Raw genomic sequence first — 55,952 nt, 5'->3', positions numbered from 1 at the left:
CGAAGTCGATAAACAGCATGCCGATCTTGGGATTGAGCGAGAGATTGCCCATTGAAAGGTACATGCTATTGCCATCCAGGCTGGGAAAAGCAAGCGTGGTATCGTCGAGTATCTTCACGAAACCAGGTGCCCCGCCTTTATGCGAGCAGGTGGGAAATCCGCGATGGTCAACGGTGGAAAGAAAGAAAAAATCCCGGCTGGCGATAAATCCAGCGTGTTCCTCTGGAATGGTGGGCGATACGATCAGGTCACGCACCCGGTCTGCCATGGCTACGCCATCGAACTGCTCCTGCCATTGCCGATGCTGCTCTCCATAGAATTCGCTCATTGCTTTTCTCCATGCCATCGTAGTGTTTACAGGTGAGTATAGTCACATGGTATGGAGAAGTGACGGCTGGCGTCAACTAAGCGAGTTGAAATCTAAATTTAGGTGTTGGTGGAACTCTCAGGCTCGGAGTCTTGAAATGCCTGGGAGGGTTTTGGAAAGTGGTAATCCCAATGCGTAACGGATCACTTCCCGCTTGAGCGGCCCCTGATGATTGGCAAGTTTGAGTCCTGCATTGCGTAATAGCCGCAAAGGGGCAATATCGTTGCTGAAGCCGTAGCTGAACGCATCCATGGCGCGTTGCATGAGATGGTTGGCGAGTTTGCGCTCGCGTTCGTATTGCTTGAGCAACGGCAATGCGCCGATAGTTTTGCCTTGCTGCCAAGCTTTGAGTAGTACCTCGCTGAGTACAGCTGCATCCTGGAAACCCAGGTTGACGCCCTGTCCTGCCAGCGGATGGATGGTATGGGCGGCGTCACCGATCAGGACGATGCCTGTGCGCGCATATTCATTCGCATGGCTACGAGTGAGGGCGAAGCTGCCTTTTTGCACCAGGCCGGTGATTTGTGGCAGCGCGGCAGGGAAATGCGTGCGGAATGCATCCAGCAACCCTTCGTTATCCAGCGCAAGTAGGCGTCTCACTTCACTGGGACGGTGATACCAGACGAGGGAAGCGTAATCTCCGGGCAGGGGCAGCAAGGATTGTGGGCCATCCGGGGTGAAACGCTGCCAGGTGATGTCGCGTTCGCCACCGATGATGCCGACGGTGGCGACCAGCGCATGCATGGGATATTGCATGCTGTCCAAGGCAATACCAGCGGCTCGGCGCACGATGGATTGCGCGCCGTCAGCGCCAGCCAGTAAATTTGCCGTAAACTGTTGGCCGCTTTTCAGGCGGATGGTACTGTGACCGTTGTGATAGTCGATTGCGCTGACTTCGTCGGGACACAGGATGGTCACATTGTCGTGGCCTTCCAGCGCAGAGAGGCAAGCCAGTTGTACCAGCCGATTTTCGACAATATGCCCAAGGCAAGTTGCATCGACTTCTGCTGCATCGAATAACGTGCCTTGATCCTGGCGCTTTTCCCAGACCTGCATACGTTTGAAGGGCGCCGTGCGCATGGTCTGGATGGACGGCCAGGCATTGGCCTGTTCCAGAAACGCGATGGAGGCGGGGCTTAGTGCGGAAACCCGCAAGTCCGGCAGGCTGGCAGGGTCGAAGGCGGCAGGAGGATCGCGCTCCAACAGGGCAATTTGCATGCCGCAGGGGGCTAGTCGGGCAGCCAATGCGCTGCCGATCATGCCGCCGCCAACGATAAAGAGATCAATGGCTTTCGTCATGGGCTTGTTTTGGGTGTATGCGCACGAGGATGATGCGCGGGCCGTTCATTTTCTTGATCACAATATCGAATTGCCCGAACGGGATGCTATCACCCTCCTTCGGGATGTCGCCCAGCTTGGATAACACCAACCCGCCTACAGAGTCGACTTCATCGTCGTTCTCGATCTCGATGCCTAGAGCACGCTCAAGCGTGAAGATCGGCAAGCTGCCCTTACCGATCAGCGTGCCATCGTCGAGCTTGGTCCAATCGTTTTGACTCTGGCGGAATTCGTCGCGAATTTCGCCGACCAGCGCGCCGAGCATGTTATCCAGAGTGATGAAGCCTTGCGGTTCCTGTCCCTTGCGCCCGACGATGGCAAAATGGCTGGCTTTGCCTTCGCGGAAGCGGCGGAATAACTCTATTGCAGGCAGGTCGGGTGCAACGAATGGAGCAGAGTGCACAAAACGGCCCAGGTCTTGCAATTCGTCCTCTTCAAATTTTGCAAGGAACAGGCTTTTGAGATGGATAACACCCTTGACCTTGCCATCCTGCTCCACAAAGGGATAACGGCTGTAGCGGTGCTGAGAGATGATCTCCAGATTTTCCTCGAAACTGTTCTTGGCGGAGAGGGAAATGGCCTCATTAAAAGGTCGCATAAGGTCGGCGACTTCCAGATCGCTGAAATCCAGTGTATGCGCGAGGATGTTCCATTCATCCTTGGTGAGTTCTTCCGAAGCGCGGCTGCTACGCAGAATGAGTTTGAGTTCATCAGAGGAATAGTGCGCATCGCTGGCATGGTCGGTGCTCAGTCCCGCTTTGTGCAGGATCCAGTTTGAGCTGGCATTGAGCAGCCAGATTGCCGGGTACATGATCCAGTAAAACGCATATAGCGGCGCGGCGGTCCACAGGCCTACGGTTTCGGCTTGGCGGATGGCCACGGATTTAGGCGCCAGCTCGCCTAGTACAATATGCAGATAGGAAATGGTGAAGAAGGCGACGACAAAGGAAATGCCGTGGACAATTTCGTCCGAAGTCACCCCGACCTGATACAGCAGCGGTTCCAGCAGGCGTGCGAAGGCAGGCTCACCGACCCAGCCAAGGCCGAGCGAGGCCAGGGTGATGCCGAGCTGGCAGGCTGAGAGATAGGCATCAAGCTGGTGGTGGACTTTGGCCAGGATTTGTCCGCGCCAACCGTGAGTTTTGGCAATCGCCTTGACCCGGGTTTGCCTGAGCTTGACCAGGCCGAACTCGGCAGCGACAAAGAAGCCATTGAGCAGGACCAGGAAGAAGGCAAGCAGGATGAGTAAAAAATTACTTTCCATAGTGGTGGTTAGATACTGACGCCCGCCTGTTGCGCCTGGTGGTCGGCATGGTAGGAGGAACGCACCATGGGGCCGCATGCGGCGTGGGTGAAGCCCATTGCAAGCGCCTGTTGTTCGAATTCCGCAAAGCGCTGCGGCGTGACGAAGCGCTTGACCGGCAGATGGTGCGGACTAGGCTGAAGATATTGGCCCAGAGTGAGCATGGTGACGTTATGCGCGCGCAGGTCACGCATAACTTCGATAATTTCCTCATCAGTCTCGCCCAGACCCAGCATCAGGCCGGATTTGGTGGGTACTTCTGGATGCAATTCGCCGAATTCCTTCAGCAGGTTGAGCGAGTTCTGGTAGTCAGAGCCTGGGCGTGCTTCCTTGTACAGGCGCGATACGGTTTCCAGGTTATGGTTCATTACGTCAGGTGGTGCAGCCTTGAGGATATTGATGGCGCGATCCAGGCGACCGCGGAAGTCGGGCACCAGGATTTCCACCTTGATATTGGGTGAGTGGGTGCGCACTGCGGCGATGCAATCGACGAAATGCTGGGCGCCGCCGTCGCGCAAGTCGTCGCGGTCCACGCTGGTAATGACGACATAGCGCAGGCGCATCTGGGCAATGGTGCGGCCCAGATTCTCGGGTTCGTTGATATCCGGCGGCAGCGGTTTGCCATGGGAGACATCGCAGAACGGGCAGCGGCGGGTGCAGATATCGCCCAGGATCATAAAGGTGGCGGTGCCGCCGCTGAAGCATTCGCCGATATTGGGGCAGGAGGCTTCCTCGCAGACGGTATGCAGGTTGTTGTCGCGCAGTACCTGCTTGATTTCGCGGAAACGCGCGCTGTCTGGCACCTTCATGCGTATCCATTCCGGCTTGCGCATGGCCGGCACGGGAATGATCTTGATGGGGATGCGCGCCATTTTCTCGGCGCTGGTTTCCTTGACGCCAGCGATCTTGCGGGCTGGCGTGGCGATGGATTCTGTGGATTCTGTCATAGGGGTTTGTGAGTCAGAGAGTGTGTCTGACGATGGTCTTAGTATAGCCTAACTGATGTGACAATTTAGCCAGCAGTTGCTGGGCGGCAATTTCGGGAGTCAGGGTGAGGCCGAGATCACGAGTCTGGATGACATGCAGGCCCTGGAAACCGCACGGATCGATAGCGAGAAATGGAGCCAGGTCCATGTCGATATTGAGGGCAAGGCCGTGATAGCTGCATTGGTTCTTGAGTCGCAGGCCCAGGGAAGCAATCTTGGCACCGTTGACATATACGCCGGGCGCATCGGCACGTGCTACCGCTGCGATATCCTGCTCTGCCAGCAAGTCAATGATGCTGCTTTCCATGGCGCTGACCAGTGAGCGTACCGTGAGCCCAAGGCGCTTTAGGTCAACCAGCACGTAAATCACCACTTGCCCCGGACCATGGTAGGTAATCTTGCCGCCCCGGTCCACCTCAATCAGCGGGATATCCTGCCGACTGGGTGGACGTACCTCGCGCCGGTTCAGCCCCAGCGTATAGGTGGGAGGGTGCTCGGTGAGCCACAGCTCATCCGGCGTATCGGCATCGCGTTGCTGCGTGAATGCCTGCATGGCCTGCCAGGTGCTGGTGTAATCGGTAAGGCCAAGCACGCGTATGATCAGGGAACGCCCGTTCATCTGGGATGGTAGCGAAAAAGGACAAGCATGTGCTGGCTACAGGACGTATTTCACCTTGGGGTGCGAGGTCAGCGAGCGATAGATATCGTCCAGTTGTGGTTTGGACGCCACCAGCACCGTGCAGGTGAGGCTGACATACTTGCCGCCAGTGCTCGCGCGCATCTCGATGCGGCTGGCATTGAAGTCGGGCAGGTGCTGCTGGATGGCTTGCAGAATCAGGTTGGCGAATTCATCGTGTGATTCGCCCATTACCTTGATCGGGAATTCGCAGGGGAATTCGAGCAGGGTTTCTTGTTCGAGAGGTTTGTTTTCGTTGGGTTCGTTTGCCATGGTTATCCACCTGTTCGCATGATGTGTTGCTTGAATTCCTGATACAGGGCGTACATACGACTGAATACAGGGCCGGGCTCACCAGTGCCTATTATTTTCCCATCCAGCGAGACGACGGCCAGCACTTCCTTGGTGGAGGATGTGAGCCAGATTTCGTCTGCGCTTCGCAGTCTTTCTTCACTGATCATCTCAACCGCGTGTGGGATGCCATGGCGCTCTGCCAGTTCCAGAATCACGTCATAGGTAATGCCAGGCAGCATGTACTGATTTTTCGGGGGCGCCAGCAATTTTCCTTGCTTCACAATGAACACATTGCTGCTGCTACCTTCAGTGAGATAGCCGTCGCGCAGCATCAGGGTTTCCGCTACATCGTGATCTGCGGCTTCCTGCCGCAGCAGCACATTGGCGAGCAGGGAGACGGCTTTTATATTGCAGCGCTGCCAACGGATATCAAGTGCCGTGATTGCGCTGACACCTGATTCGACCAATTCCACAGGCGGCGTCACCAGCGGCATGCTCATGACGAGCACGGTAGGGGTAACCGTGGCTGGCGGAAACGCCTGGTCGCGCGGCGCTACGCCCCTGGTCACCTGGATATAAAGGGATTGATCCTGCAAATGATGATTGGCGCTGATCAGTTCTCTGGCGACATGGCGCCATGCGGCACGATCCAGTGGCTGCCGGATACGAATCTCGTCCAGGCTGTTTGTCAGCCGGTCCAGGTGCTCATCCAGCCGGAAGGGGTGGCCGGAATATACCGGGATAACCTCATATACGCCATCGCCAAAGATAAAGCCCCGGTCCAGCACCGGGACCGTGGCTTGCTCCAGTGGAAGGAATGACCCGTTGAGATAGACGGTATCACTCATACGTGAGCTTACTCAAACCAGAGCTTGATACTATCCAACATGCGGCCAAAGATACCAGCTACTTCGACATTCTTGGCAGCCACGAGCGTGTGTTCTGCAATCAGCTTGTCGTCCAGAGTGAATTCGATCTTGCCGATCTGCTGGCCAGCGGTGACTGGTGCGATCAATGGCTGTTGGCTGACGATCTTGGCTTTCACACGGGCATATTCTCCCTTGGGCAGGGTGATGGAAACATTCTTGGCAACGGTTGCTGTCACAGTCTTGTCAGTGCCTTTCCATACCTTGAGGCTGCTCACTTCGGCACCGCGCTTGTAAACCAGCTTGGATTCATAGAATTGAAAGCCGTAATTCAGCAGCTTTTGGCTTTCTGTTGCGCGGGCAGAGTCAGAAGGTGCCCCGAGCACGACAGAGACCAGGCGGGTATCGCCACGCTGGGCGGAAGTCACCAGGCAATAGCCAGCACTCTTGGTGTGGCCGGTCTTCATGCCGTCAACGTAAGGGTCCAGCCACAGCAAGCGGTTGCGGTTGGGCTGACTGATCTTGTTATAGGTGTATTCCTTGACGGAATACAGGCGCTTGTACTGGTCGGGGAAATCGCGGATCAGCGCAGCAGCCAGCAAGGCCAGGTCATGCGCAGTGGTGTAATGTTGCGGATCCGGCAGGCCGGTGGAGTTGACGAAATGCGAGCCCGTCATGCCCAGCCTGGCGGCTTCCTTGTTCATGAGTTCGGCAAAGCCTTCTTCCGAGCCGGCAATGCCTTCCGCCAGCGCAATGGAAGAGTCGTTACCAGACTGGATGATGGTGCCGTGCAGCAGCTCATCCACGGTGACAGGCTTGTTGGGCTCGATAAACATCTTGGATCCTTCGACCTTCCATGCCTTGACGCTGACCGGTAGAGTCTGGGTCAAGGTGAGGTGGCCATTCTTGAGCGCTTTGAATGTCAAGTAAGCAGTCATGATCTTGGTCAGGGAGGCAGGTTCCACCCTGGAATTGCCATCCTGCTCGGCAATGACGCGTTCGCTGTTGAAATCATAGAGTTGGTAGGATTTCACTGCCAGGGCCGGAGGCTGTGGAATGTCGGCTGCCTGCACGTTCAGGGCGGCAACACCCAGCAGGGTAGCCGCCACAGTGACGGCAAGCTGGTTGAATAGGGAAATGAATGGCTTGGACATAGGCTCTCTTAAATAACGGTGTAATGTTCAGGCTTGGGGATATTATTGCCGGGTCACGACTTATTGTTGCGTGACCACCAGCACGTTTATGTTCAGCGATTGCTTGATCTTCGCAGCAGCCGTTTCTGCCTGCTGACGGCTGGCATAAGGCCCCAGCCGCACACGATAAGTTCCGGCATTATACCAATTCTCTACCTGAACATTGTCCGCAAGGCTGTTTTGCTGCAGGGTTTCCACCAGACGGTCACCATTTGCCTTGACCGAGAATGCGCCCACCTGCACGTAATTGCCCGCTACAGGTTGGTTGGTCACGGTTTCGTTCATGGCATTCAATGAGCTGGCGGCAACTGTATTGTCGCCCTGGCTTGCGCCTGCCGCTAGCGGAGTTGTTGACGCTGCAGCAGCGCTGGCCGTTAGGGGAATCGGCCTGCCGTTCTCGTCCAGTGCCTCTACATCGACAACTCCGCTGCCTTTCTCGATCAGGCGCAGTTTGTACGCCGCAGCATAGGAAAGGTCGATCAGGCGGTCATCGTGGAACGGGCCACGATCATTGATACGCACGATGACGGAGCGGCCGTTTTCAGGATTGGTGACGCGCGCGTAGCTGGGCAACGGCAGAATGGTATGGGCCGCCGTCATGCCGTACATATCATAAACCTCCCCGCTGGAGGTTTTCTGGCCATGATAGCGCTTGCCATACCAGGAAGCCACGCCACGCTGCTTATAGGTGGTGTGTTCGGTCATGGGCGTGTAGCGGCGACCCAGTGCGCTGTAGGGACGATTCGCGCGTGGCAAGGGTGTTTCAGCGCGGGGAGTGGCATCGGGTATGCTGTCGATATTGGCGGGTGGATTGTCGCCAGGGCCATCGTCGAGATAATAACCGCCTTTTTTCGGGGCAGGTTTTTGTGTGGGAGCAGGCTTGGCTGCCTCGGGCTTGACGCTGCTACCGCCGCCACAGGCGGCCAAGGTCAGGGCCAGTATGGCCGGGATCAAATATTGTAAATGTTTCATTGCGCTATGCAGAATCCATGCGGATGCTCTGCCTTACTCCTTTCCTGTCATGAAGTGACAAGCTTCTTGTGGGTATGGATGCTCATCAGTATGCCAAAACCCAGCAGCAGGGTCACCAGTGAAGTGCCGCCATAGCTGATGAGAGGCAGCGGCACGCCAACAACGGGCAGGATGCCGCTGACCATGCCGATATTGACGAATATATAGGTGAAGAATGTCAGGGTGATGCTGCCGGCCAGCAGTCGGCTGAAGGTATTTTGCGCTTGTGCTGCAATGATGAGCCCGCGGCCGATGATCAAGCTGAACAGCAGTAGTAGCAGCAAGTTCCCGAGCAGGCCAAATTCTTCGCCGAAAACGGCAAAAATAAAGTCTGTGGTGCGCTCCGGCAGGAAATCAAGCTGCGATTGTGTGCCATTAAGCCAGCCTTTGCCAGCAATGCCTCCCGAGCCGAGGGCGATGCTGGCCTGGATGGTGTGGTATCCGGCACCTAGTGGATCCTGGTAAGGGTCGAACAGAATCTCGATACGCCTGCGCTGGTAATCATGCAGCATGGACCAAAGGATGGGGGCCATGACGCCTATGCTGACGGCCGCGCCCATCAGCAGACGCCAGCTCAACCCGGCCAGGAACAGGACGTAGAACCCGGAAGCCGCAATCATGAGCGAGGTGCCGAGGTCGGGCTGCTTCATGATGAGGCCAACCGGCACGGCAAGCATGATGGCGCCGACCAGGTGATCCTTGATATTGGTGGCGGTATCGCGCCGGGAAAAATACCAGGCCAGCATCATGGGGACGGCGATCTTCAGCAACTCGGAAGGCTGTATCTTGGCTACGCCAATATGCAGCCAGCGTCGTGCACCATGGCTGATTTCTCCGAACAGGGCCACTCCCACCAGCAATACCACACCGATGACATAGGCCGGCAAGGCGATACGCTCCAATAGCTGAGGTGATACATTGGCGGCAATCCACATCAGGGTGACGGCTACGCAAATATTCACCATTTGCGCAGAAATCTTGTCCATGCTCTGCCCCGATGCGCTGTATAGCACACACAGCGCCACGATGATGGTGACAAGCAGGCATCCCATGAGAAAGCCGTCGATATGCTTGACCAGCCCCGACACCAACTTATTCAACATGGGTGTGCTCCTCTTCTTCCTGAGCGGCAGGAGCCGTCAGCGTGCTGGGTGTTTCCACAGGTGGCTGGCTGCCAGCAGGCTCTTTGCCCAACAGGTAATAATCCATGACGCGACGAGCAATCGGGCCTGCTGTCGAGCCACCGTGCTTGCCGTTTTCCACAATCACCGCGATGGCAATTTTGGGATCTTCCGCCGGTGCATACGTAATAAACAAGGCGTGATCGAGATGCCGTTCATGCAGCTTGCTCTCATTGTATTTCTCGTTTTGCTTGATGCCGACCACCTGGGCCGTGCCGGTCTTGGATGCCATCAGATAGGGGCTGTTGGCTCCCAGCTTGGCAGCAGTGCCGCCTGGCAAGGTGACATCCATCATGCCTTGCTTCACGATCTCGATGTTTTTCGGATGGAGTTTCACCTGGTCGACGATTTCGGGAGTAAGGGCATGAACCTTGCCGCTCTTGCTATCCTGGATCGCAGAAACCAGGCGCGGTTTCATTGCTGTGCCATTATTCGCAAGAATGGCAGTTGCGTGTGCCAGCTGCATGGGTGTGGCAAGCATATAACCTTGGCCGATGCCGACAATCACGGTTTCGCCTGGAAACCATGATTGCTTGAAGCGGCGGGCTTTCCATTCCGGGGTTGGTAACAGGCCGCCTATTTCGCCCTTGATGTCGATGCCGGATGGTTTGCCGAAACCAAAGTGGCTGACGAACGATGTCAGTTTTTCTATGCCCAGCTCCACTGCCAGACCGTAAAAGAATGTGTCGCAGGAGACGGCAATGGCTTTGCGCATATCAACCATGCCGTGGCCGCTTGGTTTCCAGTCGCGATAGCGGTGTGTGTTGCCGGGCAGCGTGAAGAATCCTGGATCACTGATGCTGAAAGGCGGCGCGCGTTTCCCCGCTTCAAGTCCTGCCATTGCCACGAATGGCTTGAAGGTGGAGCCGGGAGGGTAGACGCCACGCAGAGGACGGTTGATCAGCGGTTTGTCCAGGGATTCGTTGAGTTCTTTCCAGCTCTCGCTGTCTATGCCGTCGACAAACAGGTTGGGGTCATAGCCGGGTTGGCTGACATAAGCGAGCACTTCCCCTGAACTAGGCTCAATTGCGATCAGGGCGCCGCGATAGTCGCCGAAAGCTTCTTCCGCGATGCGTTGCAATTTGCTGTCTACCGAGAGAATGAGGTTGTTCCCTGGCACCGGTGCGGTGCTGGAAAGCACACGCACCGCATGGCCCGCAGCATCGGTTTCCACCTGCTGGAAGCCGGTAACGCCATGCAGTTGGGATTCGTAATACTGTTCCAGCCCGCTCTTGCCGATATGGTCAGAGCCCTTGTAATTCGAGAGGTTGCCACTTTCTGTAAGATTTTCCAGGTCTTTGTCGTTGATGCGGCCTATGTAGCCGACGATATGCGAGCCGGATTTACCTTGCGGATACTGGCGGAACAGGCGGGAGCGGATTTCCACGCCAGGCAGGCGGAAGCGGTTGACCGCGATCTTGGCGGCTTCCTCCTCGTTGAGGTGGGTGCGGATGGGTACACCCTCAAAACTGTGGGTTTGAGCCCGCAGTTTCTTGAAGCGCTTGCGGTCTTTGGCGCTCACTTCAATGAGTTTAGCCAGTTCCTCAATGGTTTCTTCCACATTGGTGGCGACTTTGGCAGGCGTGATTTCCAATGTGTAGACAAACGCGTTCTGGGCCAGCACCACCCCGTTGCGATCCAGGATCAGGCCACGGTTGGGCGCGATGGGGACCAGCGAAATGCGGTTGTTCTCCGCCATGGTCTGGTAATGGTCGTATTTCATGTGTTGCAGGAAATAAAAGCGTGCGATCAGAATGCCAAAACAGATAAGGACCAGTAATGCGCCGACCGCCAGGCGCGCACGAAAATCGTGCAGCTCTTTCTGGTAATTCTTGAGTTCTGAACGCCGGGACATCATGAATGTATCAGGCGCGTCCTGAGCGATGGTGAATACCCAGCCGGGTGAATGACACCAGTTGCCAGAGCAGGATGCCGCTGATGCTGGGCAGGAAATACTCCCAGCCTGGTAGCTCGCCGCCTGCGAACAGCTTGAGAATCAGGGTGGTGACCTGCGTGAACAGCAACAGCAGAAACACATAACCTGCTTGCTGCCAGACGTTGAACAATACCAGACGGCGCTGGTAGGTCACGGCGAAATAAGCTGTCAGGACGTAAGCGAGCGCAAACTGGCCGAAGAGGCCGCCGGAAATCAGATCCATGATCAACCCGGCAAACCATGCGGTGCCGATATTACACAGGTGCGGTGCGCGCAGAATCCAGTACAGCACGGTAATCAGGATAAACTCTGGACGGATGATCAACAGGTTGCCTGACCAGGGCAGGATTTGTAGTAGCAATGCCAGGACAAGCGACAGAAATATGGATTTGAAGCTAATTGTTGACATGGCGTTTGGCGGATGCGGGTTTCTTGGGCGGAGGCACCGGTTTTTTCAGGGTATTGGTATCCGCCGGACGGTCAGCTTGCGGAATACTGACCAGCAGAAGTTGCCTGTGCTGTTCGATACCAGCAAGCGGTTTGCCAATGATCTGGGCAAAGGGGGAGTTGTCGTGGGTAGTTACCTGGATGATTTCTGCTACCGCCAGGCCCGCAGGGTAAATGCCGTCGATACCTGAGGTGACAAGCTTGTCGCCCACCTGGATATCGACATTGGCAGGCAGCGAAGGCAGCTCTACCGTCGTCGTGCGGCCCCTGCCGAAGGCAATCGCCCGCAAGCCGTTGCGTTCCACCTGTACCGGCACGGAGAGGTCCTTGTCCGTAATCAGGGTGATTTCGCTGCTGAAAGGATAGACGCGTGTGACCTGGCCGATGACCCCGATTTCGTCAATGGCGGCCTGGCCCGGGAGGATGCCCTGGCGTGATCCAAGATTTACTACTACCTTATGGCTGAAAGGATCGCGCCCCATATGTAATATCTCCGCCAGACGCGCAGGCTGGCTGGAAACCTGCGCTGCGCCCAGCAGATTACGCAGACGTTCATTTTCGGCGCTGAGCGCTTTGAAGCGTTGCAGCTCGGCGGCATGCTCCAGCGCCTGGTCGCGCAATTGCCGGTTTTCGTCAGCGAGCGTGGTTTGCTGGTGCAAGTATTCCCCAGTATCCTCCACCAGGTTGCGCGGGGCATTCGCGATGATTTGCAAAGGATGCAGCAAGGCGACGAACCCCTGGCGGACCTCGACCAGGTAGTGCAGGCGGGCATCAGTGGCAATCAGCACCAGAGACAGCACGGCAAAAAGAAATAGCCGGGCCGTGGGGCTAGGGCCACGTACGAAAAAGCCGGTATGGTGTTGTTGTTCTAGGGCGCGTGGTGCCATCAGGAACTTGCAGTATCGCGTTCTGGTTGACGATCAGACAGAGAGAATAATCCTGCCAAGAATACAAAACAGGCCATGGGTGCATGGCCTGTCAGAATGTTGTGTTGTACTAGTTTATTCGTAGGCAAATACATTGCCTAGTTTATCCATTTCTTCCAGCGCGCGGCCACAGCCGCGGGCCACGCAACTCAACGGATCTTCTGCCACGATCACCGGTAGGCCGGTTTCCTCCAGCAGCAGGCGGTCGAGGTCACGCAGCAATGCGCCGCCGCCAGTCAATACCATGCCTTTTTCGGCAATATCGGCGCCAAGTTCGGGAGGAGTTTGTTCCAGCGCGGATTTCACGGCACCGACAATTGCATTCAATGGCTCGGTCAATGCTTCCAGGATTTCGTTGCTGGAAATCGTGAATTTGCGCGGCAGGCCTTCTGCCAGATTGCGGCCGGTGACTTCCAGCTCGAGCACTTCAGAGCCAGGGAAGGCGGAACCGATTTGCTTCTTGATCAATTCGGCGGTTGGTTCGGAAATCTGCATGCCATAGTTGCGGCGGATGTAGTCGATGATGGCCTGGTCGAACTTGTCGCCGCCCACGCGCTCGGATTTGGCATAAACGATGCCACCCAGCGAGATCACGCCGACTTCTGTCGTGCCGCCGCCGATGTCAACTACCATGGAACCGGTTGCTTCAGCCACCGGCATGTTGGCGCCGATCGCGGCCGCCATCGGCTCCTCGATCAGGTGCACCTGGCGCGCGCCAGCCATTTCGGCGGATTCCTTGATCGCGCGACGTTCCACCTGAGTGGAGCCCACCGGCACGCAGATAATGATGCGCGGGTTGGGGCTGAACAGTCGGGATTCGTGGATCTTACGGATGAAATATTTGAGCATCTGCTCGGTGATGGTGAAGTCGGCAATCACACCGTCCTTCATTGGGCGGATCGCAGTAATATTGGTTGGCGCCCGACCCAGCATGCGCTTGGCTTCCAGGCCGACGGCAAGCAAAGTCTTCTTGCCGGTGGGACCACCTTCCTGGCGGATAGCCACTACGGAAGGTTCGTCAAGCACGATGCCTTTGCCGCGTACATAAATGAGGGTATTTGCTGTGCCAAGGTCAATGGCGAGATCGTTGGAAAAGTAACTGTTTAAAAGACCGAACATTATTTGTATCCTGACGAGCAGTCGTGGTGGCGGAAGCCATGAGTCACGGCTGAAGGTGTGCGTAAAATCAAGGTATAATACCTGATATCTAATAGAAATTTAAGATTTGGATTCATTAAATGTCACTTACTACGAATGACGTCAAAAGGATAGCTTACCTGGCACGACTCGCTATCAGCGAGGAGGAGGCTGAGGCAACATTGGCCAAGCTTTCCGGCATTCTTGGGTTGATTGAGGAAATGCAGGCCGTGGACACCGCAGGCATCGCTCCCATGTCGCATTCACAGGATGTCACCCAGCGCTTGCGCGAAGATGCTGTCACGGAACACAACCAGCGCGATCTGCTGCAATCGATTGCCCCCGCCGTCGAGAACGGCCTGTATCTTGTCCCCAAAGTCATTGAATAAGCTTTCTCATGATCAATCAAAGTTTGAAGTGCCTGGCCAGCAAGCTGGCCAGCAAGGAAATTTCCAGTGTTGAGTTGACGCAGGAATACCTCAACCGCATTGCCCGGTTCAATCCCGATATCAACGCCTATATCACCGTCGAGCCTGAAATGAGCCTGGCACAGGCGCGTGCTGCCGATCAGCGGCTCGCCAGTGGCGATGCCAGCGCCTTGACCGGCATCCCGATCGCGCAGAAGGATATTTTCTGCACCAAAGGTTGGAAAACCACTTGCGGCTCGCGCATGCTGGATAACTTCATCGCTCCTTACGATGCGGGCATCGTGGAAAGGTTCAATGCGGCAGGTGCCGTGAATCTGGGCAAGACCAATATGGACGAGTTCGCCATGGGTTCCTCCAACGAAACTTCCTATTTCGGCAAGGTGCAAAATCCATGGGATAGAAGCCGGGTGCCCGGCGGCAGCTCCGGCGGCAGTGCTGCTGCTGTGGCAGCGCGTTTATGTGCAGCGGCAACAGGCAGCGACACCGGAGGCTCCATCCGCCAGCCAGCTTCGCTCTGTGGTTTGTCCGGGCTCAAGCCTACCTATGGCCTGGCTTCCCGCTACGGCATGATCGCCTTTGCTTCTAGTCTGGATCAGGCGGGGCCGATGGCGCACTCTTGCGAGGACATGGCGTTGATGATGAACGTGATGACCGGCTTCGACGAGCGCGATTCCACCAGCTTGCAACGCGAAAAAGAAGACTACACCCGCGACCTCGGCAAATCATTGGCAGGACTGCGCGTTGGCTTGCCCAAGGAATATTTCGCCGAAGGGCTGGATGCTGGCGTGGCGAAAGTGATTGAAACAGCCATCGCAGAATACCGCAAACTGGGTGCGGAAATCGTCGAGGTCAGTCTGCCCAACACCATGCTCTCCATCCCGGTCTATTACGTGCTCGCGCCCGCCGAGGCTTCCAGTAATCTGTCGCGCTACGACGGCGTGCGCTTCGGCCATCGCGCCGCCGAGTACGACGACCTGATGGACATGTACTGCAAGAGTCGCGCGGAAGGCTTTGGCGCGGAGGTGAAGCGCCGCATCCTGATCGGTACCTATGTGCTCAGCGCTGGCTATTACGACGCTTATTACCTCAAGGCGCAGCAGATTCGCCGCCTGATTGCCGAGGATTTCGCGCGTGCTTTCGAGCAATGCGACCTCATCCTTGGCCCGACCGCACCTTCCACTGCCTTCAAGTCCGGCGAGAAGGCGGACGATCCCGTGTCTATGTACCTGCAGGATATCTACACCATTGCCGTCAACCTCGCCGGATTGCCGGGCATGAGCATTCCTGCCGGGTTCGCGACCGCTGCTGATGGCGTCGAGCTGCCGGTCGGCTTGCAGATCATCGGCAACTATTTCGACGAAGCGCGCATGCTCAACGCCGGGCATGCCTATCAACAGGTCACAGACTGGCATACCCGCATGCCTGAAGGAATTGCATCATGAGTAGTTGGGAAGTCGTCATCGGGCTGGAGACGCACGTCCAGCTTAATACCAAATCCAAGATTTTCTCCGGCAGCAGCACCGCGTTTGGCGCGGAGCCCAATACCCAGGCCAACGTGGTCGATATTGCCTTGCCCGGCGTATTGCCTGTACTCAACAAGGAAGCCGTGCAATGCGCCATCCGCTTCGGCCTCGCTGTGGATGCCGAGATTGCGCCGCGCTCGGTGTTCGCGCGTAAGAACTACTTCTATCCTGACCTGCCCAAGGGCTACCAGATCAGCCAGTACGAACTGCCCGTTGTAGGCAAGGGCGCGCTGACCATCCAGGTCGGCGACACGGAGAAAACCATCAACATCACCCGCGCCCATCTTGAAGAAGACGCGGGCAAGTCCGTGCATGGCGCCAGCCCTGGCCAATCCGGCATCGACCTCAACCGCGCCGGCACGCCGCTGCTGGAAATCGTCACCGAGCCGGACATGCGTTCCGCCGCCGAGGCTGTGGCCTACGCGCGCAAGCTGCACGAGCTGGTGCAGTGGATCAATATCTGCGACGGCAATATGCAGGAAGGCAGCTTCCGCTGCGACGTTAACGTCTCCGTGCGCCGCAAGGGCGAGGAAAAGTTAGGCACGCGCCGCGAAATCAAGAACCTCAACTCCTTCCGCTTCATGCAGCAGGCGATCGAGTACGAAACCCGCTGGCAGATCGAGACGCTGGAAGACGGCGGCAAGATCGAGCAGGCCACCGTGCTGTTCAATCCCGATACCGGTGAAACTCGCGCCATGCGCAGCAAGGAAGAAGCCAACGATTACCGCTACTTCCCCGATCCCGACTTGCTGCCATTGGCGATTTCCGCCGAGGATATCGACGCCATCCGTGTTACCTTGCCGGAGCTGCCCTCCGCGATGAAGGCGCGCTTCGAGCGCGACCACGGCCTGTCGGCCTATGATGCTGCTGCGCTGACCGCCTCATGTGCGATTGCCGACTATTTTACGGCAACCCTGCATGCATTCGGTGGCGAAGCCAAGCTGGCCGCCAACTGGGTCATGGGCAATGTCAGTGCCAAGCTCAACGAGGAAGGCAGAGAAATTGCAGATGCGCCGGTTTCGCCAGTTTTGCTGGCGGGCCTGCTAAAACGCATTGCCGACAACACCATCTCCAGCAAGATCGCCAAGGATGTATTCGAGGCGATGTGGGCAGGCGAGGGCGATGCGGACGCCATCATCGAGCGCAAGGGCCTGAAGCAGGTGACTGACACTGGCGCGATCGAGGCGATCGTGGATGAAGTCCTGGCAGCCAATGCCGCCATGGTGGAAGAGTTCCGCGCGGGCAAGGACAAAGCCTTCAACGCGCTGGTGGGTCAGGCCATGAAAGCCTCCAAAGGCAAGGCTAATCCAGCGAAGGTGAATGAGATATTGAAGCGCAAGCTGGCTGGTTGATTTCACCTAATCTCATGAAATACCGGGCTTGGCCCGGTATTTTTTTGCCTCAATCTACATGTAATGCCATATTTGATTCAGTATCTCGACCCCTCAATCTGAGGATGGTCGGATAAGCAATCTCAGCGTGACGGCGGCTGGCTTTCACTGGCAGGTGGATTGGATTTCAGCTCGATAAAGCGTTTTTTGTCATTTTCGAATCGCTGGCGCGTGGCGTCCATGTGTTGCTTGCGTTCGGCGATTTGTTCATTGATGCGGTCAAGATGCAAGCTGGCGGTTTTGTGGTCTGCCTTGATTTCCTCGGGAACCGGCTTGCCGCGCTTGGCGTAGCCCGCTTGGGTCTGGCTGAGTGCTTGCAGGCGCGAAGTGGCATTGATCTTGTGCTGCTCCAGGCTTTCCAGCATCACCTGGTCCATTTGCATGTTGCGTTCGCGGGCGAGGTCGATTTCCTGTTTCGAACTGTATACTGCCTGCAAGGTTCTGTCGCGCCTGCTTTGTTCGCTTTCCTTGCCGCTGGAAGCGTCTGTAGCCGGGGCATTCTGAGGCAGCCCGCGCTCGTTGATGCTGCTTTGCTTGCCTGCATACTGCGGCGGCACCGTGTCGCCGTAATGGGTGACGCCATGCTCATCCACCCATTTCATGATCCTGGCTTTTCCAGCTTCCGGGGCAGCCCAACTACTGGTGATGTTGAGCATCAGCAGCATGAGTGCCATGCTGATTGCAGGCATTCGCGATGTGCGGGCCATGCCTTGGTTTCCTCTCTGGATTAGGTTTGTTGTCAGGCAGGGTGTAACTATCGCACGAATTTGCGCCGGATCATACCATCAGCGTTGCTGCTGCGATCTGCCGCCATTGCGCCAGCTTGACCTCTTTTTTGATGGAAGCGTTGGCGGGGCTGGTGGAAGGCAGCTTGTGGAATTGCAGGCGCGCCGGGATGGCTTGCTGTTTGAGCACATGGCGGCGGAAGGCTTGCTCGGCCTTGCTGCCGTTGAAGAAGATATGGTGAATATGCGGCGCATGCGCGAACAGGCTGCCGAAATCGTTGGCAACGATGGAGTTTTCCGTAATATCGCCATCCAGGCTCCCGGCGCGAAAGCATTCCTTCAATACATCCCAGATGCCGACTCCGTACTGCTGCATCAACACCAGCCTGTCCGGATATGTGGTATCTGCGGGAATATTGAAAATAGCGGACATGAACGGCCAGAACAGGTTTTGCGGATGGGCGTAGTATTGCTGCATTTCCAGCGAGCGCCTGCCGGGCATGGAGCCCAGAATCAATACCCGGCAGTTGGCGTTGATGGCTGGCGGAAAACTGTGTACCAGCATGATGTGCGGCGGGTGTGGTTTATTCCACGCCGTAAGTAGTGCGGTAGGCAGCAATCGCGGCACGGTATTGCGCGAGTTCGCTGCTTTGGTCGAGATAGGCGATCAGGTCGCGCAGGCTGGCAATGCTGATGACGGGCAGCTGATGCTGCTGTTCCACTTCCTGCACGGCGGAAAGCGCGCCCAGGCCGCGTTCCTGGCGGTCGAGCGCGATGGCGACGCCGCACGGGGTTGCGCCGCTCGCGGTGATGATGTTGACCGATTCGCGTACCGAGGTGCCGGCGGAAATTACGTCGTCCACGATCAGCACCCGGCCATGCAGCGGCGCGCCGACGATGCTGCCGCCTTCGCCGTGGTCCTTGGCTTCCTTGCGGTTGAAAGCATAGGGCACGTTGCGGCCTTGCCGCGCCAGCGCGATGACGATGCTGGCGGCGAGCGTGATGCCCTTGTAGGCCGGGCCGAACAGCATATCGAACTGCACGCCGGAACGCAGGATGGCGGCAGCATAGAATTCACCCAGGCGCATCAGGCTCTCACCATCGTTGAATAGCCCGGCGTTGAAGAAGTAGGGGCTGAGGCGTCCGGCCTTGGTAGTGAACTCGCCAAAACGTAAAACCTGCTTTTGGATGGCGAATTGGATAAAATCCTGGGTTGAATCTGACATGGCATGAAGAAGAAAGGTTGTAGTGTTGCGTATTATATCCGTGAATCTCAATGGCATCCGCTCGGCGGCCAGCAAAGGCTTTTATCCGTGGATGCAGAAGCAAGGGGCCGACATCGTTTGCCTGCAGGAACTGAAGGCGCAGGAGGCCGACATGACGCCGGAAATGCTGCAGCCGGAAGGCTATTACGGGTATTTCCATTACGCTGATAAAAAAGGGTACAGCGGGGTCGGCATCTATTCCAGGCAAAAGGCCGATGCAGTGATCGTCGGCTTGGGCATCCCCGATATCGATAGCGAGGGACGCTACTTGGAAACACGCTACGGCAACTTGAGCGTGGTGTCGCTCTACCTCCCTTCGGGCTCCAGCGGCGCAGAGCGCCAGGCATTCAAGTTCAGCGTCATGGAACGCTTCATGCCGCACCTGGAATCCTTGATCCGCGACGGACGCGACGTGGTGATCTGCGGCGACTGGAACATCGCTCATCAGGAGGCCGACCTCAAGAACTGGCGCGGCAACCGCAAGAATTCCGGCTTCCTGCCCGAGGAGCGCGGCTGGCTCACCGACCTGTTCGGACGCGTGGGCTGGGTGGACGTCTACCGCCTGCTGCACCCGGACACTACCGATGCCTGTTACACTTGGTGGAGTAATCGCGGCCAGGCCTGGGCCAAGAATGTAGGTTGGCGCATCGATTACCAGATCGCCACGCCTGCCTTCGCAGCCAAAGCAGTGAGTGCTTCCATCTACAAGGACGAACGTTTCAGTGACCATGCGCCACTGACCGTCGATTATCAATAAGGCAACAGCCGCTTTCGGGATAGAAACATGAGCAAGCAAGACTGGGTGGATACCCTGAAAGCAATAGCCAGCGGACGCATGCTGGTCGCGCTCATGATGGGGTTCGCCTCCGGCCTGCCGTTGCTGCTCACGGGCTCGACCATGCAGGCCTGGCTCAAGGATTCCGGCGTCGACCTCGCCATGATAGGCGCGGCAGCGGTAATCGGCTTGCCGTATACGCTCAAGTTTCTCTGGGCGCCAGTGTTCGATCGCTATACTCTACCCTTGCTCGGGCGGCGGCGCGGATGGCTCGCCCTGAGCCAATTGGCGCTGGTGCTGGCCTTGCTGGCCCTGAGCCTGAGCAATCCCGCCAGCAGCCTGTGGGGTGTGGCGTGTGCCGCTTTGCTGGTGACATTTTTTTCCGCCTCGCAGGATATCGTGATTGACGCCTACCGTCGCGAAAGCCTGAGCGACCGCGAGCTCGGGCTGGGCTCGGCCATGTTCGTGAATGGTTACCGCGTGGGCATGCTGCTTGCAGGCGGTGGCGGCTTGATACTTGCAGACCTGCTTACCTTTCCAAAAATGTATCAGCTCATGGCCTTGTTCATGGTCTTGTGCATCGTGGTGACGCTGGTATCGCCAGAACCGGCGGAGGCTTCAGGCAAGCCGCGCACCTTACGCGAAGCGGTTATCGAACCGTTCCTGGAGTTTTTCCAGCGGCCCGAGGCGATAGCCATCCTGGCGTTCATCCTGCTCTACAAGCTGGGCGATACCCTGGCTTCGGCCATCAATGTGCCGTTCTACCTCGATCTCGGCTTCAGCAAGAGCGAGATCGGCGCGATTGCCAAGCTGTTCGGCTTCTGGGCCACGCTGATCGGCGGCACGCTGGGCGGGATATGGATTTTGCGCATCGGCCTCTATCGTTCGCTCTGGCTGTTCGGCTTCCTGCAGATGGCATCCACCTTCGGCTTCGTGCTGCTGGCGCAGACAGGGTACAACCTGCCCATGCTGACCGGCGTGATCGCCGTGGAGAACTTCACGGGCGGCCTGGGCACGGCAGCCTTCGTCGGCTTCATGGGCGCGATGACCGACCGGCGCTTCACCGCTACCCAATATGCGTTGCTCTCCAGCCTCATGGGCGTGCCGCGTGTAATCCTCTCCACGCCAACTGGCTGGATGGCAGGCGAGATGGGTTGGACCATGTTCTTCATCCTCTGCACCGTGCTGGCGATTCCAGGGCTGGTGATGATACGCCGCTTCAAGGACTGGGAAGGCCGTGCCGGAGCTTAGCCTATTCGCGGCACTTCTGGTCGGCCTGTTGGGAGGCGGCCACTGCGTCGGCATGTGCGGCGGCATTGTCAGTGCCGTCAGCCTGAGCATGCCGGGCAGCCGCCCGCAATGGCGTTTGTTGCTGGCATATAACCTGGGGCGCATTGCGAGCTATACGCTGGCTGGCGTCATCGCGGGCGCCGTCGGCGCCAGCAGCCTCTTCCTGCAGCATTTGCTGCCGGTCGGCAAAGTGCTGTATGCCCTCGCCAACATCATGCTGATCCTGCTCGGACTGTACTTGGCCAATTTCTGGCATGGCGTGCTGGTGCTGGAACGGGTGGGCGCCTCGGTATGGAAAAGGCTGCAACCGCTCAGCAAGCGCTGGTTGCCAGTGCGCACCGTATTGCAGGCGGGTATGCTTGGCACCATCTGGGGTTGGCTGCCTTGCGGTCTGGTCTACAGCGTGCTGATCGCGGCACTCGCTACTGCAAGCCCATTGCAGGGCGGGCTACTGATGTTATCGTTCGGGCTGGGGACTTTGCCAACCCTGATGGCGATGGGCATGGCGGCGGTGAAGCTCAAGGCGTGGTTGCAGCGGCCTTGGCTGCGCAGGTTGAGCGGGTTGCTGGTGTTGCTGTTTGGGGTGGTGGGCTTGATTCGTCTTTGGGTGTGAGCGTGGATTCAAGCCATCTGTTTTAAAACCTGTTCATGATCTTTTCATGGAGTTGCATGGCTTCACACGCATTCGTGTCAGAGTGCAGCTTTAGTAGGGTGTACTCGCCTGTCAAGGCGGTACGCCGTATTTACCGGCAACTATCGGTTGGGTATTTCTCGCATGATGGTTGGGTATTGCCATGCCGCCTTTGCTTTGGTTACTTTCATTTGGCGAAGCAAATGAAAGTAACCAAAGCAAAGGCAGACCCCGGAGTCTGCGCCGGGAGCTCAGCTCCCGGTACCCTGCGTTGCTCAATCTGTCGGGGCGCTTGCTGAACTCGCTACGCTCACACAGACGCAAGCGCTTTATCCAGACAGATTTCCGCTACTTGGCGCAGCCAGACGGGGCAAGGTCAAACCCAACCTATCTTTGGCATCGCTATGCTTGCCATTGGTCTTGTGGGGCTTGCCCCAATCTCTTAATTGATTGTCATGCCGGGCTACGCCCCGGCACCGTCATCATCACGAGATTCCGGCTCAGGGCTGGGATGGCAAGGGATGAAAACGCCGGGCCAACCCACGAAAATTGGGATGACAGCAGGTCGCTGCCGTTCTCAGTAGCTGATCGGCCAAGCCGCTTCAAAGCGGTAAATCGCCAGGCTGCCCAGCAGGTTGGGCATGAAGTTTACCGTGTCTCCCTCATTGATGACGATGCGGTCGGTGATGCGGATGTTCATCTTGGCGCACAGCGCCTCGAAATCGTCGATGGTGCACAGGTGCAGGTTGGGGGTGTTGTACCACTGGTGCGGAATGTTCTCGGAAACCGGCATGTGTCCTGCCATGAGCTGGATGCGGTGCCGCCAGTAGCCGAAATTGGGGAAGGTGATGATGCCTTGCTTGCCCACACGCAGCATCTCGCGCAGCACGCCCTCGGTGTTGACCATGGCCTGCAGGGTCTGCGAGAGGATGACGTAATCGAAGGAGAGCGAATCGAACCCTGCCAGTCCGGCTTCCAGGTCCATCTGGATCACGTTCACGCCGTTGCCGATGCAGGCCAGCACGTTGCGGTCATCCTTGTCCACACCGTAGCCTTTGACTTCCAGCTTTTCCCGCAGGAAAGAGAGCAGGGAGCCGTTGCCGCAACCCAGGTCCAGCACCTTGGACTTGGGCTGTATCCAATTGGAGATCAGCGCAAAGTCGTGACGCTTTGCGGCTTCTTTTGCTATTTCAGTACTCATGCGCTGGCTCCGGTATCAATCTTGTCGAGATAGGCGCGCAAAATCTGGTGGTAGTGCGGGTCTGGCATCAGGAAGGCGTCGTGGCCGTGCGCCGCCGTGACTTCTGCGTAGCTCACGCTCAATTCGTTGTCCAGCAGCGCCTTGACGATCTCGCGCGAGCGCGCGGGCGAGAAGCGCCAATCGCTGGTGAAGGACACCACGAGAAAATCCGCCTTGGCTTTTGCCAACGCCAGGCTGAGGTCGCCGCCGTGCGCGAAGGCCGGGTCGAAGTAATCAAGCACTTTGGTCATGCGCAGGTAGCTGTTGGCGTCGAAGGCCGTGGCGAACTTGTCGCCCTGGTAGCGCAGGTAGGATTCCATCTCGAATTCCACCTCGAAGTTATATTTCAGGCTGCCGTCGCGTAGCTTGCGGCCGAACTTGGCGCCCATCGCGTCATCGGACAGGTAGGTGATATGCCCAAGCATGCGCGCGATGCGCAGGCCGCGGTTGGGGATGGCCTGATGTTCGTAGTAATCACCATTGTAGAACTCGGGATCGGTCATGATGGCCTGGCGCGCGACCTCGTTGAATGCCAGGTTCTGCGCCGTCAGGTTGGGCGCCGAGGCGATCACCAGCGCGTGGCGCACGCGGTCGGGGTAATCCAGCGTCCACTGCATGGCCTGCATGCCACCCAGGCTGCCGCCGACGACGGCTGCCAGTTGCTGGATGCCCAATTTGTCGAGCAGCATGGTCTGCGACTTGACCCAATCCTCCACCGTTACCATGGGGAACTGCGAGCCCCAGGGCTTGCCTGTGGCCGGATTGATGCTGGCCGGGCCGGTGCTGCCATGGCAGCCGCCCAGATTGTTGAGCGCGATCACGAAAAACTTGTTGGTATCCAGCGGTTTGCCGGGACCGATCAGGTTATCCCACCAGCCCGGATATTTGTCGCTTTCCTGGTGTTTGCCTGCGGCATGATGGTTGCCCGAGAGCGCATGGCAGATCAGGACGGCATTGGATTTTCCGCTGTTCAGCGTGCCGTAGGTTTCATAGATGAGGTCGAACGTAGGTAGCACTTCACCACTTTTCAGGGTGAGCGCTTGCTGGAAATGAGCGGTTTGCGGCGCGACGATGCCGACGGATGAAGAATCTTGCATGGGTGCGATTATACTATGCCTTATGTCAGCTCATCATATCCCACGAGCGGGTTCTGTGCTTGCCGCTTACCAAGGAATCTCACCGCAAATAGGGAGGGAAGTTTACATTCATCCTTCCGCTGTCGTCATCGGCGATGTCGTGCTGGGCGATCATGCCTCGGTCTGGCCCGGCACGGTGATCCGCGGCGACGTCAACCATATCCGTATCGGCGAGGGTAGCAATATCCAGGACGCCTCCGTTCTGCATGTCAGCCATAAATCAAGCTGGGAGCCGGAAGGCTGTCCCTTGATCGTCGGGCGCAACGTCACCGTGGGGCATAAAGTCATCCTGCACGGCTGCACATTGGAGGACGAATGCCTGATCGGCATGGGCAGCATCGTCATGGATAAGGTCATCGTGCAGAAGCACGTATTACTCGGCGCTGGCAGCCTGGTGCCTGAGGGCAAAGTGCTGGAAAGCGGCTTTCTCTATCTCGGCAGCCCGGCGAAAAAGATCAGGCCGCTCACGGAAAAGGAAATCGCTCATTTCATGTATTCCGCGCAGCATTACATGCGGCTCAAGCAGCAATATCTCGCGGCCTGATTTCTTCCCTGAAAAATCAATAAAATGGCCAATCTGTTCAAGGGGCTGTTCGACTCCCGGCAGCACATGTTGCTCGTTTTTCTGCGCTTGCAATGGTTTTTTCGGCCAGAACCTTGAAGCTGTCATTGCGGACTTGATCCGTAATCTTGTATGGTTCATCATCGTGCGGCGTACTGCCTTTGACAAGGCGAGTACGCCCGCGAGCTGAGCGAGAAAAACATATCAAAGATGCGTTCTAAAGAAATGCCTAATTGGGTATTGGCGTGTTATGTGCTACAGGGGGGAAAATGAGTGTTACGAGACGAGCATTACTCTTGAGGTTAATTGGGATAGTAACCATATTACTTCCTTTTGAAAGTGAGGCAAGGCGTGGCCGGGGCGTTAGAGTAAATGGACGGGGTCTTCGCGCTGGTGCAAAGCATTCTGGCCCAGTACTTACGCGCGACCAGCTTAGGCAGTGTATTAAGGAGCAGAATAACATTAATGCACAGAATGAGGCTGTAAATAAAATGCAAGTGGCGCTTGGGGAAAGTGAGGCTAAGATCAACAATTTAGAGCGCCGTATCGCTGCGATGAAACCTCATGTCGATGTGTACAACCAAAAATCAGTAGATTCTTTTAACAAACTGATCAATGAACATAAACAGTTTGTGAATGCATATAACTCAAAGCTGCCAACAATAAATGCGCACCTAGATGACATAAATTCCGCAGTAGACAGATTCAATAAAAGTTGTGCAGAACATGCGTACTATGAACATGATATGGCAGCAGTGCTTGATGGGAAGTAGTTTATATAGAGTTTATTTTTTCACGATAAAAATGGGACCCTGAAAGTTGAGCGCCGCATTTCTTTCGAAGAAATTGTTCTCGCGATTGAAGCAAATGGTTTATTGGATCAATTACGCCCCCGAACCCGGAGAAATACCCCAATCAGTTCGTTCTTGTGGTGGCGCTTGATGGTTATGTTTATTTGGTGCCTTACGTTGAAGAACCCGACTACTTTTTCTTGAAGACCGTGATTCCCAGCAGAAAGGCCACGCGAGATTATTTAAGGAACAACCCCGATGAAAAAGCTTGATGCCTACGAGGATGAACTCCTGAGTGCTTATGAAAAGGGAGAACTTAAATCCACTTCCCCTTCAAAAGCTGATCTGACAAAATTCAAAGCAGCGGCTACTGCAACTTTTATTAAGGATAGACGAATTAACATCCGGCTATCTTCGCCAGACCTGATGGATATTCAGGCGCGAGCTTTGGAGGAAGGTATCCCTTACCAGACGTTTATTGCCAGCGTGTTACATAAATACGCTTCTGGCCGCTTGGTTGAAAAAGCATCCAGCCTAACCCCGCGCTCAACTGGACGCACCAACAAGCGGCGCTCTGGTTAGCTTGCACGTTGGCATTTATGGAAAAGCACTGGATCGACTACGCAACAGCTATTGGATCGGCATTGACGCCGATCCTTGTTCTTCTGCTAACCGGAGTTGGGTGGCATATAAAGTCAAAGCTAGAGCGCAATCGCGACGAGGGATCGAAGGCGCAGGCTCGAATTCGAGAGCTTGAAGACAAGCTTCGTGCTGACCGAATTGAGACATACAACCAACTCCTTGAACCGTTCTTCATTCTTTTTGCTACGGATGCAATTTTTGACAATGATCCAAAATTCAAAGGCAAAAATAAAGAACAGCTCTCCATTGGGAAGATGCTAACGGTCGAATATCGAAAGGTAGGCTTTAAGCTATCGTTGGTGGCAGATGATGCGGTAGTTCGTGCCTATAACAAGCTCATGCAATTCTTCTACAAAGGAGAGCATGAAGAATTGTCCGGTGATGAGTTGCTAATCAAAACATCTCAGTGGATAAAACTTCTATCTGAATTGCTGCTAGAAATTCGTAAGAGTATGGGAAATCAACATACGTCTTTGACCAATTGGGAGATGATCGAATGGTTTATGAGCGATGCAGATGCAATGCGTGAGCTAAGCTAGCGTAGGGCGTACTCGCCTTGTCAAAGGCAGTGCGCCGTATTTATTACTTCATATATTCCTGTATTCCCAAACTAATCAACCCGCCCCAACGTCACCCTTTCATGTCCCGCCAGATCAGTCACTGTGCTGATGCTGGTGAAGCCATGCTGTTGCAGAATGTCGCGCACCGCAGTGCCTTGCTGGTAGCCATGTTCTAGCATGAGCCAGCCGCCGGGATTGAGGTGGCCGGCGGCCTGGCTGCTGATGGAGCGGATGTCATCCAAGCCGTCTGCGCCGGAAGCCAGCGCGGTGATGGGTTCAAAGCGCAGGTCGCCTTGTTGCAAATGCGGGTCGCCGGTTTCGATGTAGGGCGGGTTGCTGACGATGAGGTCGAAGCGTTGGCCTTGCACGGCGCTGTACCAGTCGCTGTGCAGTGCGGTGACGTTGCGGGCGGCGAGGCGCTGGATGTTTTCTTTGGCCACTGCCAGCGCTTCGTGGGAGAAATCCACGATGACTACCTGGCTGAGCGGGCGTTCCAACGCCAGTGTGATGCCGATGGCGCCGGTGCCGGTGCCGAGGTCAAGCATGCGGCAGGGCTGGTTTGCAGGGGTCTTTTCCAGCGCGGTTTCGATGAGGATTTCCGTGTCGGGGCGCGGGATGAGTGTGGCAGGGGTGACCTTGAATTCGCGACCGAAGAATTCGCGCTGGCCGAGGATGTGGGCGATTGGTTCTCCGGCGATGCGCCTGGCGAGCAGGGATTCAAAAGACTGCCGCAAGGTGTCTGTCACGGGTTCGTCGCCGTGGGCGATCAGCCAGGCGTGGCTGACGTTGCCCAATGCATGGCACAGCAAGGCGCGGACTTCGATGCGTGTTTCGGCGGGTTCCAGGTGGCTGGCCTGTTGCAGGCGCTTGCTGGCGCAGGCGGCCAGGTTCTGCAGTTTCGCCATGAGAGTGCTAGTGGCGATAGCGCCAAAGGATGGCGACGACCAGCAGGTTGGTCAAGAAGACGCTCAAGCCCGGCCAACTGAAATGTGCGAGCAGTTCCAGGATTTCAAACGGCAGGTACAGGCCCGCGCTGGCGATGCCGAGTATCACCGCCCAATGGCGGCCCACCCATAGGCCGTAGGCTTCGATCAGGCGGATGGCCGAGTAGAACAGGGCGCCGAACGCCAGGGCGAGTATTCTGGGTTCCGTGAGGTGGGAGCCGAGTTCGAGCAGGATGCGCGGGTAGTGCCTGGCGGGGTTGAGGTGCAGGTGGCGGATGATGGATTCCACCCATGCCTGCCAGTCCGCGTTGATGTAGCGGAACAGCGCCAGCGAGGCGGCGAGCACCATCACGCCCTTGCTGGCCTCGAACAGGGCGACGGTGCGGACGCTGGCCGCCATCGTCAATTGTCCTCGCCCATGGCGGCCAAGAGGTCAGCCTGGTGTTCGGCGGCAAGCGTGTTGATGAGCTCGTCCATGTCGCCCTCGGTGATTGCGTCGATCTTGTATAGGGTGAGGTTGATGCGGTGGTCGGTAATGCGGCCTTGCGGGTAATTGTAGGTGCGTATGCGCTCACTGCGGTCGCCGGAGCCGATCAGGCTGCGGCGCTCGCTGGCGATCTTGCTCTGCTGCTCGTCCAGTTGCTTGGCCTTGATGCGCGCGGCGAGCACTTGCATGGCTTGTGCCTTGTTGGAGTGCTGGCTGCGGCCGTCCTGACATTCCACCACGATGCCGGTGGGGAAGTGGGTGATGCGCACGGCGGAATCGGTCTTGTTGATGTGCTGACCGCCGGCGCCGGAAGCGCGGAAGGTGTCGATGCGGATGTCAGCCGGGTTGATGGTGATATCGCTGACCTCATCGACTTCCGGCAGCACCGCCACGGTGCAGGCCGAGGTGTGGATGCGGCCCTGGGTTTCGGTTTCCGGCACGCGTTGTACGCGGTGACCGCCCGATTCGAACTTGAGCTTGGAGTAGGCGCCGAAGCCCTCGATCTTGGCGATGATTTCCTTGTAGCCGCCGACTTCGGATTCGCTGGCGGAGACGATTTCCACCTTCCAGCGCTGGCGTTCCGCATAGCGTGAATACATGCGGAACAAGTCGCCCGCGAACAGCGCGGATTCGTCGCCGCCAGTGCCAGCGCGGATTTCCAGGAAGATGTTGCGCTCGTCGTTGGGGTCCTTGGGCAGCAGCAGCTTCTGCAGTTCGGCCGCGATGTCTTCCAGCTTCTGTTTGCTGTTGTCGATTTCTTCCTGCGCGAATTCCTTCATTTCAGGGTCGGACAGCATCGATTGCGCCTCCTTGAGGTCGCTTTCCGCCTGCTGGTAGGCGCGGAATTGCTCGGCGATGGGCGTGATTTCGGCATGCTCGCGCGAAATCTTGCGATAGTTGTCCATATCGCTGGTGGCATCCTCGCTCGACAACAGGCGATTGAGTTCATCCAGGCGCTCGCTCAGGGTGGCGAGCTTTTTGATCATTGAAGGTTTCATTGCGCAAAAAGTGAAAGGCTAGAGTGTGGGTTGGCTTATTGATGAATCTGGTAAAGCTGGCGCAGCATGGCTTCCAGCTGGTCGCGGTCTTCGGCGTTGGCACTGTTGAGGGCATGGCTGGGGCCGTGCAGCAGCTTGTTGGTCAGGGCATTGCTCAATGCTTCCAGCACCTGGGCCGGGTCTTCGCCACGCGCCAGCAGCTTGTGCGCCTTGTCCAGCTCGTTCAGGCGGTATTGCTCGGCCTGCTCGCGTAGGGCGCGGATGGTTGGCACGGCGCTGCGCGTCTTGAGCCAATGCATGAAGTTTTCCACGCGCATGTCGATGATGGTTTCGGCTTCGGCAGCGGCTTCCTGGCGGTTCTCGATGCCTTCCTGCACCACTTGCGCGAGATCGTCCACGGTGTATAGGAATACGTCTGCCAGGTTGCCGGCTTCCGGCTCGATATCGCGCGGCACGGCCAGGTCGACCATGAACATGGGCTTGTGCTTGCGCGCGCGGATGGCGCGTTCCACCATGCCCAAGCCGACGATTGGCAACTGGCTGGCGGTGGAGGTGATGACGATGTCGAATTCTGCCAGGCGCTCGGGCAAATCCACCAGCAGCATGCTGGTGCCGTTGACGCGGGCCGCCAGCGCTTCGCCGCGGTCCAGCGTGCGGTTGGCGATGGTGAGCGACTTCGGGTGGTGCGCGGCGAAGTGCTCGGCGCACAGTTCTATCATCTCTCCAGCGCCCAGGAACAGCACATGCTGCTGGGATAAATCCCCGAAAATGCGCTGGGCCAGCCGGGTGGCTGCGGCGGCGAGCGAGACGGAATTCGCGCCGATATTGGTGTTGGTGCGCACTTCCTTGGCAACCGAGAAGGTGCGCTGAAACAGCTTGTGCAGCAATGTGCCCAGCGTGCCGGCATTTTCCGCGATACGCACGGCCTGCTTCATCTGGCCGAGGATCTGCGCCTCGCCCAGCACCATGGAATCCAGCCCGGATGCCACGCGGAAGGCGTGCTTGACGGCTTCCTGCTGGGGGAGGGTATACATATAGGGCTCTATGGCCTTGGGTTGCAACTGATGGTAGCCAGCCAGCCATTCCAGGGCTTTTTGCGGGTCGTCGGTGTTGCAGTAGACTTCGGTGCGGTTACAGGTCGACAAGATGGCCGCTTCGCTCACGCCGTGAGAGTTGAGGTCGCGCAACGCGAGCCCGAGATGCTCGTTCTGAAAGGCGACGTTCTCACGTATCGAAACTGGCGCGGTCATGTGATTGACGCCGACTGTAAATAAATGCATCCTGCAATTTTCCTGTATCGCGGCAGCTTAGGCAACAATTTCAAGCAATTAAGCTCGGGGCGATTGTATGCGGCAGCCTGTTATCATACTCTGTTTTGCAGCGCTTGGATTGATGGTTCGCTTCGACGACAGAGCATTGTATGTAAGGGTGTGGCATAGTCACCCCACGGCTTTTGACCTCCGGTGATGAGCGCAATGGATGCTGGATTTTGCGGGACAAGGGGCTGAGGCCAAGTGTATTGGCGCGTTTTCGGTTAGAATAACCATTTTTTACGATACGACTTTGAATATCATGGCTAAACCATTCAGAATTGCACCTAGTATCCTGTCTGCCAACTTTGCCAAGCTGGGCCAGGAAATCACTGATGTCATCACTTCCGGTGCGGATATCGTCCACTTTGATGTGATGGACAACCACTATGTTCCCAACCTGACCATTGGCCCGCTGGTATGTGAAGCGATCCGCCCTATTACCGATGCCATTATCGACGTGCACCTGATGGTGAAGCCGGTTGACCGCATCATTCCTGACTTTGCCAAGGCAGGCGCCAACATCATTACTTTCCACCCGGAAGCTTCCGACCATATCGACCGCAGCCTGTCCCTGATCCGCGATCAGGGCTGTAAATCCGGCCTGGTGTTCAATCCGGCCACACCGCTGTCCTATCTGGACTACGTGATGGACAAGGTGGACATGGTTCTGCTGATGTCCGTGAACCCCGGTTTCGGCGGCCAGAAGTTCATCCCCGGCACGTTGGACAAGCTGCGTGAAGCGCGCGCCCGTATCGATGCCTACACCGAGAAGACCGGCCGTGAAATCTGGCTGGAAATCGACGGCGGCGTGAACCCGGCTAATATTGCTGACATCGCCCGCGCAGGCGCTGATACTTTCGTGGCGGGCTCCGCTGTGTTCGGCGCAGGCAAGGACACTGATCCTAACCGTTACAACACCGTCATCAGCGAATTGCGTGCTGAATTGGCTAAAGTATAAGCAGTAGAACGTAAAGCATATGAAAACCCGAATCCTGAATCAATGTGTCAGTTGGCGATGGTGGCGCTGAAATAACCATGTTTCATGCTCACGGCTGTACCGTGGGCGACACCTTGAATAATCAACTTTTTTCAGGATTCGGGAGTTTTTATGCTGCAAACCATCAGTCAACGGGACTTTGACGCTCTGGCAAGCCAGGGCTACAACCGCATTCCATTGGTCGTCGAGACTTTTTCCGATCTCGATACGCCTTTATCGCTTTACCTCAAACTGGCCAATCGGCCGTTTTCCTATTTGCTTGAATCCGTCCAGGGTGGAGAGCGTTTTGGCCGCTATTCCATTATCGGCCTGCCTGCGCATACGCGCATCGAAGTACGCGGCGCTGTGGTGCAGGTGCTGGAAAACGGGCAGATGGTTGAAGAAACCAGTGATGTCAATCCGCTGGACTTTATCCAGTCCTATCAGGCCAGGTTCCGTATTCCGCCTTATCAGGGCTTGCCGCGTTTCACCGGCGGGCTGGCAGGCTATTTCGGCTACGAGACCATACGCTACATCGAGCGTCGCCTGGCGGATGCCGCCAAGCCGGATGCGCTAGGCGTGCCTGACATCCTGCTTATGGTCTCGGAAGAGCTGGCGGTCGTGGATAATTTGTCCGGTAAGCTATATTTTATTGTCTATGCTGACCCGGCCAAGCCCGATGCTTACCAGCACGGCCTGCAGCGCATGCAAGCGCTGGTGCAGCAGTTGCGTCAGCCGGTCGCCATTCCGCACGCATCCGCGATGGCGGCTACGGACGCCCATTCCGAATTCGGCGAGCAGGAATTCAAGGATGCCGTGGCCCGTGCCAAGCAATATATTGTCGACGGCGACATCATGCAGGTGGTGCTGTCGCAGCGCATGGCCAAGCCGTTCAATGCGGACCCGCTCTCTCTATACCGTGCTTTGCGCAGCCTCAATCCTTCGCCGTATATGTTCTATTACGATATGGGTGATCATCACGTGGTTGGCGCTTCGCCGGAAATCCTGGTGCGGCTGGAAGACGGTACTGTGACGTCGCGCCCCATTGCAGGTACCCGTCCACGCGGCAAAACACGGGAAGAAGACCAGGCATTGGCTGAAGAATTGCTGGCTGATCCCAAGGAAATCGCCGAGCACGTGCAATTGATGGACCTGGGACGCAATGATGTAGGCCGCGTGGCGCAGACGGGCAGTGTGCGCGTGACAGACAATATGATGATAGAGCGTTACTCTCACGTCATGCACATTGTTTCCAATGTGGAAGGCAAGCTTAAGCCGAACCTACATGCCATTGATGTGCTCAAGGCGGCGTTTCCTGCTGGCACGCTTAGTGGCGCGCCCAAGGTCAGGGCCATGGAAATCATCGACGAGCTGGAGCCCAGCAAGCGCGGTATTTACGGTGGAGCGGTGGGCTACCTTGGCTTCAATGGCGATATGGATCTTGCGATCGCCATTCGCACCGGTGTGCTCAAGGACGGCATGCTGTACTCCCAGGCGGGTGCTGGCATTGTGGCGGATTCCGTGCCTGAGAGCGAATGGGTGGAAACCCAGAACAAGGCCAGGGCAGTGCTGCGTGCTGCGGAAATTGTGCAGGCCGGGCTGGACAACAGGACGTAATCATGCGGCCACAGGCTGCCTTGGTAGTGATGCAAGATTCTCTGGTCATGCTCGTTGTGCGCCCCGTTTGCAGGCCGTATGACGGATAGCGGGCAGCGCATGGCTGACTCAAGCGATGAAGGAACAACATTATGCTGTTGATGCTGGATAACTACGATTCATTTACCTACAACCTCGTGCAATACCTGGGTGAGCTGGACCAGGATGTGCAGGTCTACCGCAACGACGAAATCGACCTGGCACGCGTGGCTGAGCTGAATCCCCGCCATATCGTGGTTTCTCCCGGCCCGTGCACACCGAACGAGGCGGGCATCTCCGTGCCGCTGATTCATGAGTTTGCGGGCAAGATTCCCATTCTGGGCGTGTGCTTGGGCCATCAGAGCATTGGACAGGCGTTTGGCGGCAGGATTGTGCATGCCAAGCAGCTCATGCACGGCAAGACCTCGGAAATACATCATGCCGATATAGGCGTGTTCCGTGGGCTACCCAATCCCTATACGGCGACGCGCTACCATTCGCTGGTGATTGAGCGCGAAACCCTGCCGGATTGTCTGGAAATCACCGCCTGGACCGAGGATGGCGAGATTATGGGCGTACGCCACAAGACGTTGCCGGTCGAGGGCGTGCAGTTCCACCCGGAATCCATTCTCACCCAGTACGGCCATGAGCTGCTGGACAATTTCCTGAAAGCCTATTGATGAGTATTACCGCCAAAGATGCCTTGCAGAAGCTGATCGACCATGTAGATTTCAGCCATGAGGAAATGCTGGATGTCATGCAGCAGATCATGAGCGGGACATTTACTACTGTCCAGATCGCGGGTTTTCTCGCCGGTTTGCGCGTCAAGGGCGAGACGGTGGAGGAAATTGCTGCGTGCGCCCAGGTAATGCGTGAGCTATCGAGCAAGGTGGTGGTGGCGGATACCCGGCACCTGATTGATACCTGTGGCACGGGTGGCGCGCCCAACAAGGCGTTTAATGTATCGACGGCATCAGCCTTTGTCGCGGCGGGGGCGGGTGCAAGAATCGCCAAGCATGGCGGGCGGGCGGCTTCCTCCAAGAGCGGTTCTGCGGATGTACTGGAGGCTTTGGGCGTGAACATCAGCCTGACGCCGGAACAGGTGGCACGCTGCGTGGATGAGGCTGGCATCGGTTTCATGTTCGCGCCCAACCATCATGCCGCCATGAAATATGCAGCACCTGTGCGCCGCGAGCTGGGTGTGCGCACCATGTTCAACCTGCTGGGGCCGATGACCAATCCGGCAGGCGCCAAGCGCCAGGTGATGGGCGTGTTCCACCGCGATCTGGTCAGCCTGCTGGCGCGTACCTTGAAACAACTGGGTAGTGAGCATGTGATGGTAGTGCATAGTGCGGATGAAATGGATGAAATCTCCTTTGCAGCGGATACCTATGTCGCCGAGCTTAAGGATGGCGCAGTACACGAATATACGCTAAACCCCACCCAATTCGGCATGCCATTACATGATATCAACAGCATCCGCGTGGAAAATGCTCAGCACTCCAGTGAGATCATCCTTGGCCTGTTGCGCGGCGAAACCGGACCGGCGCGGGATATCGTGCTGCTGAATGCCGGTGCGGCGATTTACGTTTCCGGCCTGGCGCCGGATCTACAGGCGGGTATCGACCAGGCGGCAGCGTCGCTGGATTCTCGCGCCGCGCTGGCCAAATTGGAACAGTTGAAGGCGCTGAGCCAGGCATCATGATGCGTTTGTTGCTGGTGGCCGCGATTGCGGTCACCTACACGTTCTATCATTTTGGCAGCCAGGATACGACGGCGCCTCCATCTGTCACAGAGCAGTCCCCGGTTACGAGCCAGGTACTTTCAGATGCTGCCCAGCGCATCGAACAGGCTTTCCGACAGCGCGAACACAATGTCGCCGTGCAGTCCCACGGAGTGGTCGCCAAGGTGCTGGCGGATGATAACGACGGCAGCCGTCATCAGCGTTTCATTCTCAAGCTGGAGAACGGCATGACGGTGCTCGTAGCGCACAATATCGATCTTGCTCCCCGGTTGGAAGGGCTGAAAGTGGGCGACGATGTGGAATTCAACGGTATTTATGAATGGAATGCCAAGGGTGGAGTCATACATTGGACTCATCATGATCCGCGTGGACGTCATGCGGCAGGATGGTTGCGCTACGGCGGCAGACTTTATCAGTAATCAGAACGAAAGCGGTGCAGGGCAATGTCAGACATACTCAACAGGATACTTGAAGTAAAACGCGCGGAAATTACGGCGGCGCAGCAGCAGAAGCCGCAGGTGGCCATTGAAGCCGAGGCGCTGGCGCAGCCTGCTCCCAGGGATTTCCTTGGCGCGATCCATGAGAAAATTGCCGCAGGCAAGGCGGCTGTCATTGCCGAAATCAAGAAGGCCAGTCCTTCCAAGGGTGTGATCCGCGAGGATTTTCGCCCGGCGGAAATTGCTGCCAGCTATGCCAGACATGGCGCTGCCTGCCTTTCCGTATTGACGGATGAGCAATTCTTTCAGGGCAGCGCGGACTACCTCAAGGCTGCGCGCGCAGCCTGTAGCATTCCCGTGCTGCGCAAGGATTTCATGATAGACCCGTATCAGGTGTACGAGGCCCGCGCGATGAGCGCAGACTGTATCTTGTTGATTGCCGCAGCGCTGGATCTGGCGCAAATGCGCGAGCTGGAAGATGTGGCGCGCAGGCTGGGCATGAGTGTGCTGGTGGAAGTGCATAACGGTGAGGAACTGGAACAGGCCCTGCAGTTGCAGACGCCGCTGCTCGGTATCAACAACCGCAACCTGCGCACTTTCGAGGTGACGCTGGATACCACGCTTTCCCTGTTGCCGCGTATTCCGGCGGGCAAGACCGTGGTGACGGAATCCGGTATTTTCACATCGGAAGATGTTGCGCTGATGCGCAGCCATGCCGTCCATACCTTCCTCGTCGGCGAGGCGTTCATGCGACAGCCGGACCCAGGCTTGGCTCTTGCACAGGTGTTTGCATAAGGAGTTCCAGATGAGTGAATCCTCACGTCAATTTCTCGCCATCCGTCCGCGCCGCATGCGCCGGGACACTTTTTCGCGCCGCCTGATGCAGGAGCATGTGCTGACGACGAATGACCTGATCTATCCGGTATTTGTGCTGGAAGGGGAAAACCGGGTCGAGGAAGTCGCCTCCATGCCCGGCGTGCAGCGCCAAAGCATAGAGCGCCTGCTGGAAACGGCTGCGGAATGCGTGGCGCTCGGTATCCCCGCGCTGGCCTTGTTCCCTGTAGTCGGCCAGCAATACAAAAGCCTGGCCGCAGATGAGGCCTGGAATCCAGATGGATTGGTGCCGCGCACGGTGCGTGCGCTCAAGGCGGCTTATCCCGAGCTGGGCATTATCACCGATGTTGCGCTGGACCCTTACACCACGCATGGGCAGGACGGCGTTATCGATGATACCGGCTATGTACTCAATGACGAGACTGTGGCGATCCTGGTGAAACAGGCCTTGTGCCATGCCGAGGCGGGCGCGGACGTCGTGGCGCCTTCGGATATGATGGACGGGCGCATCGGCGCGATCCGCGATGCGCTGGAGGAGGCAGGTCATATTCATACGCGTATCCTGGCCTATTCGGCCAAGTATGCCTCCGCTTTCTATGGCCCGTTTCGCGATGCCGTGGGTTCTTCCGCCAACCTGGGCAAGGGCAATAAATACAATTACCAGATGGATCCAGCGAATTCCGATGAAGCGCTACGTGAAGTCGCGCTGGATCTAGAGGAAGGTGCGGATATGGTCATGGTCAAGCCCGGCATGCCTTATCTCGATATTGTGCGCCGCGTGAAGCAGGAATTCGGGGTGCCAACCTATGCCTATCATGTGAGTGGCGAATACGCCATGCTCAAAGCGGCAGCGCAGAACGGCTGGCTGGATGAGAGGGCAGTGGTAATGGAGGCAATGCTGGGATTCAAGCGTGCAGGCGCTGATGGCATCCTGACTTATTATGCGATGGACATCGCGCGGTGGTTGAAGCGATAAGCGCAGATTTATCCTTACTTTCTGATGATAATAGTTATGCCGACGTTGAGTCGGCATTTTTTTGCAGGTTACTCAGCAAGTCCGGAGTATTTCTAGTCCTGGCGCTAAAGTGCGGTAGGCGTTTCGCTTTGCCGGATCAGATTATTCAAGGTTTCCGCGTTGGCGCGGTTGGCATTGCTGCCGTTGACTGGGCTTTTGGTAGAGATGCGCATATCGTCGGTTTCGAACACGCTGAGCCGGATCAGGCCATTGGGGCCGTCCAGCGTGAATACCGGCACTTTTTTCCTGTCCGCGCTGCGGCGTTCGCTGACGCGGTACGATTTTTCATCCGTAATATAGGGAATTTGCTGGTTGAGCAGGAATATCTCTACTTCCTTCAGACTGTCGGCAAACAGGTGAATATGAGTCTCAGCGTATTTACCTGCGGTACCGTCCAGCACCGGGCCGGTCAGAAGTGGATTGAAGCGTTCCAGCAGCTGCATGACCAGCAGGGCGTCCTTGCGCAGTTGCAGCAGGGCTTCGGGCTGCTCGTCGCTGTTGTAGATATCGTGATAAAGCCGGATTTCTTCCTCGATTTCGCTATTGGTCGGCATGCATTGCGTATCGGTGATGCCGAGCTGCCGCCCGGCCTTGCGTTTGGCGTGGGCATAATCGGCAATGCCCTCTTCCGCCATCATCTGGGCGGCGACCTGCGCGATACGCTGACGTAATTGTGATTGGCGATTGCCACTGTCTTTTGCCATGATGCAAATACTCTTTCCAGGCCGATGAATGAAATTGCCCGTGGGCAAATTTAAAAGAGCTGGTCTGGCCTTGGAGGCTGGGTTTCCTGTTTTTCTGTGGGATGGGTCGATCCATGCCCGGGGATGGGGAAGCCGGGAATAGGGGAGAAAGCGGGCTCTTCGTCGGGTTCCTCCGGCGGGAACTCATGATAGAAATATTCCACGATACCAGTCTCATCCTTGGCGCGTATGCCAGTCGCGGGGTCGATACGGATGGCGCTCACCCCTTCAGGAATGATCGGGGTCACTTCCGGTACATTCTTCAGTGCGGTGCTCATGTAGTCTATCCAGATTGGTAATGCAGCCTTGCCACCGGTTTCCAGACTACCAAGGGATTTTGGCTTGTCGTAGCCCATCCAGGTGATAGCGACATGCTTGGGGCTGTAGCCTGCAAACCAGGCGTCGATCTGGTTGTTGGTGGTGCCAGTCTTGCCAGCGAGGTCAGAGCGGCCAAGGCTGCGGGCGCGAGTGGCAGTGCCCAGACGGACGACATCTTGGAGCATGGTATTCATGATGAAGGCATTGCGGCCATCAATCACGCGTGGTGCGCCCTTGCCAGCCAGCAATGGCCTGGATTGCTCCAGCACCTTTCCTCGGCTGTCCACCACCTTATCGATGATATACGGCTTGACGCGGTAGCCGCCATTGGCAAAGACGGCGTAGGCGCCGGACATTTGCCAGGGAGTGACGGAGCCTGCTCCCAGTGCCATGGCCAGATATGGAGGATGATCTTTCGGGGAGAAGCCGAAGCGCGTGATGTAATCCTGCGCGTAGTTGACGCCTATACCCTCAAGGATGCGGATGGAGACCATATTCTTGGACTTGACCAATGCGGTACGCATGCGCACTGGGCCATCATACTTACGGTCATAGTTCTTGGGCTCCCATGATGAGCCGCTGCCTGTTTCGCGTGCGGAAATCGAGATCGGCTCATCCTCTATCATGCTTGCGGGCGTAAGGCCTTTTTCCAGTGCAGCAGAGTAGATGAAAGGCTTGAAGCTGGAACCTGGCTGTCGCCATGCCTGCGTCACGTGGTTGAATTTGTTGCGGTTGAAATCGAAACCACCCACCAGTGCGTGGACTGCGCCGGTATCAGGATCCAGCGCCACTAACGCTGCCTCGGCCTGTGGCAATTGCACGATATGCCATTTATCGCCCTGGTGCATGATGCGAATCACTGCTCCCGGTTTGATCGTGCGTTTTGCAGCGTCTTTTTCTTCCAGTTGTTTTTTCACGAAGGCAAGACCGTCGCCACTGATATCGATATTGCTGCCGTTTTTGGAGTAAACGCTTACTATCTGTGGTGTTGCCTTGGTTACGACAGCGGGAATCATGCCCTGGAAGCTTTCCAGATCATCAAGCGCATTATCCAGCCAAGTACCATTGCCTGGCTCATTGGCGCCCGGCGTGACGGTTTTTTCCGGGCCGCGATAGCCATGGCGGCGGTCATAGTCGACGATGCCCTGCAAAATGGCACGGTTTGCTGCTTCCTGGTTGCTCTTGCGGATCGTGGTGTAAATCTTGAGGCCGCTGCTGTAAATATCGTCCTTGTAACGTTCATACATGGCCTGGCGCACGATTTCTGCTACATAGTCGGCGGATAATTCACGTATCTGGCGTGATTTACGGAAACGGTGAGGCTCTTTCAGCGCGGTCTCATACTGTTGTGGCGTGATGAAATGGAGATCTTTCATGCGGCGCAGCACATAGCGCTGCCGAGCCTCGGCGCGCTTGGGATTGGCAAATGGGTTGTAGCGGGAGGGCGCCTTCGGTAGGCCTGCCAACATGGCAGCTTCTGCAATACTGAGCTGGTTCAATGGCTTGCCGTAATACACCTGTGAAGCGGCAGCAAAACCGTAGGAACGATGGCCGAGGTAGATCTGGTTGATATACAGCTCCAGGATCTGATCCTTGGTCAGGCTGTGCTCGATCTTGATGGAAAGTAATGCCTCGCTGAGTTTGCGGGTCGCGGTTTTTTCGCGGGAGAGAAAGAAATTGCGCGCGACCTGCATGGTGATAGTGCTCGCGCCTTCCTTGAAACTGCCCGAAACGACGTTGGAAATGGCGGCGCGCAGGATGCCCAATGTATCAATCCCACCGTGCTGGTAAAAGCGTTCGTCCTCTGCAGACAGGATGGCCTGCTTGAGGATTTTGGGCGTGTCATTGATGCTGATGAAGGCGCGGCGCTCTTCGCCAAACTCGCCGATCAGATGGCCGTCCTCGGAATAGACCCGCATTGGAACCTTGGGCTTATAGTCAGTCAAGGCCTCCAGCGAAGGGAGTTCAGGATAGATCAATGTGGCAGCTAGCGCCACCAGGGCAGTTGCCACCAATCCCAGAATGACGCCGGTGAGGATCAGGAACTGCCACCATTTTTTCGGGAGCATTGATTTAGGGTTCAGTATTCATAACAGACGCCGTTATTATAAGAGGCATTACCATGTTTTAAAATCAAATTAATCTGCTTTGACTTGCGAGATGGTTGTTGCTAGCATCTAAAGTAAATTATAGAAGTAAGATTATAACTAACCGTATTGGAAAGGGAATTTCGTTTGAAATTCGACTTTTTCTCAGAGCGTTCAAAGCCGCTGATTGGGGTTGATATCAGTTCTGGTTCGGTCAAGATGGTCGAGCTGACACAGGGGAGCAAGGGGGCTTATCACCTGCAGGGTTATGCTGTTGCCGCCATGTCCAAGGATGCTGTCGTGGATGGCAATATTGTAGGCCTCGACCTGGTGGTCGATGCCGTCAAGCGAGCCTGGAAACTGTTGTCCACTCGTGAAAAGCGCGTGGCGCTTGCCTTGCCTGCGACTGCCGTCATCACCAAAAAAGTCATCATGCAGGGTGGGATGCGTGAAGAGGATATGGAGTTCCAGGTTGAGTCTGAAGCCAACCAATATATTCCCTTTCCGCTGGACGAAGTGAACATTGATTTCCAGGTGATAGGGCCGGCACCGGGCAACCCTGATGAGGTTGAAGTCTTGATCGCCGCCTCACGCAAGGAAAAGATCGAAGACCGGGTAGCGGCTGCGGAAGGCGCCGGTCTCAAGGTGGCTGTCGTCGATGTCGAGTCATATGCCACGGAAGCGGCTTTTTTGCTGGCAGCCACTGAGCTGCCCAAGTCTGGCAAAGGGCAAACCGTCATGGTAGTGGATGTGGGCAATGTCATGACCAACGTCTATGTTTTCCACGATGGTCAGTTGGTGCATAGCCGCGAGCAAGCGTTCGGCGGCTATCAGCTCACACTGGAAATCCAGCGTCGTTTTGGCGTCTCCACCGAAGAGGCTGAAATTGCCAAGCGTAATGGTGGCCTCCCGGACAGCTATGAGAGCGAAGTATTGCAGCCTTTTGTGGAGTCTCTCACGCAGGAAGTAATGCGCAGTCTGCAATTTTTCACCAATTCAACCCAATACAACAAAGTGGAGCATATCCTGCTGGCAGGCGGTTGCGCCTCGATTCCCGGTCTGGCATCGCTGGTTCAGGAAAAAACCCAGGCCAATACCGTGATTGCCAACCCTTTTAGCCGGATGACGGTCAATTCCCGGCTCAAGCAGCAGCAGGTCATTGCGGATGCGCCAGCCTTGATGATTGCTTGTGGCTTGGCCATGCGGAGGTTCGATTAAATGGTCAGGATCAACCTTCTTCCCCATCGCCAGATTCGCCGTGCCGAACGGCAACGCGAATTCAATCTTATGCTGGCATTCACGGCGGCAGCTGCTGCAGCCATCGTATTTCTCGGCAGCACGATTCTTGGCGGCAAACTGGATGCACAACAGAATCGCAATACCCGGCTCGAAGCTGCGAGTGCTAGTCTTGATCAGCAGATTGCCGAAATCAAGGAACTCAAGACCCAGATCCGCAATGTACTCGACCGCAAGCAGATCGTGGAAAATCTCCAGGTGAACCGCAGCCAGTCGGTCATGATGCTGGACGAGATCAGCCGCCAGCTACCCGAAGGCATGTATCTCCGGGCGCTCAAGCAACAGGGCGGATTGGTGACGTTGGAAGGCGTGGCGGATACCAATGCGCGGGTGGCAACTCTGGTGCGTAACTTGTCTGGTTCAAACTGGCTGCAATCCCCCAATCTGGTGGAAATCAAGACAGTTGTGGCGAATGGTATCAGGCAGAATAACTTTACCGTGACAGTGCAGTTGAAAGCGCCATCCTCCCATGATGACGATGCGCCTGCCGCGCAGAAAGGCGGTGCACTGTGAAGTTACAGGATTTTAACAATATCGACCTGAAAAATGCCGGTAGCCTGCCCTGGCCGGTCAAGGGTGTATTGCTGGGATTGTTGTTTGTGGTAATCGTGATCGCAGGCTACTGGTTTTTCTGGAGCCCAACCATGGAAGAACTGGATCAGGCGCGCGCAAAGGAAACCGAGTTGCGCGAGACCTTCCTTTCTAAGAAGCGCCAGGCCATCAACCTAGATGCCTACAAACAGCAAATGGTGGAAATCGAGCGCACGTTCGGGGCGCTGGTCAAGCAACTTCCAGACCGCTCGCAAATGGATGGCTTGCTCACTGATATCAACCAGGCCGGCCTGGAGCGTGGCCTGGAGTTTGAATTGTTTAAACCAGGTCAGGAAGTTATTGCCGATTTTTATGCTGAAATGCCGATCTCCATCAAGGTGACGGGCGCTTACCATGATCTGGGTGAATTTGCGGGCGATATCGCAAGATTGCCCCGCATCGTGACCCTTAATGATGTCGTCATTAATCCGCCTGGCAAGGATAACAAGGATGGCAAGCTGGTCATCGAGGCTGTGGCCCGTACCTATCGTTATCTGGACGCAAACGAAATTGCCAGCAAGAAGCAGGCGGAAAAGAAAGAGGCACGTAAATGAAGGCCATGAGCATGAGATTCCGGCATGAGCCTGGGCGATGCATGCATGTTGTCGTGCTGTCGATATGTCTGCTGTTGACTGCTTGCGGTGATGGGAAGGGGGATGACCTCGATCAATTCATTCGCGAGGCGGGTAATGATATGCATGCACGCATAGAGCCGTTGCCTGAAGTCAAACCTTATACTGCTGCCACCTATAATGCAGATGGTGTGCTGAATGATCCATTCAAGGCGCGCAAGATTGTCAACTCTCGCAGCAGCCTGCAGCCAAATATGAATCGCCCGCGTGAGCCGCTGGAGGGATTTCCGCTGGAAAGCCTAAAGTTTGTAGGTTCTCTGTCGAAGGATAAATTGAAATATGCCTTGATCCTGACACCGGAAAATCTGGTTCAGCAGATTAAAGTAGGTGGTTATATGGGCCAGAATTTTGGCAAGGTGACTGACATTAGTGAAAATGGTGTGACGCTCATGGAAATTATCCAGGATGAATTGAGCGGTGACTGGATAGAGCGTACTACCAGTATTGAATTGCAGGATTGAGGGTGAGCACAATGAGAATGATAAAGTGGGCTACTGGCCTGATATTTCTGCTGGCTACGCTGGTGGCGCAGGCGGCAGGGGAACAAGGGGACGAATTCGCCAACAAAATCGAGAAGATTGATTTTGTGGCGATGTCTGGCGGCAGGGTAGCTATTCAGGTGCAAACAACTGAGCCACTGGCAAATCCTCCTGCGGGCTTTACCTTGAACAACCCTTCGCGTATTGCGCTGGATTTTCCCGCAGTCGGCAATGGTTTGGGAAAGAACAGCCTGCAAGCCGGGCAAGGCGTGCTTAAGGTGGTGAATCTGGCACAGGCCAAGGATAGAACCCGCATGGTGCTCAACCTTGCCAAGATGGTAGCTTACAACACCACAACCCAGGGCCGTGAAACCACCATCATCCTGCAAGCAGGCGACGTTGCGACAAACAATCAGAATACAGTGTCGCGTTTTGCGGAAGCCAAGGCAGGGGAAAAATTCCACGCGCTGAACAATATCGATTTCATGCGTGGCAAAAATGGCGAGGGCCGCATCATTGTTGACCTGTCCGATGCCGCTGCCGGTATTGATATTCGCCAACAGGGTAAGACAGTGGTAGTAGATTTCATCAACACCGACCTGCCGCAGAACTTGCAGCGTCGCCTCAATGTGGTCAACTTCAATACTCCGGTATTGTATGTCGATGCCATGAAGCAGGGTAACAACACCCGCATGGTGATCGAGCCCAAGGGCATGTGGGAGCAATCCGCCTATCAGGCAGACAAGCGCTTCATCATCGATATCCGTCCCGTGGTGGAAGACCCTAATAAATTGGTGCAAAGCTCCAAGCCTGGCTATGCCGGTGAAAAGCTCTCGCTTAATTTCCAGAATATCGACGTGCGTTCCGTATTGCAGGTGATTGCCGACTTTACCGGCCTGAATATTGTGACCAGTGACACAGTGACTGGCAATCTCACCTTGCGCCTGAAAGATGTGCCTTGGGACCAGGCGCTGGACATTATTATGTCCAGCAAGGGTTTGACCCAGCGCAAGACTGGCAATGTGATCTGGGTAGCGCCTTCTGACGAAGTAGCCGCCAAGGAAAAGCTCGCACTGGAAGCCAGCCAGCAGATCGAGGATCTCGAACCCATGCGCACTGAAGTATTCACCCTGCGCTATCAAAAAGCCGAGAATTTCAAAAACATCATCAGCGACAGCAAGCAGAAAATCCTTTCCAAGCGTGGCAGTGCGGTTGTTGATGTGCGTACCAATACCGTGTTTGTGCAGGATACCGCCAAACACCTTGAGGAAATTCAGAGCATCATCAACAAGATTGATATTCCTGTGAAGCAGGTCATGATCGAATCGCGGTTGGTGATTGCGGATGAAAGATTTGGCCGCAGCCTGGGCGCGCGTTTCGGTGTGCAGAAACAGCAGACGAGCGGCAATACCAGATATGGCTCCAGCGGCACGCTGGGCAACACCATTACCCAGCGAACCGTGGACCCCACGACGGGCATGATTACTGAAACCATCGCCAACCGTATTGGCTCCTCTACACTGGCAACGACAAGCATTCCAGGAACAGTGGGTGTGGGTGTCAGCCCCGATGGCGCGCAAGACCTGAACGTGAACCTGCCGGTGGCCAATGCCTTTGGTAACTTTGCCTTCAGTCTGTTCCGTCTGCCAGCCGGTTTCCTGCTCAATCTTGAATTGTCTGCACTGGAAACCGACCAGCGTGGCAAGATCGTTTCCAGTCCACGTGTCACAACCGCCAATCAGCAAAAGGCCATCATCGAGCAAGGCACGCAAATTCCATATCAGCAGTCCACGAGTAGCGGCGCGACTGCAGTGCAGTTCAAGAATGCTTCGCTAAGCCTGGAAGTGACACCGCAAATTACGCCAGACGAAAAAATCATCATGGATCTGGAAGTGAAGAAGGACAAGGTTGGCCAGGTGTTCAACACTGTGCCTTCCATCGACACGCAGCGAGTGCAGACCCAGGTACTGGTTGCCAATGGCGAAACAGCGGTTCTCGGTGGCATTTATGAGCAAACTGAGCGTAATGATGTGGACAAGGTGCCATTCTTCGGTGATCTGCCCTTTGTAGGCAATGTGTTCAAGCGCCGGACCAAGCAAAGCGACAAGACCGAGTTGCTGATCTTCATCACACCAAAGGTGATGGACGAAAGTCTGTCGCTGCATTGATCGCCAAAGCTGGCTGTCACGGATATCGGGTCAGCCAGCCTTTTGTCATATCTGACAGCAGGGCCATATTCCCTTAAAATGCTCGCTTGTGTACGGCGAGCATTTTTTATGGCATCCAATATTTTCTTTGTAGGCTTAATGGGAGCAGGTAAAACCACCATAGGCCGGATTATTGCCAAGCACCTCAAAAAAACCTTTTACGATAGCGATCATGAAATCGAGCGCCGCACCGGCGTGAGCATTCCGGTTATCTTCGAACTGGAGAAAGAAGATGGCTTCCGCAGACGTGAAGCTTCGGTGATAGAAGAGTTAAGCCGGATGCAGGATATTGTCCTGGCCACTGGCGGAGGTGCAGTGCTGTTGCCTGAAAACCGTAAGCAGCTCAAGGAAAATGGTACAGTCATCTACTTGCGGGCCAATGTGCATGAGCTATGGCAGCGCACGCGCAACGACAAAAACCGCCCCTTGCTGCAAAATGGCAACCCACGCAAGAAGCTGGAAGAGCTGTTTGCCCAGCGTGACCCCTTGTATCGGGAAATAGCCTCCATTACCGTGGATACGGGTGGCCAATCCGTGAATACCATCGTTCACTATATCGAACAGAAACTTTTGACTTTATAACGCTATGCAAACACTACATGTAGCTCTGGGCGAGCGCTCTTATCCCATCCATATTGGCCGTGGTCTGCTAACCCAGCCGGAATTGATCCTGCCTTACCTCAAGCGCAAGCAGGTTGCCATTGTCACCAATACCACGGTCGCGCCGCTTTATCTGGAGAAGCTGGCCCAGCCTTTGCGTGACGCAGGCGTCAAGGTCATCTCCATCGTGTTGCCGGATGGTGAAGCCTACAAAAATGCTGCCACGCTCAACCTGATTTACGATGCGCTGCTGGAAAACCGCTGCGAGCGCAGCACCACCGTCATTGCGCTGGGCGGGGGCGTCATTGGTGACCTGGCTGGTTATGCGGCGGCGACTTACCTGCGCGGCGTGCCGTTTATTCAGGTACCGACCACCTTGCTGTCGCAGGTGGACTCCTCCGTCGGCGGCAAGACCGGTATCAACCACCCACTCGGCAAGAACATGATAGGTGCGTTCTACCAGCCGCAACTGGTGCTGGCGGATATCGACACCCTCAGCACACTGCCTGAGCGTGAACTCTCGGCGGGGTTGGCCGAAGTTATCAAATATGGCCTCATCCGTGATGAGCCATTCTTCAAATGGCAGGAAGTCAACATGCAGAAGCTGCTCGCGCTCGACACCGCAGCCATGAGCTACGCCATTTACCGCTCCTGCGAAAACAAGGCCGAAGTCGTCGCGGCAGATGAGCGTGAGGCTGGCGAACGTGCTCTGCTCAATCTCGGCCACACGTTCGGGCATGCCATCGAGAACGCCATGGGTTACGGCGTCTGGCTGCACGGCGAAGCTGTCGCGGCAGGCACCATGATGGCGGCCGACCTCTCCCGTCGCCTGGGTTGGCTCAATGCTGCCGATATCAGCCGTATTTCCGCCATCTTTGAGGAGGCACGCTTGCCGGTGATAGCTCCTGCGCTAGGCGTCGAACGCTATCTCGATCTCATGGGGTTGGACAAGAAGGTCGTCGATGGAAAAATCCGCCTCGTCCTCCAGCAAGGTATCGGCAAATCGCTGGTCACCAGCGATTACGACATGGCGCTGCTGAAAGCAACCCTGGCAGTGCCTGCATGAGCGAACTGGTGCCTTACGCGGCTGACCCGGCGCATAGCCGAGGCCGGATGCATGATGAGCCTGCGCCGGCCACGCGCAACCATTTCCAGCGCGACCGCGACCGCATCATCCACTCAGGCGCCTTTCGCCGTCTGGAATACAAAACCCAGGTCTTCATCAACCACGAAGGTGACCTGTTTCGTACCCGCCTCACCCACAGTCTCGAAGTCGCCCAAATAGGCCGCGCTATCGCGCGCAACCTCAACTTGCATGAAGACCTTATCGAAGCCATCGCGCTGGCCCACGATTTGGGGCACACCCCGTTTGGCCACGCCGGGCAGGACCAGCTCAATGAATGCATGCATGAATACGGCGGCTTTGAGCACAATCTGCAATCCCTCAGAGTGGTCGATCATCTCGAACAGCGCTATGCGGAATTCGATGGTCTCAATCTCACCTTCGAAGTCCGGGAAGGTATCCTCAAGCATTGCTCACTGCCCAATGCCCGACTGCTGGGTGAGGTCGGCGAACGTTTTCTCAACAAACAGCAGCCCTCGCTGGAGGCGCAAGTCGCCAACCTGGCTGATGAAATCGCCTACAACAACCACGATGTCGATGACGGCCTGCGTTCTGGCCTCATCACCATGGAGCAACTGGAACAAGTGCAGCTATTTGCCGAACAGCATGCGCTTGTGCAGCAGCGATACCCCGACCTCACAGGCCGTCGCCTTATCCACGAAACCGTGCGGCGCATGATACATATATTAGTGACTGATCTCTGCGAGCAAAGCCGCCGCAATATCGCCGCGCATGCGCCCAAGACGCTGGATGACGTGCGCAACCTGCCGCCTCTGATTGGTTTTAGTCCCGCTATCGAAGCGCAGCAGCTTGAGCTGAAACGCTTCCTCCGCAGCAATCTTTACCGCCACTACCGCGTCAACCGCATGACCTCCAAGGCCCGCCGCATCATTGCAGAGCTTTTCAATGCCTTTCTGACGGATCCCGGATTGCTGCCGGATGACTACCAAACCGAAAACCCTGACAAGCAACCCCGCGTCATCGCCGACTACATTGCTGGCATGACCGACCGCTACGCCATACGCGAGCATCAGCGTTTGTTCTCCATCACGGAATAATCCTAAAGGCTGAGGCTATGTATTGTAAGCGTAGCCTGGAAACTGTTCCCTGTAAGCCGTTGAAACCTTGTATCAATCCCTGGATGGAAGGAGAGTAATCAGTGACGGTGGGTTATTGCTCTTTTTTAATTAATTGTAGCAACATATCTACATTTATAATGGGTTTGAGGTGCAGTGATGACGATGACTACCTTATCCAGTAGGGAACTGAATCAGGATGTGACGCGGGCAAAAAAAGCTGCCAGGAACGGCCCCGTAATCATCACGGATCGCGGCAAACCTGCCCATGTATTGTTGAGTTTTGAGGACTATCAGCGGCTCACAAAGCAACGGCGGAATATTGCTGATGCGTTGGCAATGCCGGATGTTGCCGATATCGAGTTTGAAGCGCCACGTGCGAATATTGAAATCCAGTCGGCTGATCTCTCATGATGTACATTCTTGATACCAATGTGGTATCCGAGCTGCGGAAAATTCATGCTGGCAAAGCGGCCCCTAATGTTGCCGTATGGGCTGAAAGCATCGATGCAGCGGAACTGTTTGTTTCTATTGTCACCATCATGGAATTGGAATCGGGTGTGCTGGCGATGGAGCGCAAGGATGCAACCCAGGGAGCATTGCTACGCTCCTGGCTTGAGCAGCATGTGCTGCCAGAGTTCTCTGGAAGAACACTGCCAATTGATACCGTAGTTGCGCAACGCTGTGCCAGGTTACATATTCCCGATAAGCGTAGCGAGCGTGATGCCTTGATCGCAGCGACAGCATTAGTGCATGGTATGACTGTTGTCACGCGGAACGTGGCGGATTTCCAACCTACAGGAGTGGCGATGCTCAATCCATGGGAAGCCCTGCCATCGTGACTGTGCTTTGAGGCTCCTGTTGGTTCGAGCTGCCCTGCCTACCACCCCGTCATGCCGGATTGGATCTGGCATCTTGTTGTATTCCTGCGGCCTCATGAGTTCCCGGCTCAAGGCCGGGATGGCATGGTGGGTGAGAGAGCTCTGCTCAACGACATCCTCTTCAATTCACCTTTTCCCTTAGAAATAAATGCTAACTAGCTCATCAGAAAATAAATTTTCTTTGAGCTTGCAGGGGAAATTGTTTTTATGTTGCGTAATTGCAACACATGGATAGAAATATCATCAAAAAACCACATTAGCACTTGCGGGTATGGAAACAGCTTTGGCATACTGGCTCCAACTTCTTCAATGAGAAGTCGCGCAGTACCCTCTGTTGATCGGGTAATACCACATCAGAGGCTAACTAAAACGCATTAGGAGATATACATGAACAAGAAATTAGGCTTGGCAGTTGCAGGTGCCGTACTGGCATTCGGCGCTTCCGCAGCAAACGCTGGTATCATCATTCCAGCAGGCGACTGGACCATCGACATCGGTGGTAACGTCAATGCTTACTACACCAACACTCGCTACAGTGGTGATCTTTTCCGTGGTGCAAATGGAACTAACGGCGACAACAACCAGATCTCTACAGGTCTGTTGCCTTCCGCTATCGGTATCGGTGGTAAGACTCGCCAGAACGATCTGGACATCGCATTCCAGTTCACATTCTTTACAGGTGTGAACGGTGGTGATGGCGTTCGTCAATCCTCCGGTAATGATTACAACAGCATCAACGTTCGTCAAGCTTACTTGACTTTCGGTGACGCTTCCTGGGGTACTATCAAGGCTGGTCGTGATCTCGGCCTGTTCGGTTCCGACGCTATCCTCTCCGACATGACCCTGTTGGGCGTTGGTGTTGGCGGCGGCAGGGCTGGTAACTCCACACTGGGCCGTATCGGCTCCGGTTATGTTTACGCTGACTGGATTGGTCAAATCCAATACGCATCTCCAAACTGGAATGGTTTCAGCTTTGCTGTTGCAGCTCGTGAAGGTCTGACGAATGATACTGCTACTTCTATCGATCAAAAGACTGAACTTGGTTTTGATGGTAAGGTAAGCTATGAGTGGGCTGGTGATGTTTCCGGTAAGGTTTGGGCTGGTTTTATTTCCCAAAAGCATAACGGAGCTACTGTTGGTGGTGTTACCGTTGATGACTACCGTACCACTGGCTGGGATCTGGGTGCCAAGGCTAACGTAGCAGATTTCGGCCTGGTTGGTTACTACTACAGTGGCCGTGGCCTGGGTGATGGCTTGCAACTTAGTCACGCTTTAAGCACCAGCTATGGTGTTGCTACTGTTGATGGTAAGTCCAAGGATAAGGGTGGCTATTTGCAAGCTACTTACAAGCTGCCAGAAGTTGGTACCAAGCTGGGTGTATCCTACGGTATCACCAAGTCTGATGGTCGTAATAACAGTGCTGACTACGAGAACAAGTCCTGGATCGTTGGTGCTTACCACCCTCTGACCAAGAGCCTGAACCTGGTTGCTGAATACGCTCACCAGAAGATTGAGGTTGACACTGCTGCTGCTAACACAGACGGCAAGGCCAAGACCATCAGCCTTGGCGCGATCCTGTTCTTCTAGGATTAAATCGCAAGATTTAGCTTAGAAAGCAATCGTAAAAACGGCACCTTCGGGTGCCGTTTTTTATTGTTTATCACTTTAGAGGCTATTTATTCTTCTATTCCTAACTCCTGAATCTTACGAGTCAAGGTATTGCGGCCCATGCCTAACTGGGTGGCGGCTTCGATGCGGCGTCCACCAGTGTGGTGCAGCGCCTGGGTGATGAGGATGCGTTCAAATTGCTGGGTGCGGCTATCGAGGATGTGGTGTTCGCCACGGTTGAGCGCATCGGTGATTTCCGCGGCGAGCGCGATTTGCCATGAGGCATTGCCGGCAGGGTGTGTGGTGTCTTCCTTGAGTTCCGGCGGCAGGTCGGCAATGTCGATATTTTGCCCGGGTGCCATGACGGTAAGCCAATGGCAGACATTTTCCAGTTGCCGCACGTTGCCGCTCCAGTTCAGCGTGCTGAGATAGCGTAGTGCGGCCACCGAGGGTTGCTTGGCTTCGACGCCAAGCTCCTGCGCGCTGTGTTGCAGGAAGTGTTTCACCAGCAGGGGAATATCCTCACGGCGTTCGCGCAGCGGCGGCAGGCGCAGGCGGATGACGTTGAGGCGGTGGAACAGGTCTTCACGGAACAGGCCTTGTTTGACCCTTTCTTCCAGATCCTGATGAGTGGCAGCGATGATGCGCACATTGACCTTGACGGGCTGGTGGCCGCCGATACGATAGAACTGGCCATCACAGAGCACACGCAGCAGGCGGGTTTGCAGGTCGGCAGGCATGTCGCCGATTTCATCGAGGAACAAGGTGCCGCCATCAGCTTGTTCAAAACGGCCACGGCGCGCGGCCTGGGCGCCGGTGAATGCGCCGCGCTCATGGCCGAATAATTCAGATTCCAGCAAATCTTTGGGGATGGCGGCGGTGTTGATGGCGATGAAGGGTTTGTCAGCGCGCGGGCTGTGACGGTGCAGGGCGCTGGCAACCAGTTCCTTGCCGGTGCCGGATTCACCATTGATGAGTACGGTGGAGTGGGAGCGGCTTAGCCGCCCGATGGCGCGGAATACCTCTTGCATGGCGGGTGCCTGGCCGATGATTTCCGGTGTTTTTTCCTGGATAACGGTTTCCGTGGCTTGGCGCATGCTTTCTTCCACCGCGCGGCGGATGATGTCGATGGCCTGGTCTACATCGAAAGGCTTGGCCAGATATTCAAATGCGCCGCCTTGAAAAGCTGCTACTGCGCTTTCCAAATCGGAATAAGCGGTCATGATGATCACGGGGATTTCTGGATGGCGTTGTTTGACCTCATGCAGGAAATCCAGCCCGGAGCCGTTGGGCATGCGGATATCGCTGACGATGACTTGCGGCGCTTCGCGGGTGAGCGCATTCAGCGCTTCCGGAACCGAGGCGAAAGTCTTGAAATCCATGTCGGTACGGGCCAGGGCTTTTTCAAAGACCCAGCGGATGGATTTGTCGTCATCTAATATCCAGATCGGTTTCATGATGTGTACCTATGTCTTGTGCTTTTTAGGGTTTTTGTTCGTGGGATTGCCGGGGGATATAGGCTTTCATTACCGTGCTCTCTATAGGCAGCAGGATGGTGAAGCAGGTATGGCCCGGCTCGCTTTCGCATTCGATCATGCCATGGTGCTGGGTGATAAAGGTTTGCGCGAGCGTGAGGCCCAGCCCGGTGCCGCCCTCATGGCCTGACACTAGCGGGTAAAAAATGCGGTCGCGGATGTCGGGCGGAATGCCGGGGCCGTTATCAATGATTTGCAACTTGATGGCGACCCGATAGCGTTGCTTTGCCAAGGTAACCTGGCGCGCGGCGCGGGTGCGGAAGATGATTTCTGGCATTTCCATCCCTGCATTCTGCATGGCTTGCACCGCGTTGCGGGCGATGTTGAGCACGGCCTGAATCAGTTTCTCCCGGTCGCCCACCAGTTCCGGCAAACTGGTATCGTAATCGCGGCGGATCTGTATGCCGCGCGGGGATTCCGCCAGCAACAGGCTGCGCACGCGCTCCAGCACCTCATGGATGTTGGTCGGCTCGTACTTGGGCACGCGGTGCGGCACCAGCAGCCTATCCATGAGCAGTTGCAGCCGGTCGGCTTCCTTGATGATCACCTGGGTATATTCGCGCAGGCTGACTTGCGGCAATTCATGTTCCAGCAATTGCGCCGCGCCGCGCAGGCCGCCAAGCGGATTACGGATTTCATGGGCCAGGTTGCGCAGCAGTTCCGCGTTGGCTTGCTGCTGGATGAGCATGCGCTCTTCGCGCGCAATGCGCAGTTGGTGGTCCATAGGCTGGAATTCCAGCACCAGGGCCGCAGGCGCAAGCTCCACGGGCGTAATGGTGCAGGTGACGATGAAAGATTGCTGGCGCAGGGTGGTGATCGGGAATTCGTGCTCGCGGAACGGGCTATGGTATTTAAGGGCATGCTCCATTGCTGAATCGAGAATGGAACAGCCGGGGAACACTTGTGAAATGGATAGTCCGGCAATTTGCCTGGCGCTGATTGCAAATAAGACTTCGGCGCCGGGATTGGCATAGACAACATGGTGTTGCCGGTCGAGCAGGATGATAGCTGTCGACAGGTGCTCCAGGCCGGCGAACGATAGAGGTATCTTGTGTTCCATGGCTTAATGTTAAGCAAAAGCCAGGCCAGCCAGAAGCCGTGTTATTTAAAGGCCTCTAACTCCTTTTGCAGAAGCTGCACATTTTTCTCATGTGCATCTACATCGGCCTGCAACCGCTGCATTTTCTCCTCGAACTTTACGACATTGCGGTAGGTTTTTCCATTGGCCCCGCGATATACCTCGGGTTTAGATTCCCCTTCGGCATAGGCGCGCTTGGCTTCTTCCAGCGCGGCTTTTTCTGATTCCAGCTCTTCCAGCAGGATATTCTTGCGCTGGTCATCGCGCTTTTTCTGTGTCTGGCTGTCCACGCGGGGGAAATTATTTGGCGTGGCTTGTTGCGGCCTGGCTTTCGGGGTGGTCGAGGCTGGTGCTGGTGGGTCTATCTCCAGCTTGGTCGCGCCTTTGCTGGGAACGTTGGAATAAGTGACGTGGCCGTTTTCATCAACACTTTTATAGATTTCAGCCTGGGCGACGGTGCAAAAGGCAGTGTTTGCAAGCCATGCGCAAAGGAGCAGACAGGTTTTCTTCATGCGGTGCAGTGTAGAGCAGAAGGCGAGGGCAGGCAATTGGCAGATACAGGCTTGGCGGCGTGGATACAAAAAAAGCGGGTTGCCCCGCTTTTCTTGGTGATCAGCAATTAAATACTGTAGTACATGCTGAACTCGATGGGGTGCGGCGTCTGGCGCAGCTTGGTGACTTCATCCATCTTCAGGTCGATATAGGCGTCGATCCAGTCTTCGGAGAATACACCGCCGCGGGTCAGGAACTCACGATCCTTATCCAGAGCTTCCAATGCCTGTTCCAGGGAGGAGGCCACGGTTGGGATGGCAGCATCCTCTTCTGGCGGCAGGTGGTAGAGATCCTTGGTGGCTGGCTCGCCAGGGTGGATCTTGTTCTGCACGCCATCCAGGCCAGCCATCATCAATGCGCTGAATGCCAGGTATGGGTTGGCGGTGGGGTCAGGGAAACGTGCCTCGATACGGCGCGCCTTGTCGGACTGCACAAAAGGAACGCGGATGGAAGCGGAACGGTTCTTCGCCGAATAAGCCAGTTTTACTGGCGCTTCAAAGCCGGGTACCAAGCGCTTGTAGGAGTTGGTGCCTGGGTTGGTGATGGCGTTGAGCGCGCGCGCGTGCTTGATGATGCCGCCGATATAGTACAGGGCGAATTCGCTCAGGCCAGCATAGCCGTTACCCGCGAACAGGTTCTTGCCGTCTTTCCAGATGGATTGGTGCACGTGCATGCCGGAACCGTTATCGCCGAAGATGGGCTTGGGCATGAAAGTGGCGGTTTTGCCGTAGGCATGTGCAGTGTTGAACACCACGTATTTGAGGATTTGCGTCCAGTCGGCGCGTTGCACCAGAGTGCTGAATTTGGTGCCGATTTCACATTGGCCCGCGGTGGCGACTTCGTGGTGATGCACTTCCACGGGAACGCCCATCTCTTCCATGGTGACGACCATGGCGGAGCGGATGTCGTGCAGGGAATCCACTGGCGGGACAGGGAAGTAACCGCCCTTGACGCCTGGGCGGTGGCCGGTGTTGCCGCCTTCAAACTTTTCGCCGGAGGACCATGCGGCTTCTTCAGAATTGATCTTGACGGAGCTACCGCTCATATCAACAGACCAGTTGATGGAATCAAAAATGAAAAATTCAGGCTCAGGGCCGAAGAATGCGGTATCGCCGATGCCGCTGGATTTCAGGTAGGCTTCCGCGCGCTTGGCAATGCTGCGTGGGCAGCGGTCATAACCTTTGCCGTCGGCTGGGTCCACTACGTCACAAGTCAGTATCAGGGTGGGCTCGTCCATGAAGGGATCAATATTGGCGGTATCAGGATCCGGAATCAACAGCATGTCAGAAGCCTGGATGCCTTTCCAGCCAGCAATGGAAGAACCATCGAAAGCATGGCCTTCGGTAAACTTGTCTTCGTCGAAGGCAGAAACCGGCACGGTGACGTGTTGTTCCTTACCCCTGGTGTCGGTAAAGCGAAAATCGACAAACCTGATGTCGTTTTCCTCTACCAGTTTCATTACATCGGCCACCGCCATTTGATTCTCCTAAGCTCTTTCTGGATTAAAGGTTGTTGAAGCATGATGCTGACGCTAAGGTAAGCATGAATTGTGCCACTGGAAAAAGGCAATTTCCCATTTTCACATATAAGATTACAAAAGAGAAATATTGTATAACGCACATTAACAGTGCGTTTGCCGGGTTTGTGCACCAATATGGTGCGTGTGGGTTTGCAGGGGAATTAGGGCTATACTCCCTGCATGGTTTAAGCAAGGAGAGAACAATGGAAACATTGAGCAGTATTCTGCAAAACGCAAGAGTGCGTGCTGAACAACATGGGTTGCCTTATGCCGGTGCATTGACACCTAAAGAGGCGCAAAAAGTGCTGGAAATGGTGCCGGTTTCAAAGCTGGTGGATGTGCGCACCAAGGCAGAGCTGGATCTGGTGGGGCGCATTCCTGGCGCAGCCCATATTGAATGGGCTTTTTATCCAGGCATGAGCCCTAATCCGGATTTCCTGATGCAGCTTGATAAACAGGTGGATCGTGAAGCCCTGGTCATGTTCTTGTGCCGCACCGGCGGACGTTCCCACAATGCTGCCGTCGTGGCGGCCCAGAATGGCTATACGGAAGCATACAACGTGTTGGAAGGCTTTGAGGGAGAGGCAACTCCTGACAACAAGCAGCGTGGCCAGATCAACGGCT

58 protein-coding genes (2 of these 58 running past the window's edge) are annotated in these 55,952 nt (G+C 56.0%); 29 read left to right on the top strand and 29 right to left on the bottom strand.

The window, feature by feature from the left end; all coding sequences use genetic code 11:
- From V7Z75_RS08740 to V7Z75_RS08675, 14 genes are all read right to left on the bottom strand, one after another.
- Positions 1 to 328: the beginning of a pyridoxamine 5'-phosphate oxidase family protein gene (locus V7Z75_RS08740; RefSeq protein ID WP_334108233.1), read on the bottom strand. It extends 329 nt beyond the left edge of the window; the window shows 328 of its 657 coding nt (coding positions 1-328); its start codon is at positions 326 to 328; its stop codon lies off the left edge, out of view.
- A gap of 117 nt (positions 329 to 445) precedes the next feature.
- Positions 446 to 1,666: a UbiH/UbiF/VisC/COQ6 family ubiquinone biosynthesis hydroxylase gene (locus V7Z75_RS08735; protein ID WP_334108232.1), complete on the bottom strand. Its 1,221-nt coding sequence runs from the start codon at positions 1,664 to 1,666 to the stop codon at positions 446 to 448.
- Positions 1,650 to 2,969 carry a hemolysin family protein gene (locus V7Z75_RS08730; RefSeq protein WP_334108231.1) on the bottom strand — a complete coding sequence of 440 codons (1,320 nt, stop codon included), beginning with the start codon at positions 2,967 to 2,969 and terminating at the stop codon, positions 1,650 to 1,652. Before V7Z75_RS08730 ends, V7Z75_RS08735 begins: the two co-directional genes overlap by 17 nt.
- A gap of 8 nt (positions 2,970 to 2,977) precedes the next feature.
- Positions 2,978 to 3,955 (bottom strand): lipoyl synthase, encoded by a 978-nt coding sequence (gene lipA / locus V7Z75_RS08725; RefSeq protein WP_334108230.1) that lies wholly within the window; start codon positions 3,953 to 3,955, stop codon positions 2,978 to 2,980.
- A 13-nt stretch (positions 3,956 to 3,968) separates the two neighbouring features.
- Entirely contained in the window at positions 3,969 to 4,613 is a 645-nt protein-coding gene (gene lipB / locus V7Z75_RS08720) for a lipoyl(octanoyl) transferase LipB (RefSeq protein ID WP_334108229.1), read from the bottom strand.
- A gap of 36 nt (positions 4,614 to 4,649) precedes the next feature.
- The gene (locus tag V7Z75_RS08715) at positions 4,650 to 4,943 is read right to left on the bottom strand and encodes an HP0495 family protein (protein WP_334108228.1); all 294 of its coding nucleotides are present in this window, start codon (positions 4,941 to 4,943) and stop codon (positions 4,650 to 4,652) included.
- Between the two features lie 2 nt (positions 4,944 to 4,945).
- Positions 4,946 to 5,812, bottom strand: a complete 867-nt coding sequence (locus V7Z75_RS08710) for a D-amino acid aminotransferase (RefSeq protein ID WP_334108227.1) — start codon at positions 5,810 to 5,812, stop codon at positions 4,946 to 4,948.
- A gap of 8 nt (positions 5,813 to 5,820) precedes the next feature.
- Positions 5,821 to 6,984 carry a D-alanyl-D-alanine carboxypeptidase family protein gene (locus V7Z75_RS08705; RefSeq protein ID WP_334108226.1) on the bottom strand — a complete coding sequence of 388 codons (1,164 nt, stop codon included), beginning with the start codon at positions 6,982 to 6,984 and terminating at the stop codon, positions 5,821 to 5,823.
- A gap of 60 nt (positions 6,985 to 7,044) precedes the next feature.
- Entirely contained in the window at positions 7,045 to 7,995 is a 951-nt protein-coding gene (locus tag V7Z75_RS08700; protein WP_334108225.1) for a septal ring lytic transglycosylase RlpA family protein, read from the bottom strand.
- A gap of 47 nt (positions 7,996 to 8,042) precedes the next feature.
- Complete coding sequence (rodA, locus tag V7Z75_RS08695; protein ID WP_334108224.1) at positions 8,043 to 9,137, bottom strand: rod shape-determining protein RodA; 1,095 nt, start codon at positions 9,135 to 9,137, stop codon at positions 8,043 to 8,045.
- Positions 9,127 to 11,070 (bottom strand): penicillin-binding protein 2, encoded by a 1,944-nt coding sequence (mrdA, locus tag V7Z75_RS08690; protein WP_334108288.1) that lies wholly within the window; start codon positions 11,068 to 11,070, stop codon positions 9,127 to 9,129. The genes rodA and mrdA overlap by 11 nt, the downstream gene beginning before the upstream one ends.
- Before the next feature lie 10 nt (positions 11,071 to 11,080).
- On the bottom strand, positions 11,081 to 11,560 hold the full coding sequence (mreD, locus tag V7Z75_RS08685) for a rod shape-determining protein MreD (protein ID WP_334108223.1): 480 nt from the start codon (positions 11,558 to 11,560) through the stop codon (positions 11,081 to 11,083).
- Positions 11,547 to 12,485, bottom strand: coding sequence for a rod shape-determining protein MreC (gene mreC / locus V7Z75_RS08680; protein WP_334108222.1), 939 nt, complete (start codon positions 12,483 to 12,485; stop codon positions 11,547 to 11,549). The genes mreD and mreC overlap by 14 nt, the downstream gene beginning before the upstream one ends.
- A 114-nt stretch (positions 12,486 to 12,599) precedes the next feature.
- Entirely contained in the window at positions 12,600 to 13,643 is a 1,044-nt protein-coding gene (locus V7Z75_RS08675) for a rod shape-determining protein (RefSeq protein ID WP_334108221.1), read from the bottom strand.
- Positions 13,644 to 13,762: 119 nt separating this feature from the next.
- On the opposite strand from V7Z75_RS08675, the gene gatC reads away from it, so the two are divergent.
- The 3 genes from gatC to gatB are packed head-to-tail and all read left to right on the top strand — an operon-like array spanning position 13,763 to position 16,964.
- On the top strand, positions 13,763 to 14,050 hold the full coding sequence (gene gatC / locus V7Z75_RS08670; protein ID WP_334108220.1) for an Asp-tRNA(Asn)/Glu-tRNA(Gln) amidotransferase subunit GatC: 288 nt from the start codon (positions 13,763 to 13,765) through the stop codon (positions 14,048 to 14,050).
- Positions 14,051 to 14,058: 8 nt separating this feature from the next.
- The gene (gene gatA, locus V7Z75_RS08665) at positions 14,059 to 15,531 is read left to right on the top strand and encodes an Asp-tRNA(Asn)/Glu-tRNA(Gln) amidotransferase subunit GatA (RefSeq protein ID WP_334108219.1); all 1,473 of its coding nucleotides are present in this window, start codon (positions 14,059 to 14,061) and stop codon (positions 15,529 to 15,531) included.
- Entirely contained in the window at positions 15,528 to 16,964 is a 1,437-nt protein-coding gene (gene gatB / locus V7Z75_RS08660) for an Asp-tRNA(Asn)/Glu-tRNA(Gln) amidotransferase subunit GatB (RefSeq protein ID WP_334108218.1), read from the top strand. Before gatA ends, gatB begins: the two co-directional genes overlap by 4 nt.
- A gap of 122 nt (positions 16,965 to 17,086) precedes the next feature.
- Here gatB and V7Z75_RS08655 read toward each other — a convergent pair whose 3' ends face one another.
- From V7Z75_RS08655 to pyrE, 3 genes are all read right to left on the bottom strand, one after another.
- Positions 17,087 to 17,710, bottom strand: coding sequence for a DUF4124 domain-containing protein (locus V7Z75_RS08655; RefSeq protein ID WP_334108217.1), 624 nt, complete (start codon positions 17,708 to 17,710; stop codon positions 17,087 to 17,089).
- Positions 17,711 to 17,780: 70 nt separating this feature from the next.
- The gene (locus V7Z75_RS08650; protein ID WP_334108216.1) at positions 17,781 to 18,293 is read right to left on the bottom strand and encodes a DNA-deoxyinosine glycosylase; all 513 of its coding nucleotides are present in this window, start codon (positions 18,291 to 18,293) and stop codon (positions 17,781 to 17,783) included.
- Between the two features lie 19 nt (positions 18,294 to 18,312).
- A complete protein-coding gene (gene pyrE, locus V7Z75_RS08645) occupies positions 18,313 to 18,954 on the bottom strand; it encodes an orotate phosphoribosyltransferase (protein WP_334108215.1) in 642 nt (213 codons plus the stop codon).
- 25 nt (positions 18,955 to 18,979) lie between these two features.
- On the opposite strand from pyrE, the gene V7Z75_RS08640 reads away from it, so the two are divergent.
- Genes V7Z75_RS08640 through V7Z75_RS08630 form a run of 3 tightly spaced genes read left to right on the top strand, consistent with a single transcriptional unit; the run spans position 18,980 to position 21,671 of the window.
- Positions 18,980 to 19,750 (top strand): exodeoxyribonuclease III, encoded by a 771-nt coding sequence (locus V7Z75_RS08640; RefSeq protein ID WP_334108287.1) that lies wholly within the window; start codon positions 18,980 to 18,982, stop codon positions 19,748 to 19,750.
- Between the two features lie 27 nt (positions 19,751 to 19,777).
- Complete coding sequence (locus tag V7Z75_RS08635; RefSeq protein WP_334108214.1) at positions 19,778 to 21,019, top strand: AmpG family muropeptide MFS transporter; 1,242 nt, start codon at positions 19,778 to 19,780, stop codon at positions 21,017 to 21,019.
- Entirely contained in the window at positions 21,006 to 21,671 is a 666-nt protein-coding gene (locus tag V7Z75_RS08630) for a sulfite exporter TauE/SafE family protein (protein ID WP_334108213.1), read from the top strand. The genes V7Z75_RS08635 and V7Z75_RS08630 overlap by 14 nt, the downstream gene beginning before the upstream one ends.
- A gap of 595 nt (positions 21,672 to 22,266) precedes the next feature.
- On the opposite strand, the gene metW is transcribed toward V7Z75_RS08630, so the two are convergent.
- Together metW and metX are read right to left on the bottom strand one after the other, a co-directional pair.
- Positions 22,267 to 22,890, bottom strand: coding sequence for a methionine biosynthesis protein MetW (gene metW, locus V7Z75_RS08625; protein ID WP_334108212.1), 624 nt, complete (start codon positions 22,888 to 22,890; stop codon positions 22,267 to 22,269).
- Complete coding sequence (gene metX, locus V7Z75_RS08620; RefSeq protein ID WP_334108211.1) at positions 22,887 to 24,026, bottom strand: homoserine O-succinyltransferase MetX; 1,140 nt, start codon at positions 24,024 to 24,026, stop codon at positions 22,887 to 22,889. The genes metW and metX overlap by 4 nt, the downstream gene beginning before the upstream one ends.
- A 55-nt stretch (positions 24,027 to 24,081) precedes the next feature.
- Between metX and V7Z75_RS08615 the strand changes: the two genes are divergently transcribed.
- The 4 genes from V7Z75_RS08615 (at position 24,082) to V7Z75_RS08600 (ending at position 26,599) form a co-directional block, all read left to right on the top strand.
- A complete protein-coding gene (locus V7Z75_RS08615; RefSeq protein WP_442919901.1) occupies positions 24,082 to 24,609 on the top strand; it encodes a gamma carbonic anhydrase family protein in 528 nt (175 codons plus the stop codon).
- Positions 24,610 to 24,896: 287 nt separating this feature from the next.
- Positions 24,897 to 25,400, top strand: coding sequence for a hypothetical protein (locus V7Z75_RS08610; protein ID WP_334108209.1), 504 nt, complete (start codon positions 24,897 to 24,899; stop codon positions 25,398 to 25,400).
- A gap of 276 nt (positions 25,401 to 25,676) precedes the next feature.
- Complete coding sequence (locus V7Z75_RS08605; protein WP_334108208.1) at positions 25,677 to 26,000, top strand: CopG family antitoxin; 324 nt, start codon at positions 25,677 to 25,679, stop codon at positions 25,998 to 26,000.
- Between the two features lie 17 nt (positions 26,001 to 26,017).
- Complete coding sequence (locus tag V7Z75_RS08600; RefSeq protein WP_334108207.1) at positions 26,018 to 26,599, top strand: hypothetical protein; 582 nt, start codon at positions 26,018 to 26,020, stop codon at positions 26,597 to 26,599.
- 71 nt (positions 26,600 to 26,670) lie between these two features.
- Here V7Z75_RS08600 and prmC read toward each other — a convergent pair whose 3' ends face one another.
- From prmC to hemA, 4 genes are read right to left on the bottom strand one after another with little or no spacing between them, the layout of a single operon-like run.
- Positions 26,671 to 27,525 (bottom strand): peptide chain release factor N(5)-glutamine methyltransferase, encoded by an 855-nt coding sequence (prmC, locus tag V7Z75_RS08595; RefSeq protein WP_334108206.1) that lies wholly within the window; start codon positions 27,523 to 27,525, stop codon positions 26,671 to 26,673.
- A 7-nt stretch (positions 27,526 to 27,532) separates the two neighbouring features.
- Positions 27,533 to 27,964, bottom strand: a complete 432-nt coding sequence (locus V7Z75_RS08590; RefSeq protein WP_334108205.1) for a DUF2127 domain-containing protein — start codon at positions 27,962 to 27,964, stop codon at positions 27,533 to 27,535.
- A gap of 2 nt (positions 27,965 to 27,966) precedes the next feature.
- A complete protein-coding gene (gene prfA / locus V7Z75_RS08585; RefSeq protein WP_334108204.1) occupies positions 27,967 to 29,049 on the bottom strand; it encodes a peptide chain release factor 1 in 1,083 nt (360 codons plus the stop codon).
- Positions 29,050 to 29,084: 35 nt separating this feature from the next.
- Complete coding sequence (hemA, locus tag V7Z75_RS08580; protein WP_334108203.1) at positions 29,085 to 30,329, bottom strand: glutamyl-tRNA reductase; 1,245 nt, start codon at positions 30,327 to 30,329, stop codon at positions 29,085 to 29,087.
- A gap of 292 nt (positions 30,330 to 30,621) precedes the next feature.
- Here hemA and rpe point away from each other — a divergent pair, with 292 nt between their 5' ends.
- The 7 genes from rpe to hemB all read left to right on the top strand — a co-directional run bounded on the left by rpe (position 30,622) and on the right by hemB (position 36,964).
- The gene (gene rpe, locus V7Z75_RS08575) at positions 30,622 to 31,320 is read left to right on the top strand and encodes a ribulose-phosphate 3-epimerase (protein ID WP_334108202.1); all 699 of its coding nucleotides are present in this window, start codon (positions 30,622 to 30,624) and stop codon (positions 31,318 to 31,320) included.
- 150 nt (positions 31,321 to 31,470) lie between these two features.
- Positions 31,471 to 32,955: an anthranilate synthase component I gene (gene trpE, locus V7Z75_RS08570; protein WP_334108201.1), complete on the top strand. Its 1,485-nt coding sequence runs from the start codon at positions 31,471 to 31,473 to the stop codon at positions 32,953 to 32,955.
- A 131-nt stretch (positions 32,956 to 33,086) separates the two neighbouring features.
- The gene (locus V7Z75_RS08565) at positions 33,087 to 33,653 is read left to right on the top strand and encodes an anthranilate synthase component II (RefSeq protein WP_334108200.1); all 567 of its coding nucleotides are present in this window, start codon (positions 33,087 to 33,089) and stop codon (positions 33,651 to 33,653) included.
- Positions 33,653 to 34,678, top strand: coding sequence for an anthranilate phosphoribosyltransferase (gene trpD, locus V7Z75_RS08560; RefSeq protein ID WP_334108199.1), 1,026 nt, complete (start codon positions 33,653 to 33,655; stop codon positions 34,676 to 34,678). Before V7Z75_RS08565 ends, trpD begins: the two co-directional genes overlap by 1 nt.
- Positions 34,675 to 35,136, top strand: coding sequence for a DUF3465 domain-containing protein (locus tag V7Z75_RS08555; RefSeq protein WP_334108198.1), 462 nt, complete (start codon positions 34,675 to 34,677; stop codon positions 35,134 to 35,136). The genes trpD and V7Z75_RS08555 overlap by 4 nt, the downstream gene beginning before the upstream one ends.
- 24 nt (positions 35,137 to 35,160) lie before the next feature.
- The gene (gene trpC, locus V7Z75_RS08550) at positions 35,161 to 35,949 is read left to right on the top strand and encodes an indole-3-glycerol phosphate synthase TrpC (RefSeq protein WP_334108197.1); all 789 of its coding nucleotides are present in this window, start codon (positions 35,161 to 35,163) and stop codon (positions 35,947 to 35,949) included.
- A 10-nt stretch (positions 35,950 to 35,959) separates the two neighbouring features.
- Complete coding sequence (gene hemB / locus V7Z75_RS08545; RefSeq protein ID WP_334108196.1) at positions 35,960 to 36,964, top strand: porphobilinogen synthase; 1,005 nt, start codon at positions 35,960 to 35,962, stop codon at positions 36,962 to 36,964.
- A gap of 104 nt (positions 36,965 to 37,068) precedes the next feature.
- Here the strand turns inward: hemB and V7Z75_RS08540 are convergent, their stop codons facing one another.
- Both V7Z75_RS08540 and V7Z75_RS08535 read right to left on the bottom strand, forming a co-directional pair.
- Positions 37,069 to 37,707 carry a hypothetical protein gene (locus V7Z75_RS08540; RefSeq protein ID WP_334108195.1) on the bottom strand — a complete coding sequence of 213 codons (639 nt, stop codon included), beginning with the start codon at positions 37,705 to 37,707 and terminating at the stop codon, positions 37,069 to 37,071.
- A gap of 50 nt (positions 37,708 to 37,757) precedes the next feature.
- On the bottom strand, positions 37,758 to 40,133 hold the full coding sequence (locus V7Z75_RS08535) for a penicillin-binding protein 1A (RefSeq protein ID WP_334108194.1): 2,376 nt from the start codon (positions 40,131 to 40,133) through the stop codon (positions 37,758 to 37,760).
- Between the two features lie 165 nt (positions 40,134 to 40,298).
- Here V7Z75_RS08535 and V7Z75_RS08530 point away from each other — a divergent pair, with 165 nt between their 5' ends.
- The 11 genes from V7Z75_RS08530 to V7Z75_RS08480 all read left to right on the top strand — a co-directional run bounded on the left by V7Z75_RS08530 (position 40,299) and on the right by V7Z75_RS08480 (position 50,623).
- Positions 40,299 to 41,369, top strand: a complete 1,071-nt coding sequence (locus V7Z75_RS08530; protein ID WP_334108193.1) for a pilus assembly protein PilM — start codon at positions 40,299 to 40,301, stop codon at positions 41,367 to 41,369.
- Positions 41,370 to 41,960, top strand: coding sequence for a PilN domain-containing protein (locus V7Z75_RS08525; RefSeq protein ID WP_334108192.1), 591 nt, complete (start codon positions 41,370 to 41,372; stop codon positions 41,958 to 41,960).
- On the top strand, positions 41,957 to 42,592 hold the full coding sequence (locus V7Z75_RS08520; protein WP_334108191.1) for a type 4a pilus biogenesis protein PilO: 636 nt from the start codon (positions 41,957 to 41,959) through the stop codon (positions 42,590 to 42,592). Before V7Z75_RS08525 ends, V7Z75_RS08520 begins: the two co-directional genes overlap by 4 nt.
- The gene (locus V7Z75_RS08515; protein ID WP_334108190.1) at positions 42,589 to 43,131 is read left to right on the top strand and encodes a pilus assembly protein PilP; all 543 of its coding nucleotides are present in this window, start codon (positions 42,589 to 42,591) and stop codon (positions 43,129 to 43,131) included. Before V7Z75_RS08520 ends, V7Z75_RS08515 begins: the two co-directional genes overlap by 4 nt.
- Positions 43,132 to 43,142: 11 nt before the next feature.
- Entirely contained in the window at positions 43,143 to 45,317 is a 2,175-nt protein-coding gene (gene pilQ / locus V7Z75_RS08510; protein ID WP_334108286.1) for a type IV pilus secretin PilQ, read from the top strand.
- Between the two features lie 108 nt (positions 45,318 to 45,425).
- Positions 45,426 to 45,938: a shikimate kinase AroK gene (gene aroK, locus V7Z75_RS08505; RefSeq protein ID WP_334108189.1), complete on the top strand. Its 513-nt coding sequence runs from the start codon at positions 45,426 to 45,428 to the stop codon at positions 45,936 to 45,938.
- A 4-nt stretch (positions 45,939 to 45,942) separates the two neighbouring features.
- Positions 45,943 to 47,022: a 3-dehydroquinate synthase gene (gene aroB, locus V7Z75_RS08500; protein WP_334108188.1), complete on the top strand. Its 1,080-nt coding sequence runs from the start codon at positions 45,943 to 45,945 to the stop codon at positions 47,020 to 47,022.
- Positions 47,019 to 48,137, top strand: a complete 1,119-nt coding sequence (locus V7Z75_RS08495; protein WP_334108187.1) for a deoxyguanosinetriphosphate triphosphohydrolase — start codon at positions 47,019 to 47,021, stop codon at positions 48,135 to 48,137. The genes aroB and V7Z75_RS08495 overlap by 4 nt, the downstream gene beginning before the upstream one ends.
- 177 nt (positions 48,138 to 48,314) lie before the next feature.
- Positions 48,315 to 48,569, top strand: coding sequence for a type II toxin-antitoxin system Phd/YefM family antitoxin (locus V7Z75_RS08490; protein WP_334108186.1), 255 nt, complete (start codon positions 48,315 to 48,317; stop codon positions 48,567 to 48,569).
- Positions 48,566 to 48,997, top strand: a complete 432-nt coding sequence (locus V7Z75_RS08485) for a type II toxin-antitoxin system VapC family toxin (protein ID WP_334108185.1) — start codon at positions 48,566 to 48,568, stop codon at positions 48,995 to 48,997. Before V7Z75_RS08490 ends, V7Z75_RS08485 begins: the two co-directional genes overlap by 4 nt.
- Before the next feature lie 426 nt (positions 48,998 to 49,423).
- Positions 49,424 to 50,623, top strand: a complete 1,200-nt coding sequence (locus V7Z75_RS08480) for a porin (RefSeq protein ID WP_334108184.1) — start codon at positions 49,424 to 49,426, stop codon at positions 50,621 to 50,623.
- An 89-nt stretch (positions 50,624 to 50,712) separates the two neighbouring features.
- Here V7Z75_RS08480 and ntrC read toward each other — a convergent pair whose 3' ends face one another.
- The 4 genes from ntrC to glnA all read right to left on the bottom strand — a co-directional run bounded on the left by ntrC (position 50,713) and on the right by glnA (position 55,286).
- Complete coding sequence (gene ntrC / locus V7Z75_RS08475; protein ID WP_334108183.1) at positions 50,713 to 52,101, bottom strand: nitrogen regulation protein NR(I); 1,389 nt, start codon at positions 52,099 to 52,101, stop codon at positions 50,713 to 50,715.
- A 25-nt stretch (positions 52,102 to 52,126) separates the two neighbouring features.
- Complete coding sequence (gene glnL, locus V7Z75_RS08470; protein WP_334108182.1) at positions 52,127 to 53,239, bottom strand: nitrogen regulation protein NR(II); 1,113 nt, start codon at positions 53,237 to 53,239, stop codon at positions 52,127 to 52,129.
- A 41-nt stretch (positions 53,240 to 53,280) separates the two neighbouring features.
- Positions 53,281 to 53,769, bottom strand: coding sequence for a DUF4124 domain-containing protein (locus tag V7Z75_RS08465; RefSeq protein WP_334108181.1), 489 nt, complete (start codon positions 53,767 to 53,769; stop codon positions 53,281 to 53,283).
- Positions 53,770 to 53,876: 107 nt separating this feature from the next.
- The gene (glnA, locus tag V7Z75_RS08460) at positions 53,877 to 55,286 is read right to left on the bottom strand and encodes a type I glutamate--ammonia ligase (RefSeq protein WP_334108180.1); all 1,410 of its coding nucleotides are present in this window, start codon (positions 55,284 to 55,286) and stop codon (positions 53,877 to 53,879) included.
- 245 nt (positions 55,287 to 55,531) lie between these two features.
- Between glnA and V7Z75_RS08455 the strand changes: the two genes are divergently transcribed.
- Positions 55,532 to 55,952 carry the 5' portion of a rhodanese-like domain-containing protein gene (locus V7Z75_RS08455; protein ID WP_334108179.1) on the top strand. 35 nt of this gene lie beyond the right edge of the window, so 421 of the gene's 456 nt are visible here — the first part of the coding sequence; its start codon is at positions 55,532 to 55,534; its stop codon lies off the right edge, out of view.

Source organism: Methylobacillus sp. (assembly GCF_036844465.1).
GTDB lineage: Bacteria > Pseudomonadota > Gammaproteobacteria > Burkholderiales > Methylophilaceae > Methylobacillus.
This window is presented reverse-complemented; position numbering and strand designations above follow the sequence as displayed.

Bases quoted from the DNA above. Each gene is read 5' to 3' on its own strand.
- V7Z75_RS08735 (WP_334108232.1), bottom strand. From the start codon at position 1,666: ATGACGAAAGCCATTGATCTCTTTATCGTTGGCGGCGGCATGATCGGC.
- V7Z75_RS08730 (WP_334108231.1), bottom strand. From the start codon at position 2,969: ATGGAAAGTAATTTTTTACTCATCCTGCTTGCCTTCTTCCTGGTCCTG.
- lipA (WP_334108230.1), bottom strand. From the start codon at position 3,955: ATGACAGAATCCACAGAATCCATCGCCACGCCAGCCCGCAAGATCGCT.
- lipB (WP_334108229.1), bottom strand. From the start codon at position 4,613: ATGAACGGGCGTTCCCTGATCATACGCGTGCTTGGCCTTACCGATTAC.
- V7Z75_RS08715 (WP_334108228.1), bottom strand. From the start codon at position 4,943: ATGGCAAACGAACCCAACGAAAACAAACCTCTCGAACAAGAAACCCTG.
- V7Z75_RS08710 (WP_334108227.1), bottom strand. From the start codon at position 5,812: ATGAGTGATACCGTCTATCTCAACGGGTCATTCCTTCCACTGGAGCAA.
- V7Z75_RS08705 (WP_334108226.1), bottom strand. From the start codon at position 6,984: ATGTCCAAGCCATTCATTTCCCTATTCAACCAGCTTGCCGTCACTGTG.
- V7Z75_RS08700 (WP_334108225.1), bottom strand. From the start codon at position 7,995: ATGAAACATTTACAATATTTGATCCCGGCCATACTGGCCCTGACCTTG.
- rodA (WP_334108224.1), bottom strand. From the start codon at position 9,137: ATGTTGAATAAGTTGGTGTCGGGGCTGGTCAAGCATATCGACGGCTTT.
- mrdA (WP_334108288.1), bottom strand. From the start codon at position 11,070: ATGTCCCGGCGTTCAGAACTCAAGAATTACCAGAAAGAGCTGCACGAT.
- mreD (WP_334108223.1), bottom strand. From the start codon at position 11,560: ATGTCAACAATTAGCTTCAAATCCATATTTCTGTCGCTTGTCCTGGCA.
- mreC (WP_334108222.1), bottom strand. From the start codon at position 12,485: ATGGCACCACGCGCCCTAGAACAACAACACCATACCGGCTTTTTCGTA.
- V7Z75_RS08675 (WP_334108221.1), bottom strand. From the start codon at position 13,643: ATGTTCGGTCTTTTAAACAGTTACTTTTCCAACGATCTCGCCATTGAC.
- gatC (WP_334108220.1), top strand. From the start codon at position 13,763: ATGTCACTTACTACGAATGACGTCAAAAGGATAGCTTACCTGGCACGA.
- gatA (WP_334108219.1), top strand. From the start codon at position 14,059: ATGATCAATCAAAGTTTGAAGTGCCTGGCCAGCAAGCTGGCCAGCAAG.
- gatB (WP_334108218.1), top strand. From the start codon at position 15,528: ATGAGTAGTTGGGAAGTCGTCATCGGGCTGGAGACGCACGTCCAGCTT.
- V7Z75_RS08655 (WP_334108217.1), bottom strand. From the start codon at position 17,710: ATGGCCCGCACATCGCGAATGCCTGCAATCAGCATGGCACTCATGCTG.
- V7Z75_RS08650 (WP_334108216.1), bottom strand. From the start codon at position 18,293: ATGCTGGTACACAGTTTTCCGCCAGCCATCAACGCCAACTGCCGGGTA.
- pyrE (WP_334108215.1), bottom strand. From the start codon at position 18,954: ATGTCAGATTCAACCCAGGATTTTATCCAATTCGCCATCCAAAAGCAG.
- V7Z75_RS08635 (WP_334108214.1), top strand. From the start codon at position 19,778: ATGAGCAAGCAAGACTGGGTGGATACCCTGAAAGCAATAGCCAGCGGA.
- metW (WP_334108212.1), bottom strand. From the start codon at position 22,890: ATGAGTACTGAAATAGCAAAAGAAGCCGCAAAGCGTCACGACTTTGCG.
- metX (WP_334108211.1), bottom strand. From the start codon at position 24,026: ATGCAAGATTCTTCATCCGTCGGCATCGTCGCGCCGCAAACCGCTCAT.
- V7Z75_RS08610 (WP_334108209.1), top strand. From the start codon at position 24,897: ATGAGTGTTACGAGACGAGCATTACTCTTGAGGTTAATTGGGATAGTA.
- V7Z75_RS08605 (WP_334108208.1), top strand. From the start codon at position 25,677: ATGAAAAAGCTTGATGCCTACGAGGATGAACTCCTGAGTGCTTATGAA.
- V7Z75_RS08600 (WP_334108207.1), top strand. From the start codon at position 26,018: ATGGAAAAGCACTGGATCGACTACGCAACAGCTATTGGATCGGCATTG.
- prmC (WP_334108206.1), bottom strand. From the start codon at position 27,525: ATGGCGAAACTGCAGAACCTGGCCGCCTGCGCCAGCAAGCGCCTGCAA.
- V7Z75_RS08590 (WP_334108205.1), bottom strand. From the start codon at position 27,964: ATGGCGGCCAGCGTCCGCACCGTCGCCCTGTTCGAGGCCAGCAAGGGC.
- prfA (WP_334108204.1), bottom strand. From the start codon at position 29,049: ATGAAACCTTCAATGATCAAAAAGCTCGCCACCCTGAGCGAGCGCCTG.
- hemA (WP_334108203.1), bottom strand. From the start codon at position 30,329: ATGCATTTATTTACAGTCGGCGTCAATCACATGACCGCGCCAGTTTCG.
- rpe (WP_334108202.1), top strand. From the start codon at position 30,622: ATGGCTAAACCATTCAGAATTGCACCTAGTATCCTGTCTGCCAACTTT.
- trpE (WP_334108201.1), top strand. From the start codon at position 31,471: ATGCTGCAAACCATCAGTCAACGGGACTTTGACGCTCTGGCAAGCCAG.
- V7Z75_RS08565 (WP_334108200.1), top strand. From the start codon at position 33,087: ATGCTGTTGATGCTGGATAACTACGATTCATTTACCTACAACCTCGTG.
- trpD (WP_334108199.1), top strand. From the start codon at position 33,653: ATGAGTATTACCGCCAAAGATGCCTTGCAGAAGCTGATCGACCATGTA.
- V7Z75_RS08555 (WP_334108198.1), top strand. From the start codon at position 34,675: ATGATGCGTTTGTTGCTGGTGGCCGCGATTGCGGTCACCTACACGTTC.
- trpC (WP_334108197.1), top strand. From the start codon at position 35,161: ATGTCAGACATACTCAACAGGATACTTGAAGTAAAACGCGCGGAAATT.
- hemB (WP_334108196.1), top strand. From the start codon at position 35,960: ATGAGTGAATCCTCACGTCAATTTCTCGCCATCCGTCCGCGCCGCATG.
- V7Z75_RS08540 (WP_334108195.1), bottom strand. From the start codon at position 37,707: ATGGCAAAAGACAGTGGCAATCGCCAATCACAATTACGTCAGCGTATC.
- V7Z75_RS08535 (WP_334108194.1), bottom strand. From the start codon at position 40,133: ATGCTCCCGAAAAAATGGTGGCAGTTCCTGATCCTCACCGGCGTCATT.
- V7Z75_RS08525 (WP_334108192.1), top strand. From the start codon at position 41,370: ATGGTCAGGATCAACCTTCTTCCCCATCGCCAGATTCGCCGTGCCGAA.
- V7Z75_RS08515 (WP_334108190.1), top strand. From the start codon at position 42,589: ATGAAGGCCATGAGCATGAGATTCCGGCATGAGCCTGGGCGATGCATG.
- pilQ (WP_334108286.1), top strand. From the start codon at position 43,143: ATGAGAATGATAAAGTGGGCTACTGGCCTGATATTTCTGCTGGCTACG.
- aroK (WP_334108189.1), top strand. From the start codon at position 45,426: ATGGCATCCAATATTTTCTTTGTAGGCTTAATGGGAGCAGGTAAAACC.
- aroB (WP_334108188.1), top strand. From the start codon at position 45,943: ATGCAAACACTACATGTAGCTCTGGGCGAGCGCTCTTATCCCATCCAT.
- V7Z75_RS08495 (WP_334108187.1), top strand. From the start codon at position 47,019: ATGAGCGAACTGGTGCCTTACGCGGCTGACCCGGCGCATAGCCGAGGC.
- V7Z75_RS08490 (WP_334108186.1), top strand. From the start codon at position 48,315: ATGACGATGACTACCTTATCCAGTAGGGAACTGAATCAGGATGTGACG.
- V7Z75_RS08485 (WP_334108185.1), top strand. From the start codon at position 48,566: ATGATGTACATTCTTGATACCAATGTGGTATCCGAGCTGCGGAAAATT.
- V7Z75_RS08480 (WP_334108184.1), top strand. From the start codon at position 49,424: ATGAACAAGAAATTAGGCTTGGCAGTTGCAGGTGCCGTACTGGCATTC.
- ntrC (WP_334108183.1), bottom strand. From the start codon at position 52,101: ATGAAACCGATCTGGATATTAGATGACGACAAATCCATCCGCTGGGTC.
- glnL (WP_334108182.1), bottom strand. From the start codon at position 53,239: ATGGAACACAAGATACCTCTATCGTTCGCCGGCCTGGAGCACCTGTCG.
- V7Z75_RS08465 (WP_334108181.1), bottom strand. From the start codon at position 53,769: ATGAAGAAAACCTGTCTGCTCCTTTGCGCATGGCTTGCAAACACTGCC.
- glnA (WP_334108180.1), bottom strand. From the start codon at position 55,286: ATGGCGGTGGCCGATGTAATGAAACTGGTAGAGGAAAACGACATCAGG.